Consider the following 57,671-nt stretch of genomic DNA (forward strand, 5'->3'; position numbering starts at 1 on the left):
GCAAAATTAAAAATGAGTCCGGTTCAATACCGAACTCATTTTACTCAAGCTGCCTAATGAAATAACCGTGTCTAACTTTTAGGGGTCACTTCAATAATTGTGGAAGGCATTAAAAAGAACTTTTAAATTTAAAATACTTGTTTTATAGCATTATTTAATTAATTTATAAGTTATTACTTAATACGGTACCCTCGATAAAAAGATTTAATAAGATAGCATTTCTTCAATATCTCTGATTAGAAAATTAATATCACTTTCGTAACTACTTAACTCCTTTAACATCATCTCAAATTCAGATTTAGCTTTCTCCTTTAACTCATTAGCTTCTAACACGGTTGCTATTCTATTCGACAATTGTTTCACTAATGGATCCAAATCTTTTGAAGCATCGATTAGTGGAAGAATAAAGTTTGATTTCAACTTTATATCATCTTCACTTCATCTTTATATGCTGCGTTTATATTAGAACTTGTAACACCCAATAGAACAATGAAAAGAGGTTTTAAAATGTTAAATCCTAAGACAAAATTATTCACTGTACTTGGAATGTCAACAGCATTATTACTAGGAGCTGGCAGTGCCTATGCTACTCAAAAAAAAGAAATAAATGAGTCGATAGAAACTGTAAATTCTATTAAAGCACCAATCCCTAAAGAAATTCAAACAATTAAAGAACCAACCCCTGAAGAAATCCAAAAAGTATTAGAAGGTAAACCTACACCTTCAAATATTAAAGTCGAAGGTTTATTTTCTTTAAACGGTAAACCTGATTATACTGCAGACTTTTATTTGAACGATGAAATTTTATTGTCTTTATTAAAAATAAACGCACAAGAATTAAAACAAGAATTGGCAACAGGAAAATCTGTAGTGGAGATTGCAGCTTCTAAAAACGTTACTAAACAACAAGTAATTAATGTCATTTCAAAAACACAGACTGATGTACAATTTCAGGGTGAAAATGTCGATAGTAAACAATATGAGCAAATGTTAAAAAATATTGAACCAAAAGTGATACATGTCATCGAGCATAAAACTGAAACTCCATGGTAAAAATAAATTAACTCATCAGTAATAAAATGACAAGATAAACATCGATAATAACATAATATACCAATAAAACGCGATTACTGAGCAAAAAGTAAAAGGGTGATACATATTATATTTGACTAATATGTATCACCCTTTATATATTATGACTTAATTCAAATCTATTTCCGTAGCTGAACCTGATTCTCCTCGTACACCCGCTATTCCCGCTCAACTTGCCTCTTCTTCTTCTAAAGCTCCTACTAATTTAAGCCCATCCGAAATTCCGAAAGTATTGGTTAAACAGAGGATCCAATTGATAAAATTGATGTAAGTGTAACAGGTGGGGATTTAGGAAAAATGTTGGGGATTGGACTAACTATTGCTAAAATAATGTTATTTCCCGCCCAGTTTTTTCTTGCTGAATCAGCAACTTTTTGTGATGCATTTTGGATAGCGCATCCTCCCAGCATCAAATTTGTAAAACGCTTTTTATCAATGATTTAAAGAAAATGTAATATCTATCTTTAATGGCACTTTTCAATTCGTGCCAGAAATGAGTTCATGTAACTTTATAAAAAGAACAGATTATACAAAGGGTTAACAAAACCATTTGTATAATCTGTATCCTTACTAATTCTATAATTAATGATATCACCGGTTTGATATGTTTTTAAAGTGGTAAGAAAATTTATTACCGTTTATTTGTACTCAATTACTTGTAATACTATTATTTCGATACATTTAGAATATTCTTCTATCGTTTCTTTTGTTTCTCATCCTTTAAACTGCACCTCTTTTTGTGCTTTAGCAATATCCACAATCACTTCTTGTGTAGATCCATTCTTAGATGATGCAATTTCTACAACCGATTTACCAGTTATCAATTCTTGTTTTAATTCTGTTGTATTCATATTTAATAAAGAAAATAGGTCCTTATTATTTAAGAATGCATTAGCAAAGTAATCAGGCTGATCATTCGTTGTAAACAAATCCTCATCAGTAAAACTATATTGAGTTGATAGCTCTTTACTTTCTTATTTTGTTGTATCATCCGTTTTTGTGTTGACTATTTATACGGGTTTTACTAACTCTTCTTTCTGAATTTGTTTAGCGTAGGTATACCCACAGCGCCTACTTAAAATGCTGTTGAAATACCAAGTGCAATGAATAAATTCTTTTTACTCATTTTAATCCCTCTTTTCATTTATTTGTACAACATAAATAATTATTGCAGAACAATGTACAGATAAAATCAAGATTAGGTGAATTCGGAATGAAACCTCCAACAGAATTTAAAAAGATGAATCCTATTCAATTTCGAATTCTAATCGCAACTTAGAATGCGAAGTCGCTTTTATGAATTGTCATTAGGTGGTACAATGACACGCCATCATTCTCTAGAAAGTAGATTGACAATTGTACTCGAGTGAAAAAGTGAAACTACCGTTTGTTTAAATTCTTTATTATACTTTTTTGACACACTAGTTAGACACGTCACCTCGTATTCTCAATTTTATTGATTTATATAATACATCCACCTAAATTTTTCACAATCGTTTATCGTTGTGGAAATTTAAAGGGAAATGAAGGAAGTCATTATAAACCCCAAACTTATACCCTCTTTCCTTATAAAAAGAAATAATGTTTGGAAGTACTTGAAGTGTTTGACTTACTTCGTGCATGAGTACAACTTCTATATCTCTCGAAGTTCCATTTTTAACGTTTTCTACAATTTGATATGGGTTATTTTTCAATTTCCAGTCTAAAGAATCAATTGTCCAATCCCATACTTTAATATTCGCTTCTACAATTTGGTTGCGCAGTTGTTCATTATCTAAGCCTGGAACTGAACCATATGGAGCTCTAACTAATTTAGGATTTTCACCTGTAAGATCATGAATTATAGCAATTGTTTCATTCATTTCTTGTACAAATTTACCGTCTGTGTACAAACGTTTACTATTATGTGTCATGCTATGTGCTCCTACATAATGCCCTTCAGACGTAGCTCGTTTTACATTGTCTTGTAAATTCGTATTCTGTAAATTAACCCCTTGCATAAAAAAAGTTGCTTTTACATCATGTTCTTTTAATACATCTAAAAATCGTCCCGTCAATTGACTAGGACCATCATCAAATGTTAGATATACAACTTTTCCTACGGGTTTAATCGATAGTTTATTCTCTATTTTAGGCTCCTCTTTTATGACTTCACTTTGTTCCTTTGGTGCTATTTGTTTACTTTGTTCCGTTGCAATTATTTTGACAGATGATGCTTCGGGCTTCTCTCTCATATAGAACATTAGAATAGTAGTTAAAACCATTCCTATTATTATCCAACTTTTCATGATAATTTTTCGTGATGTTTTTGTTTTCAAATTGTTCAACCTCTCCTCTTCAAAAGTTAGTTTAATTGAACAATATAAAGATAAAATGCAGATTGTGTCGAGTTAAATTAAAGAAGATTACTGACTCTATTTAATTGAATGGTGTATGATAACTTTCCTTTCTCAACGGTTCATCGATTTATCTTTGAACCTAAAGCACAGTCAGGAATTAGTTTTACTTCATATTTATCCTTTCTTCATTTTATCTTTATCTAGGTATCTTACTATTGGTTCACGTTAAGCAGTTGAATTTAATAGTTGGAGTATGAAAAAAATGAAGAAAAATAGTTGGAAGTATCTTTTAGTATCTATTAGTTGTGCTAGTATTGTTTATCTAATGTATGTTACTCAAGGTAATCGTGCTGAGATAATTGAAATTGACAATACTATAGTAGAAAGTAGTACCATTGATTTATTAGAAGGAAAAAACATTGTGATTGATCCTGGCCATGGCGGCGTTGATATTGGCACAACTGGCTTAACCTATGGAACAAGAGAAAAAGAGGTGAATCTTACAGTAGCACTAAATATTAAGCAGGAGCTTGAAAAAAGAACAGCCGCAACAGTCATCCTAACACGTGATAAAGATATAGATTTAGGGCGTAATCAAATAGAAGCTTTACAAAAAAGAATTCAAATTGCCGATGATGCTTCAGCTGATTTGTATATTAGTATTCATCACGACGCTTTTACCGATCCTAGTGTTAACGGAATAACTGTTCATTACAGCTCACATCAAAATAAGGGTGAAAATTTAGCTAAAATCCTGCTAACATCTATCTTTAGGCAAAGTAATGATGCCAAAAATCGTGGTGTAAAAGACAGTGATTTTTATGTTTTAAAGAACAATTCTGCTCCTGCAGTATTACTAGAACTGGGCTTTACGTCAAATAAAGAAGATGAAATCCGAATGGTTTCTAAAGATTTTCAAAGCAAAACTGCTATATCTATCGTAGATGGGATAATTGAATTCTTTACAAAATAAAAACAATATGAAATTATGTAGCTCCATAAAAAACAGCTCATACGAATGGTTTATAAAACCGTTTGTATGAGCTGTTTTTCACTCTTTAATTGGTAGATAAAAATAAAACTGTACGCCATTATTTGTATTGCAAACACCGTATTCTACCCCATGTAGCATTAATATATTTTTCGAAATTGCCAGTCCTAAGCCAGTACCACCGTCTGACCTTTTTCTAGAAGCATCAATCCGATAAAAGCGCTCCCAAATTTTCTCTAGATGTTCTTTTTCAATATGAGCACCTTTATTCTCCACACTTATTTTCACCAGTTCTCCTTTCACCTCCAACGCCAAAATTATTCTTTCTTGCAAAGGAGAATATCGGATAGCATTTGTCAAAAAATTCGTAAGAACCTGTTCGATATGGCGTTTGTTGGCTTCTACTTTAATCTGTGATACATGGGTTTCAACTTGCAATTGTTTTTGTTGTATTTCAGGCATTAATTTTTCGCAAATCTCTTCTAATAGTGAATGAATATAAAAAGAATCTATTTTCATTTTATATGTTCCCGATTCATACTTTGCTAATTCAAGCATATCGATAATCAATAAATCCATCTTATCAACTTCTTTTTCCAATGCATCGAAATAATACTCTTTCTTATGTTTTGCAACATTCCCTCTCAATATTGTTATACAGCTTTTCATAATACTTAAAGGTGTTTTTAATTCATGTGATACACCAGAAATAAACTCTTTACGCGTATTTTCTAGCTTTTTTTCCTTTTCAATGTCTTGCTGTAACTGTTCAATATACATACTTAACCCGTTCGAAAGTAAGTTGATATTCCTCGATAAATTTCCAATTTCATCATTTGAATGAACAGCAATTGTCTCAGAAAAATCTAAATTCGCTATTTTCTCCGTTGTATGAGTAATCCTTAATAATGGCTTTGCAATTTTTATTGAATAGTAATAAGATGCCAATAATATTAATAAAGAAACAAAAGCAACAATGTAAATATAATATTCTTCAATCATTTGCACAGCTTCATCAACTGGTTGTAGCGAAGTCATTGAAAATATATATGAATTCGTTTCATCTGATTTTGCAATTAAAATCTTATATTTAATATCATTTTGTTCATAATTAATTAGTTGTGTAGTGAAATTAGGAAAATCAAGTTTATCTAATAATAACTTATTTTGAAAATCTTTAATTTGCTCTAAAAATAATGAATTAGAATAAATGACGTTGGATAAATCATTACTTTCTGGAAGTTGAATATTAATAATTTCCCCTCCTAGATTAACCAAATCAGAATTTTCATTAGATATAAATACTTCTTTTAAATTTTCCCTAGTTCCTCCTATTTTTTCATAGAGCATATTATTTGTGAAAGTAAAAGATTTTGCCAATATATTTTGATTTCTACTATCCGCTTCATTATTAATATTTATTTCGGCTGGTTCAATCATTATTTCGATTGGAATTATTTGCGACTCTTTCAAGAATCCAATTATATATACTTGACTGTTCTTCAATAATGATTCCGACAACTGGACCGAATTATCCTCATCAATCATATATAAAGGAACTTTAGTTGTTTTCATACCAATTAGTTTTTGATAATACTCATTTAACTGTATTTCAATGTAGAAATCATCCTCATGCTTTAAAAGACCATACTGATCCAATATTGTAATCCAAGCATTATTTTTTTCAGCAAAATCTCTTTCAAGCTGCTGAATTTTTGCAATGTCGTTACTATTTTTACGATATTCTTTTTCAAATACAGTTAAATTGGATTCTAAATCTTCTACTTTTTTATTCATATAAAATTGTTTGAAGAATATTGTTTGTCCGACAAAAATGGTAGCCAATATAAGTATACAAAGCATTGTTGTTAATAAAAACAACTTAAATACAATTCCTCTTTTCATCGTATTTCCTCAAATTTATAACCTGTTCGAACAATCGTTTTTATACATGTGGAATGGTCGCCTAATTTGTTTCGCAAGTTTCGCATGTGACTATTAATCGTTCGGTCATCTCCAATATGTTCATAACCCCATACTTTTGTTATAAGCTGCTCTCTAGTTATAACTATCCCTTTATTTTCCATTAAATACAATAGCATTTCATATTCTGTATGCGTTAATGAAATCTCTTCATTATTTACTTGTACTGTCCTAGACGGAATATAAATTTTAATGCCGCCGCTTTCTAGATAATCACCTACTACACCATTTTTCTGTTCCCGTTGATGTAATAACCTTTTGGCACGTGCTAATAAAACTAGTGGATTGTAAGGTTTCGTTACATAATCATCGGCTCCTAATTCAAAACCTAATAATGTATCATCTTCATCTGTACGAGCAGTCAACATAATAATTGGGATATTTGAAGTTTTTCTAATTCGTCGGCAAATAGTCCATCCATCTAATTTAGGTAGCATAATATCTAATATAATTAAACTAAGCTCATTTTCTTGAAATACCTTTAGTGCCTCTTCACCATCTTTAGCTTCTAAAACCGAATAACCTGCATTTAGAAAATAATCTTTAAGAATTTCTCGTAAAATATCCTCATCTTCTATAATTAATATTGGATCAATCATTTTTATCCCCTGCTTAATTATTTAATATTCTAAGTTCATTCTAACCAAGATTAAATGTAAGTAACATTTAATCTATTTATATGAACTTTACATGTCCATATTAAGCGAGTAAGTAAGTTGAATCAACGTCATTGCCATATCTTTATTTAATCTTCATATCAGGTAAAATCTATGCAAATAATTCATTCTTTTCTGGATATCTAATAAAAAGCTGTTGAGAAATAAAATGCACCCTTTGTGAAGAACTTGTAAAATGAAGTTAGGCAACTTGTTGAAGCTCCTGCCTGTACTTTGCTGGCGGCAGCTTTTTCCCCTACTGAACAGATGCCCAATTTATTGAAGTTCAGTTCCATCTGATTCCCCAGTTGAATAAAAAAGGAGCCGTTTAGGCAGCTCAAAGATGTTCAACTAATACGAACATCCCCTTTAGCTGAATAAGAGAAATTTTAAAGTTTCATTTTTAATCCATCGTGCGGTGCTATAATACCTATTCGTTCAGAAACAAGTAAAGCATTGAACCAAGTGACAACCGCATTCTCTTGCACGATGTTGCCCATCGTTTAAGTTCAGTTCCTATCCCTTTCCCACGTCCAGAAGAGGATGTTTACATATGCTTAAAAGTCACCATATATCCTAGAGGAGGAATAAGATAGAAAGTAATTCGGGATATTATATCTTTACCTCCTTCCTCAAAAAGGGGAAATAAGAAAAAGCAACCTCTTATTTTAAGAAAGATTGCTTTCTTGTAAATAATATTCATATTCTTTGACTCTTCTATAAAATGTATTACTCTTCATCCCTACTTTTTGTATTGCCTCTACTGCAGTAATTTTATGATTTTTCCACGCTTGATTCACGTCTCCAACTTTTAGATTCTCTTCTGCTCCTGGGCGACTGTACTCTTCTTCGATGAAACTCTTTATCACCTAGCCTTATATAAGATTCGTGTTACTCGGACTGGTGTTTTGCCTCCAGATTCCGCGTCACCACGGACACCCTTGCTTTTGGCTAACCTCTACTTCTGTCTTCGTGGTTTGGGACTTGCACCCTATAGTTCATACGCATGCCGGGGCACATTAAAAACCAACCTTATTTATTCTCCCAGATTAAACGGAAAGGAGATCTTGCGGATAGCTTCAATTTTTTAATAAAAAAACAGAAAGTTCTGGCTTACTCCAGAAGCGTATAGGCATTCTTGTTGTACCAATACCTCGATTTACATACAACTGCAATGGTTTTGATTTCCCCTTTAATGAATACATGCCTTCTACATATTGTTTTGCTAATGAAGTAGTGATAATAGGGCCAATGAATGGAAGTTGTACTTGTCCTCCATGACTGTGACCAGATACTTGAAAATCAACTGAATACTTAAGGACTTCATCTACTGCATCGGGTTCATGCACTAACAATATGTTAAAGTCCTTCTCTTGTAAGTGTTGAAGGGTATGCTGCACTTTTGGCTTGCCAAGTAAAAAATCATCAAGACCAGAAATCGTAATATAGTCATCATTGCTTGCCTTAATTTTTATAGTTTCATTAACTAAAACTGTAAAACCCGCTTCCTCCATATACTGTTCGTACAAATACCCTCCGCCGCCTCCACGGTCATGATTACCGAACACTGCATATTTTCCAAGAGGTGCGTGAATTTGGGACAAAATAGTTTGTGAGTATTTTCTTTCGGAAGTATACTCATGAAACTTGTCAATTAAATCACCTGTAAAGACTACAATATCGGGGTTAATTTCATTTATTTGATCGATTAGCATTTTCTGCTGCTTATGAGAAAAATTCGGTCCAAAGTGTGTGTCAGAGAATTGCACAATCTTTACATTTTGAAAACTTTCAGGAATATTAGGATTTTTGATATCAGTCCATGTAATAGACAATGATTTTGTTTCAAAGTGGGACGCGTATAAATAAGTAGCGATAGGAAAAATGAAGATTATAAGGGAAATAACACATTTCCACTTAATTTTCTGTTGAAACATCCTTCTTATTAACGGCTTCAATGGAGTGATTAATTTCACCATTGATACCCTATTTTTTTGTGTGTTTTTCGTATTACCTTTCATTTGTCACCTCTATATTTATCATAAAAAACTACAATTTATTTAATGTTGTAGCATCTTATTGTTACAGGAAGTTGTCATTTTGGAGATTTATATAAAAGAGATTCAAAGAATCAATCACGATTAGCAATTTAATAACAAACTAAAATTGCTATCTCTCCCCTATTGAATACCCCTTGTTAAACTCTGCTTATTTGTCACTTTCACGTAACATTGGTTCAGTAGTATATATAACGAGGTGATAATATGAGAGAAATAAATCAAAGGAAATGGCTGAGAGGAAAATTCAAAATGATAGCCTCCCTTGGGTGTTTTTTAACAGTAGCACTTGCTGCTGGTTGTAGTTCCTTAGAGCAAGAAAAGAAACATGAAATACAGGAAGTTAAGGAGGTAGAGAATGATTTTTGGACTGAACAACGAAAAGGAACAAACTTTATGAATTCTTCTTCTTTACCGAAAAATTATGAAGAAGCGAATGGATTCAATATTGAATTTATCCGTTTAGCACCTGATAAATGGGCAAAAGATAGAGGCTTCTTATTTAATGACGAACCTGACCCTAGTCCTAATAAGGATTTCTTAATCGGTAATGCAGATCAATATGAGGGAATTGTTGAAGAAGATTTTATAAAGTTAAAAGAGGATTTGGATGCAGCATATGCAAGAGGGTCAAAAGTTGTACTGACTGTTCTAAGTCTTCCAGGAAATCGTTGGAGGCAGTTTAATAACTATGAAAATGACGACCGTATTTGGCAAGACTTTAAATATCATGAGCAAGCAGCACTTTTTTGGAAAGATCTTGCCTTCCGTTTGAAAGATCATCCTGCAGTGGTTGGATATAACGTAGTGAATGAGCCACACCCTGAAACAGCTACGGGATTTAATGATTTTTGGACTGAAGATTATAACAAATGGTACAACAAATTGGAAAATACTCCTGCAGATTTAAACCTGCTTTATGGAACAATTGTAGATTCGATACGAATTGTAGATTCTGACACACCAATTATTTTAGATTCAGGTTTATTTGCCACTCCATGGGCGATTAAATATTTAAAACCAATAGATGACAATAATGTGTTATATGCTTTCCATATGTATGAACCTTATGAAATGACAAGCCAAAATAGAAAAAAAGGATTCACATACACTTATCCTGGTAAGGTAAAGGTTGGTGAAGATCAAGCAGAAAAAATGTTCGATAAAGCTGCATTGAAAGATTTTTTAGAACCAGTTGTACAATGGACAGAGCAACACAATATACCAAACAACCGAATTATTGCTGAAGAGTTTGGAATTAACCGAATGGTTGGCGGTGCCGATCAATATATAAAGGATTTAATCGATATTTTCGATGATTATGGCTGGCACTGGGCATTTTATGCATTTCGTGAAGATACGTGGGAAGGTATGGATTTTGAATTAGGAAGTCAGCCAGTCAAGGAGGCCTATTGGAAAGCTAAGGATAATGGCAAACTACCGGATAGAAAAGATATAGAGGTTGATAATTCGATTTGGGATGCATTGAAAAAAGGACTGAACAAATAACCTTATTCTTTTACACATAGGTTTAGTAAAAATTATTTATTAGTAGTACAAACTATAGTTTGTACTACTTTTTTTAGAAAGAAGCGAACAAAGTATTCATTAATGATATTAAAGGTTTTTCATCTAATCTTATTCTTTTGTAAAATGACTGTAACATTCCTCTTTTAAAATACATGTAATAAATTCATTTAAAAAGAGGTTATATAATGAAAAGAATCTGCAAATATAAAAAATACAATGTGTTTATAATTATTCTAGTAGTTAGTTTAGCTTTACTTTCTGTTTTTTTTATAAGACCATTTCAGAAAGAAAATAGAGAAATTCGTTTTATAGATGAAATCGCTCCTATAGCTGTAGAATTAAACCAACAAACAGGAGGAGTATTACCGAGCATAATAATAGCTCAGGCTATATTAGAATCAAATTATGGTGAAAGTGAATTGGCTGTAAAAGCAAATAATTTATTTGGGATAAAAGGTAGCTACAATGGCATGTCAGTAAAAATGGCAACTATTGAATATAAAAATAATAAAAGTTATACAATAGAAGCTGAATTTAGAGCTTATCCAGATTTGAAAAGTGCCTTAATTGACCATACTAAATTATTTTTAGAAGGAACGAGTTGGAATAAGCATCAATATTATGATGTTCTTGCTGCAGCGAATTATCAGGAAGCAGCACATGCCTTGAAGAAAAATCATTATGCCACAGACCCTATATATCCAGAAAAATTAATTGCTATTATAGAACAGTATAATTTAGAGAAATATGACAATTAGGAGATAAATATATGAATGTACTTATCGCTGATGATGAACTAGATATGTTAAGGATTTTACAAAGTTATTTCAAAAAGGAAGGCTTTACGGTATTTACGGCTACAAATGGTTCAGAGGCACTTGATATTTTCTATAATGAAAAAATTGATTTGGCCATTTTGGATTGGATGATGCCAGAAAAAGATGGGATTACCGTTTGCCGCGAAATGAAGAAGAATCAAAAAATTAAAGTATTGATACTAACAGCTAGAGATACAGGAGAGGATGAATTTATCGCTCTATCTGATGGCGCTGATGATTATGTAAATAAACCATTTTATCCAAAAGTTTTATTAATGAGGGCAAAAAAATTGTTGCAAATGGAATCCATTCAACGAATAAACGATGTTTCATTTGATATTTCTAGCAAACGCGTATGGAAATCTGGAGAAGAATTGATTTTAACAAAGACTGAATTCGAGCTTTTACGTATATTTAGCCAAAATAGAAGACAAATATTAACGAGAGATCAACTACTTGATTTAATATGGGGTATAGACTATGAGGGTGATCCACGGACAGTAGATACACATATTCGACGTCTACGTGAAAAAATTGGAGAGGATATTATCCAAACACATCGAGGCGTTGGATATAGTACAAGGGAATGAAAAGAAAAATTGGAACAAAATTAACGATATATATAACTCTTGTTGTTATCATCACATTTAGCATCTCACTTGCGGTAAGTCATTTTTTTCTACCGAGGTATTATCTTCATCAATTGAACAAAAACGTAACTAATGCTTTTTCAGTGTACCAGGAATTTGAGGATAAGAGTTTGGTGGAGCATCGATTTGATGTAACTATTCTTTCAGTATCGCTAGAAGATAATATTAATGTCCTGAATGAAAATTTAAAACAGCAACTTGCAAGAGAACATATTGCACTTAATAAATTTTGGGTTTCTGAAGAAGTATTACAAAAAGTTAATGAGGATAAAATTGTGGGCAAGGTTTACAATCAGGGAAAACAAAAGTCCAGTTTTATCGCACATTATTCAAAAGAAGGTAATCAGCTAATTATGATTGGAGCCTCTATGGCTAATTTTATTGATATAGCCTATTTTATTAATCGTTTTAACATCTTCTTTTTGATAGTCAGTATCTTAGTGATTATTATAATTACTGCCTTTCTATCCCGAAAACTAACAAGACCGTTAAATGAACTTAAAAAGGTTGCAAAAGAAATTGGCGAGTTGGATTTTAAACAGGCTGAAATTCGAACAGGAGATGAAATTGAGGACCTTGCAAAAAGTATTAATAAAATGAGTAAGGCACTCGAAAAAGCGCAACAGGATTTATCTAAACGGAACATTGACTTAAAGCAATTTATGATTGGTTTAACTCATGAGCTTAAAACTCCTTTAGCATTAGTTAGAGTATATTCCAGTGGAATTGAAGATGGTATGGATGATGGAACTTATCTTACAACCATTAACAAGCAAGTTGATAGAATGGAAAAAATAATAACAGATATGCTTTATTTCGCCAAAACAGAAGAAAACGATTCAAATAAAACTAACTTTGATTTAATTATGTTGATTAATGAGCTATTGGATAATTATCGACATATACAAAGGGAAAAACAAATTTATTTTAAAACTGAAGTTACTGAATTTATGCTGACGACTGAGCAAGATAAAGTACGTTTCATTTTTGAAAATATGATTAGTAATGCTGTCAAATACGCTTCTGAGAATCAAATTCAAATTATCTTTCACCAAGACGGTGTATTTGAAATTAGTAATGATACTACGCTTACAGATATTTCTAGAATATGGCAACCTTTTTATGTTGGAGAAAGTTCTCGTGACAAGAACTTTTCAGGTACTGGGCTCGGACTTGCAACTGTTAAAAGCCTTGCTGAACAATTAGGATATAAAACGCAAGCTACCCTTTCTAATGGTAATATCAAATTTAAAATCGATTTTGGTAAATCATGATATCTTAGTACCATCAGGAGTATATTTTTTAGCATTAGTTATTTTATTGTCTAAAATGAACTTTAATAAAAGCTCGCCTGCTTCGAGCATGACATCCCCTGCATACTGAGTCATCGCCAAAACTTAAGCAATACATTCATCTGTCAATCGTTTCGGAGATGACAAGTTATTAATATTCGTAATTTGATTACAAGCTTACTTTTTAAGTATAATCTTCCCTAAAATAAGATTAAGTATATCCTTGCCAACGCGGCAAAGATATATATTTAAAATCACAATCGAGTAGGAGGGAGTGATTAACTCCCGACCTCTCACACCACCGTACGTACGGATCCGTATACGGCGGTTCAATTAAGATGAATAACGCAAAGTTTCGTAACGAACTTGCAGACTTTTCAGCCCTTGGCTTTCCCAATAGGAATTGCCGAGGGTTCTGTGTAATATGGGGCTTTTTGAGATGCGCCAGTATCCCTTTCGAGTATTTCCCCATTCGTATGCTTTTCCGTATGGAACTTTTAAACGAATGAGGTTTCTGACTCTGGTTCGGGGTTTCTTCCAATTCTTCCAAAGACACATTCGCAACCTTCTCTTAATCCAACTGTCTAATCTGTTGAATACTGAAGGGGTATCTGCGAGCGCAAAATATCCACACCACCCAATTAGATATTGGTTTAATTTCTTGATACGATATTCCATTGGAAATGGCATCTTTCTAGAGGTAATTTCTCGTATTTTCTTCTTCATTCGCTGAAGGCTTGTTTTCGCTACTCGAACTTTTGGTTCCTTATGGTACGAAAAACTAAAACCCAAGAATTTTCGATTCCATGGTCGGTCTACCGCTGATTTGGACTCATTCACTTTCAAGCGTAGTGTTCCTTCGACGAATCGCTGTACGCTTACTATTGTACGCTCTCCCGCACGTTTACTCTTCATATAGATATTGCAGTCGTCTGCGTAGCGAAACGAATTTATGACCACGTTTCTCTAACTCTTTATCAAACTCATCTAACACGATATCAGAAAGAAGTGGACTTAATGGTCCACCTTGCGGTGTTCCTTCCTCTGTACTTGAAACAACTCCATTTATCATGACACCTGCTTGGAGATATTTACGGATAAGTTTTAATAATGATTTATCGTGAATTCTTTTCGCCAATGTTGCCATTAATCAGTCGTGGTTGACCTTATCAAAGAATTTCTCTAAATCCATATCCACAACCCAACGATATCCTTCTTTCATATAACCCTTCGCTTTTCGGACTGCGTCATGAGCACTCCGATTTGGTCTGAATCCATAACTGCTGTCCGAGAAAGTTTGGTCATATTCCTTTGATAATATCTGCGATATAGCTTGTTGAATCAAACGGTCTGTCACGGTTGGGATTCCTAATAGACGCACACCGCCGTCTGGTTTCGGGATTTCGACACGAAGTACTGGTTGCGGTTCATAGGTTCCCGTTAGAATTTGCGCTTTAATGGATTCCCAGTTTTCGAGGATGTGCTGACGTAAGGTTTGTACGGGCATCATGTCTACTCCCTGGCTTCCTTTATTCGCTTCCACTCGCTTTAATGCTTGTATCATTTTCGGACGTGCTAGAATTTGATTCAACATCACCATTTCGTTCCTTTCCGTGAATAGATTGTCTTCTTATGCCCACCTGAACTACACCCTCTGCAAATACCCTCATGGACTTCACCATTACTTTCTAAGCGTGAGGTTTCCCTGTTTTCTGTGTTTATTCATTCAAGGTGGAATGCCAAGGGCTATTCTCTCTTAGTTGTTCAGCCCTTCCGATTAGTTCTAGACCCAATCGTACTATGACCTCTGCTGACTTCTGATGGTTCAGCTACTTGTCACCAAGTAATTTATGAAGGGTACTTCACGTTTCCATCAGACCTCCCCGGGTAAGCACATGCACTTTCACACCATCTATCCGCCTCATTTACTCGATATGACCTTCGACAGAAAGGACTTTGTTTTGAATTGCAAACTCATCCAATCATACCTAGCCTTATATGAGATTCGTGTTCCTCGGACCGGTGTTTTGCCTCCAGCTTCCTTCAGATTCCGCGTCACCACGGACACCCTTGCTCTTGGCTGACCTCTACTTCTGCCTTCGGGGTTCGGGACTTTCACCCTATAGTTCATACGCATGCCGGGCGCACAAATAAAGAATAAAGTTTCCGAATGGAAATTTTATTCTTTAAGTCAAAGACGGATATGTGACATAAAGGATAAAATTTCCGATATATAAACCATAAGAGTAGTAAGGATTTATAGCAATAAATTTGTTGGAAATTATATATGTATAGGTAATTTTTTTCTCAATAGATATCTCGACTTTAGGAAATGTTATTCTTTATTTCCTTACTTTAGGAAGTGTTTTGCTTTATATTCTAACTTTAGGAAATTTAATGATTTAATCCATACAAAAAATTACATGAATACTTGCAGGAGTCCATAAACGGTTGATATTCTCCGCTTCAAAACGAAAATAGAAGGGTTGAACGTAAAGCTTTAGTCGTTCAATCCTTCATAAATTTAACTTATCTGTTGTATCTTTTTTAAACTGTATATCAATCAAAATTTTAGTAATTTCGCCATATTGAATTGTACATTCATATGTCCCTTATTTAAAACTTATCATAATCTGCTTCAGTAAAAAATTGCGTTTTCTATAAAGTGCAAACAAAGTATTTCGTATTAAAAGTAAAAATTACTACTATATCCTCAGAGTTCATCTAACTCTAAAATAAGCACATTATCTTTTAATAATAGTTGAGAATTATCATATTCCATTAATGCACAGACTTGGATATTTATTCCATTTTTCACCTTATCATCTTTACAAATTAACGCACGTAAGTTTTTTTCCTATATTAGTTAAATCTAAATAGGTGATTTTTACAGCTGAAATTTCATTTTCGAAAGGCTTATAAAGTGGAGGCTTGTATGAACTTGGAAGCTTGAACTTATCATAAATATTGCACATCCATATTCCAAGTTTTTAAGTGTATTTCAAAAACTTTTCAACTTCATATTTTGAACGATTATTAATCGCATTACAAAAAGTTTGATATGAAGGAATATCAATATTGAATTCCTCGCATTTAACAAGTAATTCGCGATAAACTTGTTTTGCAGATTTTAGTTTAATTGTTTCATAACTATCTTATAATTCTATTCATTAACTCAATAGTATCTTGGGGTGACTTTGAATTTCTATTTCCTCTTTTTTAGTTTGAGGGAGAAGACCTACAAATCCATTTCCATGCAACTCTTTTGCGGCTTCGTATTTTTTTACTCAATTTCTAAGTGTTCTTTCTGTAACTGTTAATTCTATTTCTTCACCTTTTAAGGAATATCTTAATTAAGTTTTTCCATTCTTGGTTAACATTTTAGTCCTGCTTTCAAAAAGAATTAATTGCATATTTTTATTATATGTAATTAATTCTTTTTATTTATATCCTAGATGAGTTACTATCTCTTTCCCCCCTTCTCTTACTTCCATTTATAGAAATAAAGAATCAGAAGAATTTAATTCCTGCTTTATTTTAAATGGGCTTGGATATATTCCCTTTTGATGTAAATCATTTGTAATTCTACGGACTTCCTTTAAGGAAAATTCTATCTTCCCTCGTTGTATATGGTTTCAAAAAACTTTTACGCCGTTATGTTCGTATTGTTTAACCCAATTAACGATTGATTTATGATCTACACTGATTGATTCCCAACTTCTCTATAACTTTCTTTGCTGCTTAAATAGCATAAAACAGCTTCTTATTTTTCCTCAGCAGTAAATTTACCTATAGAAAAACTGCACCTCCAATTGTTAGAGTGTGTCTAACGATTGGGGCGCAGTTCAGATTTATTACACTAACTTTTTGGGTGCAACACCTTACCAGACTAATTTTGGGCAAACTTCATATAAAATAACCAATTCTAACTTTTCAGGGTCACTTTAAATGTTATTTTACAATAGGGTTACAGTTAATATTTTTCGACTTTTCTTTAGTGGGGTTATTCATATCTTTTATTTCTAACTTCTTTTTGCTTAAGTAAACTGCTCGATCCGATTTTTTTGCAACTTCTTGTGAATGCGTAACAACAATTACACATTTACTCTCTTGATGGGCGAGCTCCTGAAACAACTCAATAATCTCTTTTGCTGTTTCTCCATCAAGGTTTCCTGTTGGTTCATCAGCAATAAGTAAATCCACATTGCAAGATAGTGCTCGAGCAATTGCTACACGTTGTTGTTGCCCGCCACTTAGTTGCAAAACGTTGCGTTTCGCTTCTACTTCTGTGAGTCCTACCTTCTCTAGTAATTCTAATGCTCTTGCTTTTTTATTTTGTACCTTCACACCTGTAATTTCCATTGCCGTTAGTACATTCTGAAGAGCAGTCATATAGGTAATCAAATTATAGGATTGGAAAATTACAGATACATTTTGATTACGGTATCGATCCAAACCAATTTTTCGAATATCCTTGCCATTATATAGTACATAACCATTCTTAGGTATATCCAGCCCACAACCTATGCTAAGAGTTGTAGTTTTACCAGATCCAGATGGCCCTAAAATCGTATAGAAAAGCCCTTTTTGAAAAGAAAAATTAACATTCTCTAGTATCGTTACTTTTTTTCCGTTACTTTCATAATAATAATCTAAGTTTTTAAATTGTAAAATCGTCTCCATATCGAGCCTCCTTATTCATCTTTTAAAAGGATTTGTTTTGGATTTAAACGCAGAATAGATAATGCTGGAAGAAGAGTGGCTAATATAGCAATAGCTAGTCCAATTCCCCCCATTTTTCCTAAATCCGCTCCTGTTATACTTACATCAATTTCATCAATTGGATCTTCTGTGTCATTTTGTAGCGTACCACCAGGTCCAGATACCATAACTGTACTACTATTTTGCGGATTTTCTTCTTCTTCGCTTGCTGTAGCAATTTCGCTCGAAAGTAAGCTATCCCCTATAAATTGAGAAACTTTAGCTCCTGTTGCTAGAGATAATGCAAATGCTAAAATAGCAATACATACTACTTCCACCATGAACTGCGCCATCAGTTTCCATTTTTTCTCTCCAATGGACAATAGAATTCCCATTTCCTTACGACGTGCTTTAATCGATAACATAATGATTAATCCTAAGATAATAGCACCTGCAATAGATACAATATAGATAATCATTTGAGAAGTAGAAGAGATATTTTCGATAGGACCAATCATTTGTTTGTACAATGAATCATGTGCGTCTAACTTAAAATACTTAAAATCAATATCAGATTGTTTTGCTTCTTTTTTAAATGCATCAATGTCTAGTGGATCGTTCATGAAGTACACGACTTGAATACTACTTATATTACCTTCATCTGCTTCTAATTTTTTTAAAGTAGAGTGAGGCATATATAGCTTATTAGCTGGATCCATTATAGGAGGGGGATTTTGGCCCAGTCCTTGTTCTGCCGTTTCATAAATACCAATAATTTCAACTTCAAGGGTTTTCTTCTTATCCCCTGATTGAATTTTAACTTTATCTCCTACTTTTAATTTGTTTTGTTCCGCTAATCTTTTTTCCATTAAAGCTACATTCTTATCTTCCATTTTTTCTGTAATTGGTTTCCCATCAATGATTTTACTTTTTCCATTTTTAAAACTTTCTTGTAATAAAGTCTTCCGAACTCCTTCTATCATAAAAGAAGAATTCATATCTATTTCTATAGCTGAACCTGCTGACCCTCCTCGTACACCCGCCATTCCCGCTCTGCCTGCTCCTGCTCCTCCGTCGTCTTCTCCTTCTTCTGGAGCTCCTACTAATTTAAGCCCCTCCGAAATTCCCAAAGTACTAGTTATATAATTATAGTCTTTTACATACTGGGACTTCGCTAACTGCTCTGCTTCTTTTATGTTGAGATCTGGCACAATAGGCATTTCGCCAGTTTCCCTTGCTTGTTTTCCTAATTTATCAAAATCAAGACCTAAAGTAACATCTGCGCCAAGTTTTTTTCTTGCTGAATCAGCAGCTTTTTGTGATGCATTTTGGATCGCGAATCCTCCCAGCACTAAATTTGTAACAATCAGGAATACTGCCATCAAAATTAATGATGTTCCTATTCTTTTTTTCATACTAAGAATTGCTCGTTTTATAAAATTCATTTTTCCTAACCTCCTTGATAGTTGTTATTCTAAATATGCTATCTGGAGTTTGTATGGAGTTAATCAGGAGTTTACCTAGAGATGTAAAAAAACACTTGTTCCATTTATAAAAGTAAGTCATTTAAGGTAAATCGCAATCCTTTTTGATATGCATTTAGAATATTGCTTCATTACATTTCCTACCTTACACTTGCGTACTTATTTATGTACGGTGCTGACTTTAATTTTTGTTATCTCCTTCTGTCTTGTGTCTTTATGTATAAAACATGTCTCTTGAATCTGGAGCTAGTATGAAATAAATATAGTTTTCCAGTAAATTTTTTATAGTATTTCATTGTATTCTAATACATCTCCACATCAACTCCAGATTAGAAGGATATAATTGCTACGAGAGGTGATATAAAGATGAACTATCCTATTCTAGTGGTAGAAGATGATCAAGAAATTCAAGAATTAATTAAACAATTCTTAATGACACAACAGTATATAGTTGAAGTTGGATTAGAGGGAATGAAACAATTTAATAAACAATCCTTTGATTTAATTCTTTTCGATGTAATGATGCCAAACCTGAATGGATTTGAAGTAGTCAGAATGATTAGAAGTCAGTCGACTGTAGCCATTTTTATGCTAACAGCATTAGAAGATGAACAAAATCAAGTGAAAGTCTTTAATCTTGGAATCAATGATTATATTACGAAACCTTTTTCTTTTCATGTTTTGATGAGACGAATCGAAGCAGTACTGAGAAGAAGCTATAATCAAAGTATAAATAATCATTTCGAGATACATGTTGATTGCGATGCATATAAAGTATATGTAAATGAGGTGGAAACTCCCTTAACGACAAAAGAATTCGAAATTCTACAGTTACTACTTCGAAATGAGAAAAAGGTACTCACAAGAGAAAGCATCGTAGAAAAGGTTTGGGGATACGAATATCACGGAGAAACTCGAATGATTGATACACATATTAAAAACATACGAAAAAAATTAGGTACATCTTATATTAATACAGTAAAGGGCATTGGTTATAAAATCGATGAATAAACTCTTAAAAACCTTGAAGATGAAGCGAATTACCTACAAACTCTTTATAACTACATCACTCATTTTGTTTGCCTTTGCAACCCTGATTTATTTAACTTTATACTTCTTTCTCCCTAAATTTCATGAGCAATACAAAACCGATCAGCTCCAAATAGGAATCGAAGAAATAATAAATAAATCTAAAGTTATTTCGTTTCAAAATGCAATACCACTTTTTGATGAATACGCACAAAAGAATAACGCAATGATCTTCCTTCAAAATAATGAAGGAACAATTATTTATTCTCCTTCTTTTACTATTCTTCAAAGTTCTATTCAAGGAAGTTTTATTCAAGGAAGTACTCAAGCAAAAAGTTTTGTTAAAGGAATACCTTCAAGGAGGTTAGATAATCCTAGTAATTCATATGAGATTTCCATTCCAATACAATTCAAAGATATTAACTTAACGCTTATAGTGTTCGCAACATTTCAACCAATCAATGAAGCTTCAAAGGTCTTGGTACGTTTTCTTCCTTATATTAGTATCATTGTACTGATTATTGGTGTAGGAAGTGCTTATTTCTATTCAAGGTTTATTACAAAACCTCTTATTTATATTAATGAAGGTGCACAAAAGATGGCGAACTTGGATTTCTCTAAAAAAATTGAGATTTGTTCTATGGATGAATTAGGGGAATTGTCCAATAGTTTGAACGATATGTCCATAAATTTACAACAAGCAATTCTTGACTTACAAAAAGCGAATCAGCAATTGAAAAGTGATATTGAAAAAGAAAGAGAAGTAGAAACAAAGCGAAGGGAATTCTTTGCTATTGTAGCACATGAATTAAAAACGCCTCTTACTGTAATGAAAGGTTACGTAGAAGGGATGATATATAATATCGGCCCTTATCAAAATCGTGACCAATATTTAATAAAAAATCATCAAATAATTCAAAGTATAGAACAACTAGTTCGTGAAATTTTAAGCACGTCAAAACTAGAACAACATACCTTTAAACCACAAGTAGAAGAAGTAAATCTTTCGAAGTTAATAGATACAATCACAAAAGATCTCGAATTTTTTGCTTCCCAAAAAGGCATTCAAATAATAAAAGAAGTTGATCCTGGCATTTTTGTTTATACGGATTGTGTTCTATTAGAAAAAGCTTGTAAAAACATCATTCATAATGCGATTATGTATTCACCTCTTAACGAAAAGGTCTATATTAAATTAAGCCAAGGATCTAAGCAAAATCATATCGAAATGCAAGTCATTAATACAGGTGTCGAAATTAAGGAAGAGAACATACAACACGTATTTGAACCCTTTTATCGAATCGAAAAGTCAAGAAATCGAAATACTGGGGGGAGTGGCTTAGGATTATATATTGTAAAACAAATTTTTGAATCCCTTTTTATCACTTATTCTATGAATAATACCAAACAAGGTGTACTATTTTTTGTTGCCATCCCAATATCCATCGAATAAAAAAAGGGTCTCCATCTTTTTTCATACTACAGAAATGAGATGGGGATTTTTTATAAGCATCACAATTTTTTTCAAATAATCTTGTGTAAAAAAACAATTCATAATTCCTTAATGATAGAAGGAGTTTTTCACACCTTTAGTAATGCTTCCCAAAATACAATATTGAACCGGCGCGTCCATTACATGATGATTCACTCTGTCAAAAGGTTTTCAAAATCAAGCATAATAATCAAGATGAGTATGCCAAATATTAAACCATCCTTATTCCCCAAAATCTAAATCATAGTGCGCTACGTCCAGTTCCATCGATAAATTATGAAAATAACGCTTTTTCCCACGAAATTTTTTCAATGATAATTTGCTCCTGTATCTTTTATGTATGAACAATTAAAAATGCAACAAATATAAAAGTAAAAATATATTTATCAGTAATTTCATCTTCAACTGTTAATGAAAAACTCTTTTAAAGATAGTAAAATCCTTTTTTAAAAAAATTCAGAATATTTTACGCTGATAAATAGCCGTAGTAATTCCCCATGAAATAGCATAGATTGTGATGATCGTAATTACCACGCTCATATAAAAAATTTGTAAAGGTTTATTGACAATAAAATCACTTATAAACGGCACAATAGGCCCTGTTACTTTAGTTAGAATAACAAAGCCAATGAGGACTACTACTGTAAGGTATCCTGTCTTGAATAGTTGGAATAACGGAAAAGTAAAAGCAACAAATAATAAAAATAATCCGCTACTGATTACAATATCAACAATTGTAAAAGGTTTATTAAAAAAAAACAGGATTAAACTCGTTACTGCAATAGATAAAGACATATAAACAATAGCACCTATATAACGTGATGAGATATAATTTCTTTACGAGTATACGGTAAGGAATTTAATAGAATATCAGTTTCTGCTTTCTCATCGTAACCATACGTATTAAAGGGGATAAAAATACTAGCGACGAGAAATACCAAAACTGGTGATGTGTCAAAAATAACAAAGACTAAAATAAAGGGGATAAATACCAGCAAATGTTTCTTCTGTAATATTACATCACGTCTGATTAAATTAAGCATGGTCCAACTCCTTAAAGTAGTACATTATGTCTTCTAAAGAGGCACGTTCAATTAGTACACTGTCTCCGAAAATTTCATTGACAGTTCTTCTATCTTTCGTTAAAGCTTCAAATCCCGTTGATGCACGATGAACACGCACAAATGCTTTTTCAGTGTCTCTATCTAGAAGATCTAGTCCTCCTTTCACTAAGGCATAATTTTCGACTAAATCATGACCCGAATGATTAAATACTAATTCTCCATTCTGCATAAAGGCTATATAATCTGCAATACGATCTAAATCAGTTGTAATATGTGTAGAGATAAAGATAGTACGACTACCATCAAGCATAAACTCTTGCAATAAATTTAAGAACTCTCGTCTAAAAATAGGGTCTAAACCTGCTGTCGGCTCATCCATAATAATCAGCTCTGCGTGGTGTGACAAGGCTATCGCTAAAGATACCTTCATTTGCATTCCTTTTGAAAAAGTTTTTATAGGTTTATTTAATGGTAAATCGAATTTTTTTACATATTGATAAAACAGTGCATCATCCCAGCTTCTATAGGCTGGACCAACAATTTTCCTTATATCCTTTAAGTTCAACCCTTCAAAAAATACATTTTCATCATATACAAACCCAATACGCTCTTTAATCTCTTTTTCATGTGTTTTGTAGTCCAATCCAAAAAGTTTAACCTCTCCAGTATCTGGCTTCAATAAATTCATTATCATTTTTATTGTTGTCGACTTTCCGGCACCATTTGCCCCGATAAACCCTGTTATGTACCCTTTCTTCACTTGCAAGTCAAGATTATCAATAGAAAAACCTTTGAATTTTTTGCTTACATTACTTATTTCAATGACATTTTCCATTGCTTCACTCCTCATTCAAAATACTCAATAGTTCTTGCAATTCATTAAGTGACATTCCTATTTCTCTGCTATTTTTTATGACTGCACTCAACTGCTCTTCAATGACTTTTAGTTTTTTCTCTTTGATTACCTCTAAATTTTGCTCCGCAATAAAAGAGCCTTTACCTACAATGGAATAAATAAAGCCTGCCTTCTCTAATTCTTCATAAGCACGCTTGGTTGTGATCACACTAATCTGTAGATCCTTTGCTAATTGACGCATAGAGGGTAATGCTGTCCCTTCCAAGAGGTCACCTGTTAAAATCATTGACTTAATTTGATTTGTAATTTGTTCATAGATCGGTTCCTTTGAACTATTTGAAATAATGATTTGCATGCTAATCCCTCTTCTTCATTTGTTGATTGAGAACATACTAGTAAAACACTCAATATAACACAATATATATACACTTTATACACATTTTACACATTGCAATATACATTGCAACTATTTTATTTAATGAGCGGGATTGAGCAACTATTTTTAAGATAAAGAAGTAAAGTGATAGTGCAATTTGTTAATTTTATCAATCGATCAACATGATTGTTAAACATGTAAAATCAGCTTGCCGCTCGCTACGTTATATAATTAATACGCTTAATTAATTTGTCTGCACATGACCTCTAAAATGTTGAATTACCGGATTTTCACGTAAAAAAATACAAGGCACCGAATTACAGAGCCTCGTATTTATAATCGTTTAAATTGGACCCATCACTACCCACTTCAAAAGTATTAATGTTCATCGTTTTGCGTAGCCTTGACTGACGTATCTTGAAACCAGAATTTATATTGATTTAAACCATATGTATAGAACCTAACATTGTATTAAGAGCTACTGCAGATCCAAGCCCAATATGGGTTATAGCATCTTTAGCTTAAGTTTATTTTTTTGAGTTTTTGAATGTAAAGTAGTATCTTGAGATAGTATAAACAATAACTATTTCAATTATTAACCACCACGGAAAACCAAACCCAGTATTTTGCGCATTGAAAACATCAAAAATTCCCCAAATTAATAAAGTTGCGAGTACTAAAGCTAGCGTACATCTTGAAGCTTCTAGAATATAATCATTATTCTCATCTCTTTTATTCATAACTAGCCCCATCGACCATAATTCAAAAATATTTCTATATACCTCGAAGACTTGGAACGCTTTATTATTTAAATATTCAGTAAATCACACCCCCCCTCTTCTAGTTCATTTGAATATGACCGCTCTATTCGTTATTTCCTAGTATAGATAATAACCAATTACGAAAAAAGCCCTTTTCGTAAAATAATAATTTGCTATAAATTTTCCTATCAAACGTGTTTTTTGCTATAAAAGTGTGAATAACATGCAAATTTCCACTAAAAATGAACAGTATCTTATGAAAAAGTTAATATTTATGCCTAAAGGAACTGTATCTTTTTAAATAATACAATATAATAGAATTAACATGGTTTTTTTCTAACACTTGGTAAAAGAAATAACATTTAAAAATTACATAGAGGTGAAGTAAATGATCCATCCATTAAAAATTACTAGTACGTTAGCCGATGAAACTAGATACTCTATTTATGAGTATATCCTGCAAGAGAAGAAAACTGTAACGGTCCAAAACATCGCTGATAAATTCGGCATACATCCAAACGTTGCACGTTTACACTTAACAAAGCTATCAGAAATCAACATCATCACAGCGGATTTTGCTAAAACTGGAAAAGGTGGCAGACCTGGTCGTGTTTATAAGGCATCAGATAAAGGTGTATCACTAACGTTCCCAAGACGTGATGAGGAGCGACTATTAAAGTGGACAATCCAATTAATTGAAGAATTCGGACCACCTGCACTAGAAAGATGCCAAGATATAAGCTACCAAGACGGTTATCAGCAAATGAAGAATTATGTAAATGCTGAATTACAATTAAATAATAACCTTTCCTTCGAACAAAAGCTTCAGCTATTAACTGATAATGCAGCATTAATTGGCTATATTCCGCAAGTACAACAAACAGAAAACGGTAAAAAAGTGACGTTCTCCATTTTTAATTGTCCATTCCAAGGGCAACTTACTACTCATTCAGAACTTGTTTGTTCTTTGCATGAATCGTATTTAAAAGGACAGGTTGATGCACTATTTTCGAGCAATGATTTTATACAAATTGATAGCATGGTACATAATTGTGATTTATGTAAATATGAAATAAACGTGACAGAAATGGATAACTAACTTTTAAAATCCAATGGTTTGTCACAAAGAAGAAGAAGTTCCAGTTTACAGATACCTTTCATATCATTTATAATGAGTAAGAGATTATTGTGTCGTGGGCAAAAGGAGGGGAAATCTTCATGGATAATATGTATAAAGTTATGGCATTCTGGACAGGTATTTTTGCAGTCATGTTCTACCTTGGTGGTATGAACGAAGTATCGCTATTATTCGTAGGTAATACAGGTTTATTCTTATTATTAGGCTTCTTGAACCTTTCAGAACGTATGTACATGTACATTTTCGGAGCATATTTAACTGTATTCTTTGCTGGCTTCACGTACTATACAACATTCATTCACGTACCTGGTGGCGGTCATTAATACAAAGAAAAACGCGTGTCTCATCCAATATGAGACATGCTTTTTTTATGTAAATTTATTCATTAGATACAGAAAAAATTCAAAGCATAGTAAAATCCCCCTTTGCATTACGAAAATGCCAGGGGGATTTTTAAAGGATAAATTCTCCAAGTTCATCGCCAATAGTTTTGGGATGTCATTTATTAAAAACCATTCAAGAAAGGATTTGTCTCCATTTCTGCACCGACTGTTGTATAATTACCATGGCCAGGGTAGATAATAGTATCTTCAGGTAATGTCAACAGCTTATCATGAATGGATGCTAGTAATATTTTTGTTGATCCTCCTAGTAAGTCCGTACGACCGACCCCTTGTTCAAAGAGTGTATCTCCAACAATAGCGAAGCCATCATTTTCAAATATATATGAAATACTACCTGGTGAGTGTCCTGGCGTAAAAATAGCTTTAAAACCAAAATCGCTTATTTCAAATAGTTGTTCTTTTTTAATTATATTTTCTTCAGCTGGAGCATCGACAATATAATCTGGTAATGCTGCGTATTTACTAGAGCCATTTTTTGTTGGATCTCCTAACCAGCTTACTTCTTTTTCATGAATCCATAATGGCACATTAAAAACTTCGCGGACAGCGTTTACGGCACCGATATGATCAAAATGCGCATGTGTTAAAAAAATGGCTAATGGTTTTAGGCCGTTACTACGTATTGCCTTGATAATTCGATCCGCTTCTTCTCCTGGATCAAAAATTATGCATTCTTTATTTTTATTCGATACGATATAACAATTCGTTTGGACAGGTCCAAGTGAATAACTTCGTACGTTCATCATTACTATCACCTCAATATCAATTATACAGCCTTTACCACAATTTGACGATAAATGTTCATAGTTTAAGCTATTTTAGTTCTCGACAAAAACAAGTAGAACGTTTACAATTAAGGAGGAATATTGTTGACGACATTCATTTTCTGATGTCGAAAGGAGTGTCAATTTTTAATGAACTTATTAATGGTTATTTTTGGTCTAGTTTCAATTTTGGCTGTAGTTGGTACATTCCAAGCACTTAAAGAAAAGAACCTATTAAGCGTTGTTTTCAACTTATTAAGTGCAGTAGTATTCGGTTGGTTCGTAATTATGACTGTAATTCACAGCGGGTACCCACCAACATTACACTAAAATTCAGACAAAGAAAGAGCGGTCTCCATAACGAGGCTGCTCTTTTTTCTATTTACTTCCTATTTGTGAGCTGCTCTTTTTGACCTTTCGAGCAGTGAGGATTAATTCTTCACCCATTCTAACACGATAATGCCCCCTCTCCTCTAAGCTGCTTACATGGCTTCCAGAACGATTTAAATTTTCAGTTGATAGGAATTACATAAAAACCCTTCCAAAAACTCCCATTTAAGTGTTAAATGAAGTTTCCAGACTATATTCGTCACTTCTGTTGAAAACTCGCTAGTAGACACGCTTAAAATAAAAAAAAAAAGAGATCTCACTAAACATGAGATCACTTTCTTTGTTTACTTAACTGCTCCTTGCTTCAAATTACCTGTCTTTTGGTCATAGAAGCGGAGTAAATCACCGTTAATGATGGCATCAGAATTTTCTAGTTCTTTCGTAGCTCGTTCAGCGTATGGCTCACATGGCTCACCATCAATTTCTTCACCAGTTGCTTTGTCATAGCAAGCTTCACCAACGTATACATATTTATCTGTTACAAAACGACCGTCACGGAAAACAACGAAATCTTCATGCTCTGGTGAGAATAGGTCTGCACCAAGTTGCATATCTTTTGAAGTTTCAATGCCAAGAAGGTGTAAAATTGTTGGACGTAAATCCATTTGTCCTGCAATCTCTGTCATTTCTTTACCATCTCCTGAGTTAGGGATATGGATAAATAATGGTACTTCTTGTAGCATTGCATTATCAAATGATGTAATGCTTTCTTTTCCTAAATATTGAGCCATCGCTTTGTTATGGTTTTCTGAAATACCATAATGGTCACCATACATTACAATAATAGAGTTATCATATACACCTTGATCTTTTAAACTTTGGAAGAAGTCTTTAAGAGCTTCATCCATATAACGAACTGTTTGGAAATAACGATTTAATGTACCTGAGTTTGACGTATATTCAGGAATCATTACATCTTCAGGGTCCAATGTGAATGGATAATGGTTCGTTAAAGTAATTAGTCGCGAATAGAATGGCTGTTGCATATCTTTCATTAAGGCTGCAGATTGCTCTAGGAATGGAACGTCTTTCATACCCCAGTTAACTGCTTCCCCTTCGCCAATCTTATATGAATCTATATCATAGAATTTATTAATGTGTAATGATTGATACATCATGTCACGATTCCAGAATGATTTATTATTCGGGTGCATGACATTTGTAAAGTAGCCATTATCTCCAAGGCGCTCAGCCATTGAGTTATACGTATTTCCACCATGCGTGAAGAATACCGCACCTCGACCTAAGCCGAACAATGAGTTCTCTGTAATAAACTCTGAGTCAGAAGTTTTCCCTAATCCAGTTTGGTGATAGAAGTTACTGAAATAAAACGTATCTTTATCTTTTGTTAAAGAGTTTAAGAATGGTGTAATTTCATGACCATCCATTTGATTATTAATAACAAAGTTTTGTAAAGACTCCATCGAAACAAGGATCAAATTACGCCCCTTGTATTTACCAAACATTTCAGGGTTGATTGCTGCTTGATTAGAACGAATATAGTTGTTCACTTCTACTAATTCACTGCCATCCGCTAACGCACGTTGAGCAGAGGATTTTGATTGAATATAAATATCATACAAATGGTAGTTATACGTACCAATGTTTTTCACAAGTAATTCACGGTCAAAACTACGTGTTAACAATTGTGGACGCTCAGTTTCAGCTAATCCTAAGTTTAAGAATGTCATCGCAATCGCTAATACGAAGTACGCGCGACGGAATTCTACGTTGACTTTTACTGCTTCCTTCATCTTTGGCAAATATTTGTTCGCTAAAATTAAAATCAGCACGTCGATGAAATATAATAAGTCCCAAGGGCTGACAATCGCTGCTACTGAAGTTCCTAGATCGCCAAAGTTACTTGTCTGGAATAATACCGGTAGCGTAATAAAGTCGTTGTAGAAACGATAGAATGCCACATTTCCGTATAAGACAATCGATAAAATAACACTAATCGTAATTATATAGCGACTTTTAACTTTCGGTGATTTAAAGAATAACGAAATACCATAAGCAAATAGCACGAAGCTCAATGGATTAATAAGCAAAATAAATTGTTGCATTGCATTTTCAATTTTCATCTCAAAGCTTGTGTGATAAACAATGACCGTTTTTATCCAAGTTGCTACAATTGCTAGTATCATAAATGAATGTTTAGGCCACTTTATTGATTTCATTCCTAACATCCTCCTTACTTTCTTACAAAAAAATAATAATTTTTTACAATTTGTTACTGAAACAAAATATATCTTAATCCATTTTTTACAGATAATCAATAGATATATTTATGGAAAACTGTTCTCCTTGTTCGCTCTGGACAATAATATATACGTTTTTAATTGTAAAAAGTTTCACAAATCATAAAAACAGTGGAAAGCCACTGTTTTTATGAATATTACATACATGTTACATTATTTTTACAATACCCCAAATGATTTATTTTAAAAACTTACTGGCTATTTTCTTTCATACGAAGTTTTGTTGTTTCTTGTCGAATTAGTAACAATGCCATTTGGTAATCTTTAATATCTAGTACATTCGCTTTATACAACTCGCGAATTTCATCCTCCATTAACATCAAATCACCAATCGGATCACGTGTGTAAATATAAGTGCCATATGTTTTTAGTAATTCATAAATATCTAACATTTTGTCCATTTTAGTTCGCTCCTCGTTGTGTTACACAGTCAAGACGTTTTGTCGGTGTCACAATGATATCTACTGGGCAGTCGTGCGCTTCTCTTGGGATATGTTCATATAGCTGCTCGTTAAATATGAGAGACATAAGCTTACCCTTTTTATAGTTTAATACATAGCGATCATAATAACCACCGCCGTAGCCTATTCGATAGCCGAACGGATCAAAAACAACTCCTGGAACAAGGATGACATCCATTTCATTTGCGTCAACAAACTCACACTTTTCTGGAATTGGCTCACGCAAATGCATATAAACAGTTTCAAGTTGGTTAAACGAATCAATGGCATAAAATGACATTTCTCTTGTCTTTGGATTACATTTAGGTACTGCCACTTTTTTACCAAGTTGCCACAGTTCTTCTATTAATTGAATTGTGTCGATTTCTGGCTTATTGGAAATGGTAATGCCGATTGTAGTTGCTTCTATTATATATGGTTCCTGTAACACTTTTTTTAATACAGCAAATGATTGATCGCGGTAAGCTACTTCACTCATTTCGGCAAGAGCTTCCTTTACCTCGTTCCGTAAAGTTGTTTTATCCATGTTAAGCTTATCCCCCTCTTAAAAATGTAGAAAGCCAAAACCACGAGTGGTTTTGGCTTAATGAGCGATTACTTAGTTTCACGGTGAAGAGTGTATTTCTTCTCGCGAGAGCAATATTTTTTAAGTTCAAGACGCTCTGGATTGTTACGCTTGTTCTTTTTAGAAATGTAGTTACGTTCGCCGCAATCTGTGCAAGCTAAAGTAATGTTTACGCGCATTATTAACCCTCCCACTCTATATCAAGAATTTAAATTTTGAGCATGATTTATACGACTAACCTATTATAACATAAACTAAAAAAAAATCTACCTTCATTTCATATTAAGTTTGCATATGGTAAAATACCTTATAATTACATACTTAATGAGGTGAAACTAGTGGATTTATCCATCATACTTATGATTGTGGGAATTCTCCTAATTATCGTGTCGTTCTTTTTCAAAAATAATTCAAAAAAAGTCGAACAAGATGTAGAGGAGCTATCCATCTCTATTTTTCAAGAAACAAATAATTTAAAACGTCGTCTGAAAATTGTTGAGGAGGAGCTGTTATTAGAGCCAGAGTTTCAGGTTAAATCATCATCTGCACAAAATAACACGATACCAAATCCGAACATCCAACAGGTCATGCAAACTGTTCAACAGGCTGCTCAGACATCAAAAACAGGACAAGCTGCTTCAAAAACGAAACCTATCCATCAAATTATTATAAGTCAGGTACTTGAACTTAATAAGCAGGGTCTTTCTGTAGCAGATATAAGTATTCGTTCGAACTTAACTGAAGAGCAAGTCCGCCAAGTAATTGCAAACGGAGGTCGGTAATCTATGAATAATTCCGCTATCCGCGCATTTGGCATTGCACTTTTTCTTGTCGGAGCATTGCTAGCTTTAGCAGTTCGTTTTGATCTCAATATCGGTCTTCCGACGAAAGCTTCCAACAACACAGAAAATGTAGAGGTGCTGCAAAAAAAGCTCGATCAGGCAAATAAAGAAATTGCATTGTTAAAGGAACAAGGTAAACAAGCTCCAAAGGAAAACTCACAGAAAACAGATGCACCTAAAACATCGGCTAAAGATAAACATGAATCGGCGTCTCAAGGAAACGTTACCACTATGACACTTCAAATTTATAGCGGTATGGAACCATATACCGTAGCGCAAAAGCTTGAAGATGGTGACGTCATCGAAAATAGTGTTGAAATGGAACTTTTACTTGCTAATCCTAAATACGCTCGAAGCTTACAAATTGGTGCCTACGATGTCAATTCTTCAATGTCATTAGAGGAAATTGCGAAATTGATTACAGGGAAAAAGCAATAATATTACCATCCTATTTGCAAAAATGGCTGTCACCAAAAATCACAATTATTGATTTTTGATGGCAGCCTATTTTATTTCGTTTATGAAATTTGTTCTAAAAAGGTTTGCATCATTATGCTCCCCTCTTGTGTTCCAATGGATTCCGGATGAAATTGTAGCCCATAAAGTGGGTACTCCTTATGTTGAATCGCCATTATTTCACCATCACCACTGGACTTTGCTAAAATATTAAAATCGTCATGTAACGTACTTGGCTCAATGACGAGTGAATGATAGCGCATTACTTCTATTTTACCGTCTAACTGAGCAAATAAGCCTGTTTTTTCATATTGAATCGTCGATAATTTTCCATGCATTATATGTTTAGCTTGAACGATGCTACTCCCAAAAGCTTGACCTATCGATTGGTGTCCAAGGCAAATGCCTAAAATCGGAAATTTCGTATAAAGCTTTTTGACAACATCTACTGTTATTCCAGCATCTATTGGCGCACCTGGTCCAGGCGATAAAATAATAGCTTCTGGTTGCATTTTCTTAATTTCTTCGATTGTCACTTCATCATTACGTACTACTTTAACATCTTTCCCAAGCATACTTATTTGCTGAAATAAATTATATGTGAATGAATCATAATTATCGATTAGTAAAATCATTGTTTTACCTCCAATAATGCGCGAGCTTTATTAAGTGTTTCCTCGTATTCTGACAAAGGCACTGAATCATACACAATACCGGCCCCTGCCTGAACATGCGCACGATAATCCTTGATGATCATTGTCCGAATAGCTAGAGCTAAATCCATATCACCTGTAGTGGAAATATAACCTACTGCGCCAGCGTAGACACCACGCTTCACAGGCTCTAGCTCATTAATTAGCTGCATAGCGCGAATTTTCGGCGCACCTGATACTGTACCAGCAGGAAGGCAAGTTCTAAGAACATCCAAAACATGTACATCCTCACGTAATTCACCGATAACCTCCGATACAATATGCATTACATGTTTATAACGCTCAATATTCATATATTTTATAAGCTTCACTGAACCGACTTTAGCAATACGCCCAAGATCATTGCGCCCTAAATCTACGAGCATACGATGTTCAGCAATTTCTTTTTCATCATTTAATAACACTTCCGCAATCGCGTTATCCTGCTCCACAGTTTTACCTCTAGGCTTCGTTCCTGCTATTGGATTTGTCGTGACCTTTCGATCCTTCACCTTAACGAGACTTTCAGGAGATGTTCCTAAAATCGTATACGTACCAAAATCCATATAGAACATATATGGTGACGGGTTAGAAGTACGTAACTGACGATATAAAGCAAAAGGATTCCCTTTATATGGTGAAATGAAGCGTTGTGATAAGACTATTTGAAAAATGTCACCCTTACGAATATGCTGCTTAGCGCGATCAACCATTGCAACAAAATTTTCTTTGGCAATCATCGGTCTGAAATTTAGCTCTCCAAACGTCATGGCGTCAAAAGTTGTTCCAGCATGAAGCTGCTTCTGCATTGTAGAAATAGCCAATTCCATCGATTCAAGAGAACGCCCTTCATTAAATAAATCGATTGCTGCTAATGTAACCTCTTGCTTTAAATGATCAAAAACAATAAATGTATCATAGAAAAAGACATGAACATCGGGCATTTCTAGATCATCCTGCAAGTATTCACCTATTTGTTCTGTATAAAATGCTGTTTCGTAACCAAAGAACCCAATAGCTCCTCCAAAAAAGGCGAAAGGGTATTTTGTCTTATGATATGGCATAACTTGCTGTAATTTTAGCAATACATTGTCATTCGATTTTTCTGTTTCTCCTTCTTTTGTATAAGAATAACCATCCCTATCTCCAATTAGTTCTGCAATTGGGTTGACGGCGATAAACGAGTAACGCCCGCTTTCTTCATGCTTGGCAGACGATTCGAAAAGCATTTTATGCTTCCCTTCAAGTGATTGATAAACGGAAATTGGCGTCATCATATCACCCTGTAATGCCTTCATGGCAAAATTTCTAAGCTCAACTGTCATCCTCTTTCTCTCCTTCTCTATGCTCTGCTCTTCTACACCAAAATCTATCAATTATGCACTGGCGTTTTGACACTGGCGTTTCGTTACCATTTCACTTTCTTTTAACTAAACATTGTGTCAGGAACTTGAACTGTATAACACTGTTCAGTTCCACCAAAACATATAAAAAGGCCTTTCCATCACAAAAGGACGGAAAAGCCGTGGTGCCACCTTCATTGGTCTTCATCAATTATGCCCCGGCATAATTACATTCAGCTGATGCTTAGGTAGCCGCTGAAAGATTTAAAGACCATCTCTATACCCTATAACGTAGGCAGACGCTAATCCATACTTTATTCAGGATTAGAGCTCCGAAGTCCATTCGCCAAGTTTTTGTACTAGTTCCCACCGACCACTAGCTCTCTAAAACAAAAAATAATGGCTACTACTCTTCATCAATGCTGATTGCATGTATTCATTGTAAAACAAGAAAACAAACAATTCAAATTATTTTTTAGTACTAATCCATTCATCTTCAGCCGGATTTGCTACTATAATATTTTGTTCTTGAAAGATTTGACGAATAGCAAACAAAATATCCTGTCGCACATTCAGCATTACTGCCGTATCGTTTGTTGCCACAAAGAAACGTACAAGGACTCGATAGGAAGTTGGATAAAACTCATCTATACATACATGAATCATATCTTTTTCTGTTTGAGCATGCAAATAAATTTCCTTTTGAATGGCACTTAAAGCACTGCGTAATGTTTCTTCTTCATTTTCAGCAGCAACAAATAAAAAATGCTCACATTTTCGTTTTTCCCTTTTGGATAAATTATAGATTGGTCGATTTACCAAATAAGAGTTAGGTACATAAACAAGCCCTTTATCACCCGTTTGAATTAATGTACTTCGAAGATTAATATCCTCAATTGTTCCTTCAATTTTTTGGTCCTCTGTTGCTACCCAATCACCAATTTGAAACGGGTTATCTAATGCGACTGACATCCCACCAAAAACATGTGCTAGTGTATCTCGAATACCAAAGGCAATCGCCACACCCGTTAAACCAATCCCCGTTAAAAAACCATTCAAATTAAAATCCCAAAATGAAGCAATCATAAACATTGCCAATATCATGATAAGTACTTTTCCTATACGAAGAAAAAACGGTAACAGGACATTCGGTTCTTCATCATTATTCAATGTTAGTGGCTGCTTTGTATAAAAATGTAATACATCATATACACCTTTAAAGGCAAAAAACACCATAATAGACAACACAAAATTTTTAGTTGCTACATGTGTAAATAAGAATACATCTAATAATAACGACAAGCTAAGTACAATCACCGCAGACATGAATGCATAGCGAATCGATTTATTAAATTGTTCTAGCACCGTTGCTTGAAATTCTCGTTGACGATTTCTCAAAAATACAACTATGCGATTAATAATTTTCTTTATTACAAATTGTTGAAACAGCCAACCAACGACGCAAAGAGCGATGGCAACAATAACGTCCATCCATGTCGGTGCTGTAATCTTAGGTAATAACCACTTCAATGAATCCATATCTTTCTCCTCTAACTACTATGTATATTCAAAACAAATGCGCTTGAGAGCCCGAAGCAAAAGTAAACGCTCCAGCACTTTTGCCCGAGGGATTAAGGCGACCTCGAGGATGCAGCACTTTAGCCTAGACGCCGACTATGCTTAGGTGAACCACAGGCATCAAAATCTATAGTGTCCTTAACTACAAAAAAGCAGCCAATCAATACGATCAGCTCCTTTTTTATTGAATAGCGTCATCCGCAAAAAAAGCTTTGTTGACGAACCAAAATTGCTGCTCATTAAAATTATGTTCATGCATAGCGATAACCGAAAATTCAGCATGGTACTTACGCTTCATTTCTTCAAGTAAAGCTTTCGCTTGCTTTCCAACGAGATACTGTCCATCGATTGGAGTACCTTCTGTAAAAATGATAATATCCGCTTCTGTACAATGCTGATTTTCTTGAAGCAAGCCTTTTACAAAATGAAGTACTGGCAGAATTGCAGCTTCTCCCTTTGCCTTATATTCAATAAAATCCTTAAAATCTGATAAATTTAAATGACCGTTTTCGAATCGATAATGCACATGAATTTGACAGTCATATGGAACGATATATAAATCGCGACGTTCACGGTGCGCGTTCATAAATAACGGTAAAATTATGCTTTTACAAAGTTCAGAATATGCAGCCATTCCTGTTGTTTGTTCAAGACAGATAATAATTGGACCTGTTTCTTCTTTGTATTCATCAAAAGGAACATATAGGATATTTCCTTTTTTTATTGTTTGACGACTTAGCTTTTGACGCCTAGCTATCTGCCACTTTCGCTCATTATACAAGCGTTGCTCTTTTCCATTGGTCAATCGTTCGGTTTTCTCAATAGCTGGTATAAGTTCGCAAATTTCACGCATGATATCTGCCAATTCAAGTGCAAATGCTGCCATATTTCGTAATGTTTCACTCTTGTAAAAATAGTCAATAAAAAAACTTTGTTCTTTGTCACTTAATTCCTCAAGATGTAAGTTTTCATATAGAAAACATAAAAAGTCTCGTTGTTCTGGTGTGAATTCCAGATCAAATTTCTCTATGAGTAATTCTACAGCATCTTTCACGAAACAGCACCACCTCAGCACATTTTTTCGGATAATGTCTATAGTATAACCAAAATAATTTTTTGACAATACAATAATGCATGCAGTATTTTGACGCTATTTTTAATAAAATGTTGCTATTACTTAGTATTATACGGCTCTTCAGCAAGGCGAGGGGTTGATTTCCGTTCCGACTGAGCGCTTTGTTGCTGACGCTTCGCTTTCGCGCAGAGCAGAACTTCCTGGGGGCGTCCGATGAGCCGCTTGGGGCAACAAATGTTTTCTGTGCGAAAGCGTAGTGCTACCGTAGCGGTAGCGACGGGATGTTGGTCACGAAGGCGTTATCACAGGCCGTGATGCTCTTAGCCTTTGTTCCCCTACTTTCGCGTTCCAGGAATAGATGTTTTTTGCGCGAAAGCGTAGTGCCAACGAAACGGCAACAGAGGGTTTTGTTTGTGCGAAAATGAAGCATCAAAAGAATTGGGTACAAGTGCAAAAGTGGAGTGTTAACAAAGTGGCTCGACACTGGCTCACAGGAGAATTAGTAGCACGGAATCACCCTACACCATATTTACAAAAATCAAAAATCCCCTTAAGCGTTGTTTTTCAACACTATGAAAAAACGAGCCTATAATTGGCTCTTATCAGACTGCAAAACAAACGTTACTCCTAATGAATAAAGCTTTATGTTTACTCATACTTTCGATAGGAACTGTTGATTTTTCATGGAGAGTGGCGACTCCTGCGGGATGAGCTTGAGCTGAAAGCCCGGCAGGAACGAAGTGACGAGGAGATTGAGTCCAAGCCCGCGCCAACTCGGAGTGTAAATCAACCTTTGATTATTGATACATTTTATTCTTATGTCGACAAACTAAAAAGAGCCTATAATTGGCTCTCCGGTTACTAATTATTTAATTCATAATGTTTACCTTTGACCAAGTAGAATAAATGTTCCGCAATATTTGTTGCATGGTCAGCTGAGCGCTCTAAATATCGGCAAACGAATGTTAGGTGTGTGATTTGAGAAATATGTGCTGGATTTTCAGCTCCGGCACGTAGCAATAGCGTTACTGTCGCTCCATATAAATCATCAACGTAATCATCTAGTTCAGCAATTTCCTTGGCATGAGCAGTATCTTCCTCTGTAAATGCTTTTATAATACTTTCTAGCATTTCTACAGTCTTATTACACATCGTTTGCAAATTTGTTGTAGGAAAGACTAGGGGCTCTTTTCCTATACGAATCGTTTCTTTTGCAATATTAACTGCATAGTCCCCTACTCTTTCCATATCAGATGCCGCTTTTACAAGAACCATGAGACGACGTAAATCAGTAGCTACAGGCTGCTGCTTCGCAATCATTAAAATAACATGATCATTGATTTCTTCTTCAAGACGATTGATGATTAAATCATCCTCAAGAATTTTTAAAGATGCCTCTAAATCCTGATTTAATAATGCTTCAAATGCTAATTTAAGAGCATTGACACTACTATTAGCAATCTCAATAAATTGTTCTTGGACTTCTTTTAATTCCTGTTCAAAACGTTCACGTACTACCATTTACTGCTCCTCCTTAGCCGAATCGACCTGAAATATAATCTTCAGTACGTTGATCTGCTGGTGTTTGGAATATAACGTCTGTTTTATCGTACTCAACAACCTCTCCACTTAAGAAAAATGCTGTACGATCGGAAATACGCGCTGCTTGTTGCATATTATGTGTCACTATAATAATTGAATAATCTTTTTTCAGTTCTTGTACAAGCTCCTCGACTTTTAATGTAGAAATCGGATCAAGTGCGGATGTTGGCTCATCCATTAAAATAACATCTGGTTCAATGGCTAAACAACGCGCAATACAGATTCGTTGTTGCTGACCACCTGATAGGCCATATGCATTTTGGTTTAAGCGATCCTTTACTTCATCCCAAATTGCCGCACCTCGTAAAGACTTTTCAACGATCTCATCAAGAATCTTCTTATTTTTAATACCATGGATACGTGGACCATATGCAATATTATCGTAGATAGACTTTGGGAATGGGTTTGGCTTCTGGAATACCATACCTACTCGGGTACGTAATTCCTCGACCGTATAGTTTTTATCTAAAATATTGCGCTCACGATAGACTATTTCCCCTGATGTTCGAACACTCGGTACAAGCTCTACCATTCTATTTAAAGTTTTTAAATAAGTAGATTTCCCACAGCCAGAAGGTCCAATTATAGCTGTTACTTCATTTTCATAGATGCTTAAGTTGATGTCTTTTAAACCATGATGATCACCATACCACAAATTCAAATTACGTGTATCATATACTATTTTTTTTGCAACATCAGCAGATGGCTTTGTAGCCGTATGAATGGATTTGACAATTGATTTTTCCTCTTTAATACCCAGTACCATAAGGTCACCTCATTAATAACGTTTTTGGAATTTATTTCGAATAAAAATGGCAATAGAGTTCATCAGTAAAAGCACGGTCATAAGTACTAAAATACCGGCTGCCGCTACATATTGAAATGCCTCTTGCGGACGTTTTGCCCAATCGTATATTTGCATTGGCAAAGCTGTGAATTGACTTAACAAGCCGTTAGGTAAAAATTGTAAAATAACTGGAATACCTATAACTACTAGTGGTGCTGTTTCACCAATCGCACGAGACATCGCTAATATACTTCCTGTTAAAATCCCAGGAATGGCTGCTGGTAGCACAACATGCACAATCGTTTGCCATTTTGTCGCACCCATACCATAAGAAGCTTCTCGTTGTTCATTCGGTACTGCACGAATTGCCTCCTGCGCGGCAACAATGATCACTGGCAAAATTAATAAACTCATTGTAAAGCCGGCTGCTAAAACACTTTTTCCAAGTCCCAGCATTCGAACAAAAATTGTTAACCCAAGTAAACCAAAAACAATGGAAGGAACACCCGCTAAGTTCGAGATATTCATACGAATAAAATCATTTAATCGATTTTTCTTTGCATACTCTTCTAAATAAATCGCAGTCCCTACACCTAATATAATCGATACTGGAGCGACGACTGCCATCAGCCAAAGTGAGCCTATTAAAGCTGCCTTAATACCCGCTTTATCTGCAAAACGTGAAGCAAAATTTGTTAAAAAATCGATGGATAAATAATCGACACCTTGCGTTACTATGCGATAAAGCAAAATAACAAGTGTCACTAAAGCAAAGGTTGTTGCTAAGAAGAAAAATGACTTCCAAACTTTATTGAATGTAATACGCTTTGTCATTCGTTTCATGACGGCCGTGTCGTCCATATAGCGCATGCTAGTAAACCTCCCTGAAGCGTTTCGAAATATAGTGGGCTAGTAAATTCATCACTAAAGTAAAGATAAATAATGTGAATCCGACTGAATAAATAGAATAATAAATTGTCGTACCATAACCAGCGTCTCCTGTTGCAACTTGTACAATATACGCAGTCATCGTTTGAATCGAGTCTGTCACATCTAAATCGAATTTAGGCGTAGATCCACCTGCTAGCGATACAATCATAGTTTCTCCAATTGCCCGGGAAATAGCGAGAACAACTGAAGCGACAATACCTGATAAGGCAGCTGGTAATACTACCTTTATAGCTACTTCAAACTTTGTTGCTCCAAGAGCTAAAGCCCCTTCACGCATACTATTTGGGACCGATGACATCGCATCCTCAGAAAGTGACGTAATCATTGGTAAAATCATAATCCCAACAACAATCCCTGGACTAAGTGCATTAAAAAGTTTTAACCCTGGAATAATTTGCTGTAACATTGGCGTTACAAATGTTAATGCAAAGAAGCCATAAACGATTGTTGGTACACCCGCTAACACTTCTAAAATAGGCTTAACTGTACGTCTTATTTTTTCACTTGCATATTCACTTAAATAAATAGCTGAAGCTATGCCAAACGGAACTGCTACGACAACTGCAATAAGCGTAACTTTCAATGTTCCAGCTATTAAAGGTAAAATCCCAAATAACGGTTCCTTTCCTGAAAACGGTAGCCACTGTGTACCAAATAGGAAATCCGTAATCGAAACACGTTTAAAGAATTCAAACGTTTCAAAAATAAGGGTGAAAACTATGCCAAATGTCGTCAATATTGAGATAAGGGCTGCAGAAAATAATAGTGCTGGCATTGCTTTTTCCACTATTTTCTTCGTTTTTTGATTGCGCGAATTTGCAATTAATTGCTGCACAGATGATGTCTTGTTTTCTTTTTTAGAAACCATTGGGTGCTCCTTTCAAATAATAGAGGGAAAGAGCATACATCTCTTTCCCTCTATGCATGGTCTACTTATTTTAAGCCTTCTAAAGTTTTTAAAGCTTCACTATATTTATCTTCAGGTAGACTGACATAACCTACTGCTTCTGCCATTTCTCCTGCATGCTCAAGTGTAAATTGGATAAAATCATATGCCGCTTCGCTTTCTTTCATAGCACTATTTTTCACATATACAAATAGTGGTCGTGAAAGCGGTGCGTATTCACCAGATTCAATTGTTTCATTTGTTGGCTCAACACCATTTACATTCACGATGCCTAATTTATCTTTATTTTCTTGATAGTAAGCGTAGCCGAAGAAGCCGATTGCGTTTTTGTCACCTGCTACACCTTGAACTAGCATATTATCATCCTCTGATAATGTTGCTGAGCTTGCTAGATCAGCACCGTCTAAAATAACTTCATCAAAGTAATCGTACGTCCCTGAGTCAGTACCTGGTGAGTAGTAGACAATTTTTTCGTCCGGCCAAGATGGATCAATATCAGACCATTTTTTAGCTTTACCATCTTCTACCCAAATTTTCTTTAATTGCTCTACTGTTAAATCTTTTGCCCAATCATTCTCAGGATTCACGACAATTGATATGCCGTCATATGCTAATGGTAGCTCTGTAAAAGCAGTTCCCGCCTTCTCTAGTTTTGCTTTCTCTTCATCTTTTATATGACGAGATGCATTTGAAAAGTCTGTCTCACCTGCGATGAATTTTTCAAAACCACCACCAGTACCTGAAACACCTACCGATACTTTGACATTCGGTTGAGCCCCTGCATACTCTTCAACAACTGCTTCAATAATTGGTGCGACTGTTGATGAACCATCTCCAGCTACAGCTCCTTGCAGCTTTTTGTCAGCAGCATCTTGTCCCGTGCTCGCCGGTGCGTTTGTTTCTGCATTGTTACCTTTTTGCGCAGAGTCGCTACCACATGCGCCAAGCATTAATGCTGACCCCATTACCGCTGTCATCGTTAAGTACTTCCACTTTTTCATCTCATTTGCCCCCGTCATAAACATTTTATAGTTATTTGTCTTACAATCTTTACTATAATGACTAATTGTTGAAGTCGTATAAACAGTTCGTAAAAGAGACGTAAAGGAATGTAATGCTTTGTAAACGATTGTAAAGATGGGTTTACAATTGACTTATTTGTTATTGCTGTCGCTTCGCTTTCGCACAGAAAACATGTTGTTGCTGTCGCTATAGATAAATTGCCACGGGATGGGACTTACTTAGACTGATTTCCTCTATTTACTTAGGTGCCTGTCCCCCTATGAAAGGGACCATAGCTGCATGGATTTCACTACCTTCAGAGGTAGGAGCATTCTTCAAAGTAAGGATAAACTTGCTTCCTAATGGAAAGATGCTATAATAAGCAATTGTGTCAGGAAATAATCTAAGAGGAGTTTGACTTTGTGATTAAACATGCAAAAGTACAAAATGCCAATTACTTCAAAACATATTTAACACTTATTATGGATCATCGGGAATATACTCTACAGGAAGCCGCTGATTTTATGGTAGAGTCTTATTTTTGTAATAATATAGAGCTTTATGGAATAAAACCGAAACAACAATTTGAAATAGCTATTCAACAATTATCTGTACAATAAGTCTTTTATTGGAGAATAAATAAACCACGGTATGAAAGTTATTATTTTTTCATACCGTGGTTTTTTCGCGGGTAGTCAATAATACTCTGAAACTGTAAAAAAACCGCTAGGCATTGATATGCACTAGCGGTTTTCTCTTATTTTTGCTCATCTTCACCAATTTTGTCTTGTGTAATAGCAGGTAAAATTGGTTGTTTTACATTACTTTCTGTCACTTTTTCAGTGTTATATTTTGCTTTTAACTCAAAATATTTATCTACAGCTCTTCTTGCAATCTCATTATTAGCCGAAAAAGGTTGTCTAGGGTTTGTTGAAGCCCAAGGAATAACTACGGCATAGGCAATTTCAGGATTCTCATAAGGGGCAAAGCCTACATGTGTATAAGTAAGTGAATACTGACCCCTATACTGTCGTAAATCCCCGTAATACATTACTTCAGCTGTTCCTGTTTTTCCTGCGGCTGTATATGGTGCATTTGCAAAATATCTTTTTGCTGTACCATTTGCGCCTGTATAAACACGACGTAACCCTTGTTTTACATAGTTAATTTCATCTGCTGAGTTATCAATCTGATTTAAAATTGTTGGTCCTATTTCTGTTACTAATTGACCTAGCGATTGCCCATCATTTGATGGTTCACGTACCTCCTTCACAACATGTGGCTGAATGCGATAGCCACCATTTGCAATTGTCGAGATATACTGTGCCAATTGTAACGGTGTATACGTATCATACTGTCCAATAGCTAAGTCGAGTGCTTTACCCCCATAGGTTGGACCAGTTAGACCTTGTACCCCACTAACTTCATTTGGTAAATCGATCCCTGTTTTTACACCTAACCCGAATTGTGCATAAGAATTACGCATTTTTGGGAATGTATCATCTTTTAAACGAAGTGGCATCCCATAGCTATATGGTGTTCCATTAATAAGCAGAGCTGTTTTAAACATATAAACGTTAGAAGATTGCTCCAAGGCTCTTAAACCATCCATTGAAATATAGCCACCAGGGTTAAAAACAGATTTTTTTACTGGTGTATTTAATAATTGGATTGGTTCATCCCCTAATACAGTACTTGGCGTAATGGCTCCCAATTTATACCCAGTTAGCAATGTTGCTGCCTTAACTGCAGAACCTGCCTCATAAGCTGTTGTAAAGGTCCCATACGAATAATCAACGACTTCATTCTTTCCTGTTTCAGGATTTTTTTCGATTTTTTTACCATTCATTGATAAAACATCGCCTGTATTTGGGTCCATCATAACTAAAAAGGCACGATCAAGTAAAGCTGAAGCCCCTTGTGATTTTACTTTAAGCAATTCTTCCTCAACAATTTTGTCAAGTTCAGCGGTTAACTCGCTATCCAGTGTTAAGACTAAATCATTACCAGGTTTACCCTCAAAAGTCGTAACGGTATCGACTACTTGACCTTTTTTATCCGTAATATTTTTAACAACGGATTTTTGTCCTTGCAGTAAATCTTCATATTGCGCTTCAATATAACTTTCACCAACACGGTCATTTCGTGAATAATCTCGAGCTAAATAATAATTCAGCTTTTCTTTCGGAATCCCTTTTGCTGGTACGGTTGTGCGTCCTAAAATAGCAAGTGATGATAATTTCAAACGCTTCCAGTCCGTTGTTGTGTTAACGCCTGGTAGTTCAGTTAAACGCTCAGAGACAAGTGCAAATTCACTATCTGATACATTTTCACTCTTAATAATTTGCGGTGATAAATTGTAGCCTGATGCCATCTCTCGGAAAATTGCTAATACTTCCATATCCTTGTCTGTCAGTTGTAATAATTCTTCGTTTGTAATTCGTTCACGAACAAGTTTATCTATCTCTCCATTGATTTGACTTGTCGTCTTATTTTCTTGGTTTCCAATTTTCTTTTTTTCTGCCTCGGTTACTTTTTCAGAGGCAGCGTCACGATTTTTATTAATCCAAAAATCCTGCTTATCACGTAAAGTGACACGGTTTATAGGCTGCTCAATCAATTGTGCCAGCTTTTCCGCTATTTCCAGCATTTCATCAGTTGTTGTCCTCGGCATTTTCGTATACGTAATAGCATTTTCTGGTTGGTTATCCACTAAAATACGTCCGTATCGATCATACATACGTCCCCTTGGCACACTTGTATTAACAGGTACCTCTTCTTTACGCTCTAATTCGCGTACATAATCTTCCCCTTTTACAATCTGCATATAGCCAAGCCTAAAAATCAGCAACGAAAATACCATAAATATAGCAAAGAAAAGGACATTCATACGAAATGTTAAATTAGAGTGATGTTTTGCTTTAACATTCGTCGCGCGGTTTTTTCCCGGTGCTTTGCGCATATGTATTCCCCTCCTCATCTAATTACAATTTAAATACACGATACCTAGTATACCATTCGAAGATACGTCAGGAAAGCATGTACTTGTGAATTTATGTTTGAAAACATCATTCTATTTGACGGCATTTTAAAATGAAAAGTTTCTTTTTTTTATTGATTACTTGAAAAATGTTTTGACATAAATTATTGGAAGAGGGAGGCACAATATAAAACTTCTTCAAACAGCAAGGCGAACTCCTCCTTCAATTTAACCGACTGACTTCTAATTTTTTAGCAGGCGTATCGGAACATCCCCAACCATTTATAGGATACCTAGAAGCATTTAGAACCTAAAAAGACAGCAAAAAAGGCTATGTCTCGGTGATACATCACCGGGGCATAGCCTTCTATCTAAATAGAGATTATTTTGCAGCTTGGAATTTAGCTTCTACTACATCCCAGTTTACTACGTTCCAGAATGCGCCGATGTAATCTGGACGACGGTTTTGGTAGTTTAAGTAGTAAGCATGCTCCCAAACGTCTAAACCTAGGACTGGTTTTTTACCTTCCATAACTGGAGAGTCTTGGTTTGGAGTAGATGTAACAGCAACTGAGTCACCATCAACGATTAACCAAGCCCACCCTGAACCGAAGCGAGTTGTAGCAGCTTTTGCAAACTCTTCTTTGAATGCATCGAAAGAACCGAATTTAGCATCGATTGCTTTTGCTACTTCGCCAACTGGAGTGTTTGATCCGCCTGGAGCGATTACTTCCCAGAATAATGTATGGTTAGCATGTCCGCCACCATTGTTACGAACAGCAGTTTGTTTGTCAGCTGGAAGAGCATCCATGTTTGCGATAAGTTCGTTAATGCCTTTTTCAGCAAATTCAGTGCCTTCTACTGCTGCGTTTAAGTTTGTTACATAAGTATTGTGGTGTTTTGAATGGTGAATTTCCATTGTTTTTGCATCGATATGTGGTTCTAATGCGTCATAAGCGTAAGTTAATTGTGGTAATACATAAGCCATTGTTAAGTTCCTCCTAAAGTAAAGAAATAATTAATACATTATTAGATTATCAAAATTGGTCAAACCATTCAACGAAAAATACTTCAAATTAAAGATTTCAGCCTTTTGACTGAAAAGCCAATACGATTACTATCCTAACCTGTTTCTTTAATTGTTAAACGTCTTAGGGAAGAAAATCATATCGCTATAAAGAACACAACAATCATGACGATTTGAATCACAGCTTTTGCAAGTGTCGATGTTAAGAAGCCCACGAGAGAGCCAACACCGCTTTTTACAGCCTCTCCAAATGTACGACGCTCTACCATTAACTCTGCAATTACCGCTCCTAAAAATGGACCTACTATTATTCCTAGAACAGGAATGATGAACGGGCCAATTAATAAACCAATAGTACTGCCCCACATACCTGCATTGGAGCCACCGAATTTCTTAATACCAAAGGCATTTGCTACAGAATCAGCAACAAATAATATGACAACAAATATAATTTCACTCGTCCAGAACAACCAGCTTAACTCTGCAAATGAAAAAAACAATCCATATACTAAAAAACCACCAAGTAAAAAAATCACACCTGGAATGATCGGGTACACCAATCCAACAAATGAAATGATAAAGCAGGCAATCACTAATACCCAGCCTACAACTTCCATAAAAAACCTCCCCTTTTGTCGTGCATCAAGTTAGATAATTAGAAGTCCTGATTTCCTCTATATTCGAGAGTAGAGCTGTTTCCTCGTAACTAATAAAGGCATAAGCTCATTCTCAACAAAGAAATCCTCAATATTTCTATTTAACCCGCCTGATCGCGCAGTTCCTTTCATACGGATTTACAAAGCTGAAGGTTTCATTTCCTTAATTTCTAATTCCTAAAATAGAGTCAGCTATATTTACTGCATGATCTCCTATACGCTCTAAATTGCTAACGATATCTGTATAGACGATTCCCGCAGCTCCATTACATTCATTTGTATTTAAGCGTGCAATATGCTTTTGTCTAAGCTTATCTTCCATATCATCTATCAAACTTTCGAGCTCAGTTACTTCCTGCGCCAAGCTCAAACTAGCTGTATCCAGTGCCGCAATACTCTTTCGTACAGCTTCAATCGCTAAGCTAAACATCCCTATTAAATCTTGTCGTGCTGACTTACTTAAAGTTACCTCATGATGATCTTTATATTGTAAAAGCTCTAAAATATTTTCAAAATGATCACCAATACGCTCAATGTCCCGTACATTTGTTAAAAGTGTATGGTGTCTTACTGAGTCTGCGCGAGAAAGTGGCTGCTTAGACACCATTACTAAATAATTCGTAATTTCCTTGTCTAAATGATTGAGCGCTACTTCTAGTTGTAAAACTGTAGGAATGTGAGTAGCCTCACCTGTTTTCATATATAAAAATGTTTCTTCTAAACCACGAAGCGCGTGCTCCCCCATACGTAGTACTTCCTCCTTTGCTTGCCCGAGTGCAATCGCTGGAGAGGAATCGATGAATGACGGATCTAAATGTTTCGTTGTCACATCAATATTGCCATCACGCCCAGGCACTAGCTTCGTGACAAGTACAGTCAATCCTCCGATAAATGGCAGCTGGATCATCATATTAATGATGTTGAATGAGCCATGTGCTATCGCTATTTGCATTTTCGGCTCTAAGTGGAATAGTCCGCTAATCCATAAAACGTACTGCATAAAGGGTGTAAAGAACACCATGAAAATGATTGTACCTATAATATTAAATAACACATGTGCCGCTGCCGCACGTTTAGCATATATAGAAGCACCTAGTGATGCTAATACTGCTGTAACGGTCGTGCCTATATTTTCACCAAATAAAATAGGTAGAGCACTCTCTAAACCAATTAAATGCTCAGCGTATAAGCCCTGTAGCACACCGACAGTCGCTGTTGAACTTTGAACAAGCAATGTAAAAATTGCCCCTAGAAAAATTCCTACAACGGGCAGATTGCTTAGCTGAAGCGTTAATGATTCAAAATCAGCTAATTGATGAAGTGACTGCATGCTTGCACTCATTAACTCTAATCCTAAAAATAATCCCCCGAAGCCAAATAATATTTGTCCGATATACTGATAGGTAGATTTCTTAAAGAAAAATAACAACCCTGCACCAATCGCTAATAACGGATAAAAATAAATGCCGATATTTATACCAATAATAAAAGCGGTAATTGTCGTGCCAATATTGGCTCCCATAATGACACCGATTGCTTGTCGTAATGTTAAAAACCCTGCACTCACTAGCCCAACCGTAATTACCGTCGTTGCAGAGCTCGACTGGATACAAATCGTTACAACTATACCCACTAACACGCCCATTAGAGGATTTGTTGTAAATCGATTCAACCATTCACGCAGTCGATCATCTGCCGATTTTTGGAGCCCATCCCCCATAAATTTAATGGAAAATAAAAAGACTCCTAAACCGCCTAAAAATTGAAATAGTATACTTTGCCAATCTATTGTCAATTGTATTCGCTCCAATTCCTACGTCTCTACTACTCTATTCCTAATCTTTAAATGATAATAAAGAAAAAGTAAAGATAACCTTTAACTTCTTTACACAATATTAACATTTCAATAAATCATCACCAAAACGTGTGGTTGATTTCCGTTCCGACTGGGCGCTTTGTTGTTGCTGTCGCTACGCTTTCGCACAGATAAAACATTTGCTGCCGCTTTGCTTTCGCTACAGAAAACATTTGTTGTTGCTGGCGCACAGAGCAAAGCTTCCTGGAGTCGCCCAGTCGAAACGAAGATCAACCTATTTACATAGTATATGTTTTAACAAAAGTCATCCACAACTTTTGGTGATGACCCATTTCAATATCGTACTCTCAGTTATTATTTCTATTTTCATATCTTGTCAAAGTTGAACATGGTAAAATAACGATTGGAGGAGATATGTTTATGAAACACTCACAACTATTTATCGATAGCTTAATTCATCCAAAAAAACTTGCTGCCTATCGTTTATTACCTATCGGGAAAGTTATTCAATATACCTTTCTGCTAATTACTGTTGTTACAGTTTTCTCTTTTGGTCGTTTTACAGCTGGGATGTCTGTTGATACATTTGATATGAATAGTTTAAATGGAATAACCGAATACATAGAAGGCGTTAAATGGCTTTTGTATCCCGTGACAATTATCATGCTTTTTGTTTTTACAACGATGCTTATTTTTGCACAAATTTCTCTCTACGCCTTGGCTGGTCTGCTGATTTTGAACGTCATGAAGCGTCGCGGAGAATACCGTCACATTTGGCGTACGACAACATTTGCCATGACTTGGGCAACTCTACTAAGTATGCTATCAGATTATCTACCGATTAACAGTACGATTATCTCTGCTTTTTCTGTACTTTTAACAGTAACTCTACTTATTGTAGCCATCACAAATTATCCAAAACAACCAATTACAAAATAATGTGCATGATTCCCCTCTCTTCTAAATATAGTGTAGAAAAGGAGGGGATTTTTTGCGTGCTTTAGTGTTAACCGCTATCATTATTATTTTTGCTTTTGTTATAAAGGTAGATTTAACAGAAGGATCATTACAACTTGCTGCCTTTTCTCAGAAAAAAACAGAAAACGCCCTGTGTGAGAAGGAGCGAGAGCCAAATTATATCACTGTACAGACTATTCAAGGCGATACTATCCACAGTTTATTTGCACTTCATCCTGCAAAAGTACCCATGACCTTTCCTGAACGTTTACAGATTTTTTATGAATTGAATCCACACTTACAATTACAGGCTCCTGTTCCTGGTGAAAAAATTAAGCTTCCGCTATCATTTGAATTTGAAAATAAATGCGGAAAATGAAAAAGTAGCGTTTCTTCCTTGTCCTTATTTTCTTACACTGCTAAAATAAATGTCAGTGACGGTCGAAAGTATGGCCCGAAAAGGAGAGAAAGTTAATGAGTGAAATTTGTCACCGTACAAATACACGTCCCGTGCGTGTCGGTAACTTAACAATAGGTGGTAGTAATGAATTATTCATTCAAAGTATGTGTACAACAAAAACACATGATGTCGAAGCAACAGTAGCTGAAATTCTTCGTCTTGAGGAAGCAGGCTGTCAAATTGTTCGTGTCGCAGTACCAGATGAGCGTGCAGCTGATGCGATTGCAGATATTAAAAAACGTATCAATATTCCATTAGTAGCTGATATTCACTTTGACTATAAATTAGCATTAAAAGCAATTGAAAATGGTATCGATAAAGTTCGTATTAACCCAGGTAATATCGGGCGTAAGGAAAAAGTAGAGGCTGTTGTTAATGCAGCAAAGGCAAAAGGTATTCCTATCCGTATTGGGGTAAACGCTGGTTCATTAGAGCGTCATATTTTAGAAAAATACGGTTACCCTACTGCAGACGGTATGGTAGAATCTGCACTTCACCATATTAAAATTTTGGAAGACTTGGACTTCCACGACATTATCGTATCTATGAAGGCATCAGATGTAAATCTAGCGATTGAAGCCTATGAAAAAGCGGCTAAAGCCTTTAATTACCCTCTACACTTAGGTATTACTGAATCAGGTACATTATTTGCTGGTACAGTAAAATCAGCAGCTGGACTTGGTGCAATTTTATCAAAAGGTATTGGTAATACATTACGTATTTCACTATCTGCAGACCCTGTTGAAGAAATAAAAGTAGCACGTGAGCTATTAAAATCATTTGGTCTTGCTTCTAATATGGCAACCCTCATTTCTTGCCCAACATGTGGTCGTATCGAAATTGATTTAATTTCAATTGCCAATGAAGTAGAAGAATATATTTCTAAACTTAATGTACCGTTAAAAGTAGCTGTGCTTGGTTGTGCGGTAAACGGTCCTGGTGAAGCACGTGAAGCCGACATCGGTATTGCTGGTGCTCGCGGTGAAGGTTTACTATTTATGAAGGGTAAAACAGTTCGTAAAGTGCCTGAAGAAACAATGGTAGAAGAGTTGAAAAAAGAAATCGATAAATTAGCTGCTGAAATGGCAGAAAAACGCGCAGCTGAAGAAGCAGAAAAAGCGAACGCCTAAGGAGGTGCTAGCATGAAAAAGCCCCGCTTTGGGATTGATATCGATGGAACAGTAACATGTCCTAGTACACTCATCCCACATATCAATAAACAATATAATGTAAATATTACGCTTGACGATGTGTGCGAATATGATTTTTTATCAGCATTTCCACATCCCATTGATCGTGTAGCATTTAATACATGGTTTAAAGAAAATGAGCCGTATATGTACGAAGTATCAGAAGCAGCTAAAGATGCAAAAGATATTTTAAACACATGGAGAGAAAACTACGAACTTTATTACATTTCTGCTCGTGGTGAGAATGTATCAGATGTTACGGTAAATTGGTTTAAATCACAGTCTATTCCATACGACCATATCGAGCTGATTGGCAGTCACGATAAGATTTCCGTAGCGAAAAAGCATGGAGTTGAGGCATTTTTTGAGGATAAGCATGATAATGCGGTTATGCTTGCGGAGGAATTAAAAATACCTGTCGTATTATTTGACACTCCATATAACCGTCTTGCTGTTCCGGACAATGTCGTACGAGTTTATAACTGGCAAGAAGCCAACCAATTTATTACTAACTACTTCAAATAAACAAAAGGGTCGTGTTCTTGCATTGAACACGACTCTTCTTCTTTTATATCACAAGTATCCCCCGTAACCAACGCTCTACAAAATTTTCAAAGGTAATGCCGTAATTTTCATAAACAGCATGGTACACGAAATAAGTTCCTAATCTCTCAAGTAATTCATCATTAATCTTCATCACAAACCGCTCCCTTTCGTTGATTTATTCACCAAATTTTCAGATATATAAACTTCCAATTTCTCGCACATTCTAGTGGAGGTTGCATCGTTGCAAAACCGTCACAATCTCCAGCATTCATGCTCTTTTTTCATAGTTTTCTTTTCGTTACTATAGTAGTATCAACTTGCAATACTGGAGGGACTACATGTGAAATGGATGATAAAGGTAACTTGTATAACATGTCTTTGCGCGCTGCTAGTTGGCTGTAGTGATCGATTATCTGATATTAGAGAAGCGGTTTCAGGCATCAATTCAGCAGCCGAAACTGCAGCCAGTGCAGTTGGTCGTGATGTACATGAAATACGAGCAATTGCCATTGAATATAAAGATACATCCTTTACAGTTAATGACCTATTTAAAACTATTTTACGTGACGTGCGCTGGGATTATGACGCTGAAAAAAGTGAGCTTCATGTGAGAGGCACATGGTTAGCACCACTATTTTCTGAGCAACCATGGGATGATGCAATGAAAAAACAGCTAGCAGAAACAGGTGTAGTAAAGGTTACGTGCACTATTAAGAACGATAAAATTGATAGCGCTCGCACAAATGTAACACTTATATTCAATGACAAAAAAATTGTAGAAATGGCAGGTGAAGATGCACTTCAACACCTATATGATACATATTTACAAAAATAAACCACGTAACTTTTCTATTATAAAAATTTATATATAGAATGGCTCTTCGGCAAAACGAGGGGGTGATTTCCGTTCCGGATAGGCGCTTTGTTGCTGTCGTACAGTTAAAACATTTGCTGCTGTCGCTACGCTTTCGCACAGTTAAAACATTTGCTGCTGTCGCTACGCTTTCGCACAGTTAAAACATTTGCTGCTGCCGCTTTGCTTTCGCTACAGAAAACACATATTACTTTTCTAACATTTAGTCGTTAGAAAAGTTTTTTTATGTTCATTATATTAATAATCCTCCTTACAAGAAATCTTACAATTTAGAAATATTAGGCTCTTCTATTTGAAAATGACAAAACGAGCAAGGTATAATAAAGTATCACGTGATGGTTTGGAGGTGTTTATATTGGGACAGAGAAATTAAAAATTGGCGAGCTTGCAGAAAAGACTGGCATTACAAAAAGAACAATCGATTATTATACAAACATCGGCTTATTAAAGGCTGAACGTTCTGCGTCCAATTATCGCTACTATGCCCCTACAATGATTGAACGACTTCACTATATTGAACAACGCAAACAGCAAGGTCTTTCACTCATAGAAATACAACATGAACTTAACATCACTCCGCACGAAGAAATCGATGTACAGATGCTACGTGTAAAAATGCAGGACTTAGAGCAGGATGTAACTACTCTACTTGAACAAATAAACAAACAAAACAATAAAGATATTGAAAAGATTAAAAAAAATGTTTCCCCCGAAAGTATTGCACTCATGCAATCTTTACTTTTACTTATTCATAATTAGGAGGTGACGTTCTGTTCATACAGAACGACTATTTGGAGACCATACTCAACTTATCGATTTTTACCATTTTATTAGCTTTAACTGGGTTTTTCGTGGCAACAGAGTTTGCCATTGTAAAAGTACGTGCCTCAAGGCTTGATCAATTGATTGCAGAGGGCAATACAAAAGCCATTTCTGCAAAGTATGTTGTCAATCATTTAGACGAATACTTATCTGCCTGTCAGCTTGGTATTACTGTAACAGCGCTTGGTATCGGGATGGTCGGTGAAAAAACCTTTGAATTTATGCTACACCCTCTTTTTAACTTGATTGGCATTCCAGATAACTATATGACGGTCTTTACAATTGGTAGTGCTTTTGCCATTGCAACATTTTTACATGTCGTTGTCGGGGAATTGGCACCAAAAACTGCTGCGATTCAAAAAGCTGAAACGATTACACTTCATTTTGCCAAGCCTATTATGTTGTTCTATAAAGTGATGTATCCATTTATCTGGTTCTTAAATGGCTCAGCTCGAGTCTTAGTTGGCATATTTGGTATGAAGCCTGCTTCTGAGCATGAGTTATCACATACAGAGGAAGAAATACGATTACTACTATCTGAAAGCTTTAAAAATGGTGAAATCAATAAAACAGAACTAAAATTTGTGAATAATGTCTTTGAATTTGATGAACGTATTGCTCGTGAAATTATGGTTCCTCGAACAGAAATTGCTGGAATTGAAAAAAATGAATCTTTTACAAATATGATTCATTTCATCGCAGCTGAAAAATATACTCGTTATCCTATTTATGATGGTGATCGTGATAATATTTTAGGATTCATCAATGCCAAAGAATTGTTTACACACGGTTTGCTGGAGCAACTTACAGACGATTCATTAATCCTTGAAGATTTCATTAATCCTGTTATACGAGTAATTGAAACAATCCCTATTCAGGAGTTACTTGTGCGTATGCAAAAAGATCGCATTCATATGGCCATTTTAATGGATGAATATGGTGGGACATCTGGGCTTGTAACAGTCGAGGATATTTTAGAAGAAATTGTAGGTGAGATTCGTGATGAATTCGACGATGATGAAATTGCAGAAATTCGAAAAGTAAATGACAATCACTATATATTAAATGCAAAAATGCTTATTGAAGATGTTGAAAAACTATTAAAAGTAACGCTTGAAGCAGAAGAAGTCGAAACATTGGGCGGTTGGTTTTTAACAGTGAACAATGGCATTAAAGCAACTAAAAACATTGAGCTAACCCCATATATATTTAGCATATATGAGCAGCAAGGTCATCGTATTCATTACATCGAGGTTCGTCCCCTTCGCAATATTTTACCTACCGTATTAGAGGCGTAATACGGATAATACGATTTTATTGATAGTTTATAACAAATTTAGCTTTAGAAATAACATTCAACAGGGCTATTCTAGTTTTTCCAAATACTTTTGTCTCATACCATTATTAGGCATATCCATATATAATAAATATATGGATATGATTCTATTTTCAGGGGGCATTACATATGAAATTGTTTAAACTATATCATTCGGACGGTATTCATATTATTACCGACGTCAAAAAACACAAAACGAATATTGAATTAAAAACAATTACAGGTGAAGTATTATATATTATCGTAGTAACGGATGAAAACTACACAGTGTACGATGATCGTTTTGCTGGTGCTTCAAAGCAATTAAATTCTGTGGAGGCATTTGATATTGACGGAAGCTTCCGTAGCCTAGATTTTGATAATATGCGTACACTCTTCAAAGAGGCATTTACGAAGCTATTACAAGAGATTACAGAATGTGTCAATGATAATGATGAGTTAGTAGATATTGATACCCTACGTCATAAAGTAAGTGCTCAAATTAAAGGTATCCATTTCCGTGTTATTTCTGACACGAAAAAATACGAGATTTAAACACCTAACAGGCTGTCCAAGGAATCGATGATGGGACAGTCTGTTTTTTTATGTTTCAATTGTTAATTAGGTAACGCTAATTTTAATCACAGTCACTAGCGAAACAAAACATCTCCTACTACTTTCATGTATAATAGTATTAACTATCTGAAAGGAAGGGTGTTTTGGATTTGAATCGTGAACAATTAATCACACTTATTTCAGAAAAACTGAAATTAATCCGGACCGAAAAAGATTTAACACAAGATCAGATGAGCGATTTACTAGGACTTTCTAAAAAAACACTTGTTCAAATTGAAAAAGGCCGTATTCAAACTGGCTGGACTACAACGATTGCGGTTTGTGCATTATGCCGAGATAGCACGATTTTACAGCATGAGCTTGGCGGAGATCCACTTGAAGTTGTCGATTTAATCGCTAATAACGGAACCTTACAACCTAAGGAAAAAACAATGGGAGGATACATATGGTGGAAAAATCTTAGCGAGTATAATGGCTATTGCCTACAACAAAATGTCATTAGTCAGCATTTTCGAATTTTAAATACAGACAACTATCGACTACTATCAACATTCGACGAGTCAATAGCTAAGCAAGCATGGGAAAATCTTCAAGAATAATTAAATACTGTACTCGCGCATTCGTACCAAATACTCCTACGTTATGCGCGAGGAATGTAAAAAGTTTGCAAGAATAAGTGTAGTTGCTGCTATTCTTGCGCTACTAGCCTTCTCCATTCGCTCATTTTCATCATTTGTATGTTCCTTTTGCATTTGTTGGATTACTTTCTTTACTAGCTTTCCCCTCACCTCTTACGCTTTTTTTCACAAAAAAAGTTAAACCGTCTATAGCCAATACTCTCCTCTCGCTATTTTTCAACAAGATAGACAAATGAATAAGATAATGAATTCACTTCGTCATATGATAAAAGGTAACTAGAAAACAATCGTTTACAGTGATATCTTTACAATCAATCTTTCGGTTAAAAGTGACATTAGTAGAATTTTACAACACCACTCTCTATACTTAATAGTAGCTTCTCTAATACTGGAAAGGATGCTTTTTTATGGATAGAATACTAGCAATTAGTGATATACATGGGGAATTAGAACTTTTTGAAGAATTATTATTGAAAGCTGATTATGATACTATGCAAGATCGGTTATTTTTACTTGGCGACTATATTGACCGAGGACCAGCATCTTGTGGCGTTTTAAACTTAGTGGCGGAATTACAGACAAAAGGTGCACGTGTTCTATTAGGAAATCATGAAGCCATCATGCTCAAAGCTTGTCGCTCTGGTCACCCTAAACCGTGGAATCATTGGGTTGGACTTTGCGGTGGCGATGCAACACTTGCAAGCTATGGCTATCAAATAGACGATTTTAAGGAAGCCATTGAAAACGATACATTACCTAGCTTTATTCAAACCTTACCAAAGCTCGAAGAACACTTAAAACTTATCGAAACCTTTGATATTTACATCGAATTAGAGGATGCCATTTTTGTACATGGCGGTGTTGTACCTGGAGTAGCTATGGCAGAGACTGAACCTATGGAGTTTTTATGGATACGTGAAGAATTTCATGCAGGTTATCAAGGGGGGAAAACTGTAATTTTTGGCCATACACCTACTTATAAACTTCACCAAAATCCAACAGATTACAATGTCTACTTTGGAGAAAATAATATAATTGGCATTGATGGTGGAGCTGTTTTTGGAGGGCAGTTACATGCATTAGAATGGCCAAGTCGTCAAATAATCTCGGTGGAAAAGGAAAAGCCAACAAGTTAGAGTAACCTGTAGGCTTTTCCTGCTAAATGAAAGCTTTAATATAATTTAAAAATAACACCTACTAAAGAGTAGACAATAACTGTTGTAAATAAAATTGTCATATGAATAAGTGAGAAAACAAACATTTTTGTTGCCCACTTTGTTTGATCTTTATTACTGTGATAACCGTAAATACTCATAACAAGCCATGCAATGCTTAACAATAGTGCAACAAGCATAATGCCAACACTTAAAGTGCCAAATAAGAAGCTTGATAAAATCAATAAAATTAAATAAAAGTTCGTTTGAT

Annotated in this window: 53 protein-coding genes, 6 pseudogenes and 1 other annotated feature (1 of these 60 running past the window's edge); of the genes and pseudogenes, 25 read left to right on the forward strand and 34 right to left on the reverse strand. The window is 35.0% G+C overall.

All coding sequences use genetic code 11. The annotated features are described in order from the left end of the window. Positions 1-204: 204 nt before the first annotated feature. On the reverse strand, positions 205-420 hold the full coding sequence (locus tag B1B04_RS21535) for a hypothetical protein (protein WP_079563402.1): 216 nt from the start codon (positions 418-420) through the stop codon (positions 205-207). A gap of 294 nt (positions 421-714) precedes the next feature. Here B1B04_RS21535 and B1B04_RS21540 point away from each other — a divergent pair. Continuing rightward, positions 715-1,053: pseudogene (locus B1B04_RS21540) on the forward strand (hypothetical protein); the annotation flags it as partial. Positions 1,054-1,335: 282 nt separating this feature from the next. After that, positions 1,336-1,536 (forward strand): annotated as a pseudogene (locus B1B04_RS26770) (hypothetical protein); the annotation flags it as partial. A gap of 269 nt (positions 1,537-1,805) precedes the next feature. On the opposite strand, the gene B1B04_RS21545 reads toward B1B04_RS26770, so the two are convergent. Continuing rightward, positions 1,806-2,021 (reverse strand): hypothetical protein, encoded by a 216-nt coding sequence (locus tag B1B04_RS21545; RefSeq protein WP_079563403.1) that lies wholly within the window; start codon positions 2,019-2,021, stop codon positions 1,806-1,808. A gap of 558 nt (positions 2,022-2,579) precedes the next feature. Then, positions 2,580-3,203, reverse strand: a pseudogene (locus B1B04_RS21550) (polysaccharide deacetylase family protein); the annotation flags it as partial. 490 nt (positions 3,204-3,693) lie between these two features. Between B1B04_RS21550 and B1B04_RS21555 the strand changes: the two are divergent. Beyond that, positions 3,694-4,404 (forward strand): N-acetylmuramoyl-L-alanine amidase family protein, encoded by a 711-nt coding sequence (locus tag B1B04_RS21555; protein ID WP_240518363.1) that lies wholly within the window; start codon positions 3,694-3,696, stop codon positions 4,402-4,404. A 78-nt stretch (positions 4,405-4,482) separates the two neighbouring features. Here the strand turns inward: B1B04_RS21555 and B1B04_RS21560 are convergent, their stop codons facing one another. The 4 genes and pseudogenes from B1B04_RS21560 to B1B04_RS21575 form a co-directional block, all read right to left on the reverse strand. Next, complete coding sequence (locus tag B1B04_RS21560; protein WP_079563404.1) at positions 4,483-6,327, reverse strand: sensor histidine kinase; 1,845 nt, start codon at positions 6,325-6,327, stop codon at positions 4,483-4,485. Further along, positions 6,324-7,004 carry a response regulator transcription factor gene (locus B1B04_RS21565; protein ID WP_079563405.1) on the reverse strand — a complete coding sequence of 227 codons (681 nt, stop codon included), beginning with the start codon at positions 7,002-7,004 and terminating at the stop codon, positions 6,324-6,326. The genes B1B04_RS21560 and B1B04_RS21565 overlap by 4 nt, the downstream gene beginning before the upstream one ends. 725 nt (positions 7,005-7,729) lie before the next feature. Further along, a pseudogene (locus tag B1B04_RS26600) lies at positions 7,730-7,855 on the reverse strand (recombinase family protein); the annotation flags it as partial. Positions 7,856-8,140: 285 nt separating this feature from the next. Beyond that, positions 8,141-8,998, reverse strand: a complete 858-nt coding sequence (locus B1B04_RS21575) for a metallophosphoesterase (RefSeq protein WP_240518368.1) — start codon at positions 8,996-8,998, stop codon at positions 8,141-8,143. Positions 8,999-9,370: 372 nt separating this feature from the next. Here B1B04_RS21575 and B1B04_RS21580 point away from each other — a divergent pair, with 372 nt between their 5' ends. The 4 genes from B1B04_RS21580 (at position 9,371) to B1B04_RS21595 (ending at position 13,390) form a co-directional block, all read left to right on the forward strand. Then, positions 9,371-10,627, forward strand: a complete 1,257-nt coding sequence (locus tag B1B04_RS21580) for a glycoside hydrolase family 5 protein (RefSeq protein WP_079563407.1) — start codon at positions 9,371-9,373, stop codon at positions 10,625-10,627. A gap of 206 nt (positions 10,628-10,833) precedes the next feature. Continuing rightward, positions 10,834-11,406, forward strand: coding sequence for a glycoside hydrolase family 73 protein (locus B1B04_RS21585; RefSeq protein WP_079563408.1), 573 nt, complete (start codon positions 10,834-10,836; stop codon positions 11,404-11,406). An 11-nt stretch (positions 11,407-11,417) separates the two neighbouring features. Continuing rightward, entirely contained in the window at positions 11,418-12,056 is a 639-nt protein-coding gene (locus B1B04_RS21590) for a response regulator transcription factor (RefSeq protein ID WP_079563409.1), read from the forward strand. After that, the gene (locus tag B1B04_RS21595; RefSeq protein WP_079563410.1) at positions 12,053-13,390 is read left to right on the forward strand and encodes a sensor histidine kinase; all 1,338 of its coding nucleotides are present in this window, start codon (positions 12,053-12,055) and stop codon (positions 13,388-13,390) included. Before B1B04_RS21590 ends, B1B04_RS21595 begins: the two co-directional genes overlap by 4 nt. Before the next feature lie 351 nt (positions 13,391-13,741). Here the strand turns inward: B1B04_RS21595 and ltrA are convergent. From ltrA to B1B04_RS21615, 3 genes and pseudogenes are all read right to left on the reverse strand, one after another. Further along, a pseudogene (gene ltrA, locus B1B04_RS21600) lies at positions 13,742-15,002 on the reverse strand (group II intron reverse transcriptase/maturase). Positions 15,003-17,359: 2,357 nt separating this feature from the next. Beyond that, the gene (locus B1B04_RS21610; protein WP_079563412.1) at positions 17,360-18,091 is read right to left on the reverse strand and encodes an ABC transporter ATP-binding protein; all 732 of its coding nucleotides are present in this window, start codon (positions 18,089-18,091) and stop codon (positions 17,360-17,362) included. Between the two features lie 11 nt (positions 18,092-18,102). Further along, a complete protein-coding gene (locus B1B04_RS21615; RefSeq protein WP_079563413.1) occupies positions 18,103-19,554 on the reverse strand; it encodes an ABC transporter permease in 1,452 nt (483 codons plus the stop codon). A 405-nt stretch (positions 19,555-19,959) separates the two neighbouring features. Between B1B04_RS21615 and B1B04_RS21620 the strand changes: the two genes are divergently transcribed. Together B1B04_RS21620 and B1B04_RS21625 are read left to right on the forward strand one after the other, a co-directional pair. After that, positions 19,960-20,604, forward strand: a complete 645-nt coding sequence (locus B1B04_RS21620) for a response regulator transcription factor (protein ID WP_079563414.1) — start codon at positions 19,960-19,962, stop codon at positions 20,602-20,604. A 13-nt stretch (positions 20,605-20,617) separates the two neighbouring features. Further along, complete coding sequence (locus B1B04_RS21625) at positions 20,618-22,075, forward strand: sensor histidine kinase (protein ID WP_079563466.1); 1,458 nt, start codon at positions 20,618-20,620, stop codon at positions 22,073-22,075. 495 nt (positions 22,076-22,570) lie between these two features. Here the strand turns inward: B1B04_RS21625 and B1B04_RS21630 are convergent. From B1B04_RS21630 to B1B04_RS21645, 4 genes and pseudogenes are all read right to left on the reverse strand, one after another. Beyond that, a pseudogene (locus B1B04_RS21630) lies at positions 22,571-23,157 on the reverse strand (ABC-2 transporter permease). Continuing rightward, positions 23,150-24,013, reverse strand: a complete 864-nt coding sequence (locus B1B04_RS21635; RefSeq protein ID WP_079563415.1) for an ABC transporter ATP-binding protein — start codon at positions 24,011-24,013, stop codon at positions 23,150-23,152. The pseudogene B1B04_RS21630 and the gene B1B04_RS21635 overlap by 8 nt, the downstream one beginning before the upstream one ends. 4 nt (positions 24,014-24,017) lie before the next feature. Next, the gene (locus B1B04_RS21640; protein WP_079563416.1) at positions 24,018-24,389 is read right to left on the reverse strand and encodes a GntR family transcriptional regulator; all 372 of its coding nucleotides are present in this window, start codon (positions 24,387-24,389) and stop codon (positions 24,018-24,020) included. Positions 24,390-24,937: 548 nt separating this feature from the next. Continuing rightward, positions 24,938-25,150, reverse strand: coding sequence for a hypothetical protein (locus tag B1B04_RS21645; protein WP_079563417.1), 213 nt, complete (start codon positions 25,148-25,150; stop codon positions 24,938-24,940). A 409-nt stretch (positions 25,151-25,559) separates the two neighbouring features. Between B1B04_RS21645 and B1B04_RS21650 the strand changes: the two genes are divergently transcribed. Then, positions 25,560-26,270: a helix-turn-helix transcriptional regulator gene (locus B1B04_RS21650; RefSeq protein ID WP_079563418.1), complete on the forward strand. Its 711-nt coding sequence runs from the start codon at positions 25,560-25,562 to the stop codon at positions 26,268-26,270. A gap of 119 nt (positions 26,271-26,389) precedes the next feature. Beyond that, positions 26,390-26,632, forward strand: coding sequence for a DUF2626 family protein (locus B1B04_RS21655; protein WP_024361272.1), 243 nt, complete (start codon positions 26,390-26,392; stop codon positions 26,630-26,632). Positions 26,633-26,814: 182 nt separating this feature from the next. On the opposite strand, the gene B1B04_RS21660 is transcribed toward B1B04_RS21655, so the two are convergent. Next, positions 26,815-27,459: an MBL fold metallo-hydrolase gene (locus B1B04_RS21660; RefSeq protein WP_079563419.1), complete on the reverse strand. Its 645-nt coding sequence runs from the start codon at positions 27,457-27,459 to the stop codon at positions 26,815-26,817. A gap of 168 nt (positions 27,460-27,627) precedes the next feature. Here B1B04_RS21660 and B1B04_RS21665 point away from each other — a divergent pair, with 168 nt between their 5' ends. Further along, on the forward strand, positions 27,628-27,807 hold the full coding sequence (locus tag B1B04_RS21665; RefSeq protein WP_079563420.1) for a DUF2759 domain-containing protein: 180 nt from the start codon (positions 27,628-27,630) through the stop codon (positions 27,805-27,807). Positions 27,808-28,151: 344 nt separating this feature from the next. Here B1B04_RS21665 and B1B04_RS21670 read toward each other — a convergent pair whose 3' ends face one another. From B1B04_RS21670 to rpmG, 4 genes are all read right to left on the reverse strand, one after another. After that, positions 28,152-30,047 carry an LTA synthase family protein gene (locus B1B04_RS21670; protein ID WP_079563421.1) on the reverse strand — a complete coding sequence of 632 codons (1,896 nt, stop codon included), beginning with the start codon at positions 30,045-30,047 and terminating at the stop codon, positions 28,152-28,154. Between the two features lie 272 nt (positions 30,048-30,319). Then, on the reverse strand, positions 30,320-30,529 hold the full coding sequence (locus B1B04_RS21675; RefSeq protein ID WP_079563422.1) for a YqgQ family protein: 210 nt from the start codon (positions 30,527-30,529) through the stop codon (positions 30,320-30,322). A gap of 1 nt (position 30,530) precedes the next feature. Beyond that, positions 30,531-31,115 (reverse strand): 5-formyltetrahydrofolate cyclo-ligase, encoded by a 585-nt coding sequence (locus B1B04_RS21680; protein ID WP_079563423.1) that lies wholly within the window; start codon positions 31,113-31,115, stop codon positions 30,531-30,533. A 68-nt stretch (positions 31,116-31,183) separates the two neighbouring features. After that, the gene (gene rpmG / locus B1B04_RS21685; protein WP_008408521.1) at positions 31,184-31,333 is read right to left on the reverse strand and encodes a 50S ribosomal protein L33; all 150 of its coding nucleotides are present in this window, start codon (positions 31,331-31,333) and stop codon (positions 31,184-31,186) included. A gap of 159 nt (positions 31,334-31,492) precedes the next feature. Between rpmG and B1B04_RS21690 the strand changes: the two genes are divergently transcribed. Together B1B04_RS21690 and B1B04_RS21695 are read left to right on the forward strand one after the other, a co-directional pair. Next, positions 31,493-31,936, forward strand: a complete 444-nt coding sequence (locus B1B04_RS21690; protein ID WP_079563424.1) for a hypothetical protein — start codon at positions 31,493-31,495, stop codon at positions 31,934-31,936. Positions 31,937-31,939: 3 nt separating this feature from the next. After that, positions 31,940-32,434 (forward strand): hypothetical protein, encoded by a 495-nt coding sequence (locus B1B04_RS21695; protein ID WP_079563425.1) that lies wholly within the window; start codon positions 31,940-31,942, stop codon positions 32,432-32,434. 80 nt (positions 32,435-32,514) lie between these two features. Here B1B04_RS21695 and B1B04_RS21700 read toward each other — a convergent pair whose 3' ends face one another. The 9 genes from B1B04_RS21700 to B1B04_RS21745 all read right to left on the reverse strand — a co-directional run bounded on the left by B1B04_RS21700 (position 32,515) and on the right by B1B04_RS21745 (position 42,388). After that, on the reverse strand, positions 32,515-33,087 hold the full coding sequence (locus B1B04_RS21700) for an anthranilate synthase component II (RefSeq protein ID WP_079563426.1): 573 nt from the start codon (positions 33,085-33,087) through the stop codon (positions 32,515-32,517). Further along, on the reverse strand, positions 33,084-34,469 hold the full coding sequence (trpE, locus tag B1B04_RS21705) for an anthranilate synthase component I (RefSeq protein ID WP_079563427.1): 1,386 nt from the start codon (positions 34,467-34,469) through the stop codon (positions 33,084-33,086). Before trpE ends, B1B04_RS21700 begins: the two co-directional genes overlap by 4 nt. A gap of 182 nt (positions 34,470-34,651) precedes the next feature. Continuing rightward, positions 34,652-34,916 (reverse strand) — a binding site (T-box leader). 39 nt (positions 34,917-34,955) lie between these two features. Then, on the reverse strand, positions 34,956-36,026 hold the full coding sequence (locus tag B1B04_RS21710; protein ID WP_079563428.1) for a mechanosensitive ion channel family protein: 1,071 nt from the start codon (positions 36,024-36,026) through the stop codon (positions 34,956-34,958). Between the two features lie 220 nt (positions 36,027-36,246). Further along, entirely contained in the window at positions 36,247-37,119 is an 873-nt protein-coding gene (locus B1B04_RS21715) for a vWA domain-containing protein (RefSeq protein WP_079563429.1), read from the reverse strand. An 882-nt stretch (positions 37,120-38,001) separates the two neighbouring features. Then, positions 38,002-38,661, reverse strand: a complete 660-nt coding sequence (phoU, locus tag B1B04_RS21725) for a phosphate signaling complex protein PhoU (protein WP_079563431.1) — start codon at positions 38,659-38,661, stop codon at positions 38,002-38,004. A gap of 13 nt (positions 38,662-38,674) precedes the next feature. Then, positions 38,675-39,508 (reverse strand): phosphate ABC transporter ATP-binding protein PstB, encoded by an 834-nt coding sequence (gene pstB / locus B1B04_RS21730; RefSeq protein WP_079563432.1) that lies wholly within the window; start codon positions 39,506-39,508, stop codon positions 38,675-38,677. Between the two features lie 12 nt (positions 39,509-39,520). Continuing rightward, complete coding sequence (gene pstA, locus B1B04_RS21735) at positions 39,521-40,399, reverse strand: phosphate ABC transporter permease PstA (protein WP_079563433.1); 879 nt, start codon at positions 40,397-40,399, stop codon at positions 39,521-39,523. 1 nt (position 40,400) lies between these two features. Next, on the reverse strand, positions 40,401-41,348 hold the full coding sequence (gene pstC / locus B1B04_RS21740) for a phosphate ABC transporter permease subunit PstC (protein ID WP_079563434.1): 948 nt from the start codon (positions 41,346-41,348) through the stop codon (positions 40,401-40,403). A gap of 65 nt (positions 41,349-41,413) precedes the next feature. Then, positions 41,414-42,388: a PstS family phosphate ABC transporter substrate-binding protein gene (locus B1B04_RS21745; RefSeq protein ID WP_079563435.1), complete on the reverse strand. Its 975-nt coding sequence runs from the start codon at positions 42,386-42,388 to the stop codon at positions 41,414-41,416. A 423-nt stretch (positions 42,389-42,811) separates the two neighbouring features. Between B1B04_RS21745 and B1B04_RS21750 the strand changes: the two genes are divergently transcribed. Further along, the gene (locus tag B1B04_RS21750) at positions 42,812-43,009 is read left to right on the forward strand and encodes a hypothetical protein (RefSeq protein ID WP_240518366.1); all 198 of its coding nucleotides are present in this window, start codon (positions 42,812-42,814) and stop codon (positions 43,007-43,009) included. 137 nt (positions 43,010-43,146) lie between these two features. Here B1B04_RS21750 and B1B04_RS21755 read toward each other — a convergent pair whose 3' ends face one another. From B1B04_RS21755 to B1B04_RS21770, 4 genes are all read right to left on the reverse strand, one after another. Next, complete coding sequence (locus tag B1B04_RS21755; RefSeq protein WP_079563436.1) at positions 43,147-45,351, reverse strand: peptidoglycan D,D-transpeptidase FtsI family protein; 2,205 nt, start codon at positions 45,349-45,351, stop codon at positions 43,147-43,149. 400 nt (positions 45,352-45,751) lie between these two features. Continuing rightward, entirely contained in the window at positions 45,752-46,357 is a 606-nt protein-coding gene (locus tag B1B04_RS21760; RefSeq protein ID WP_079563437.1) for a superoxide dismutase, read from the reverse strand. Between the two features lie 176 nt (positions 46,358-46,533). Continuing rightward, positions 46,534-47,013 carry a DUF456 domain-containing protein gene (locus B1B04_RS21765; protein WP_079563438.1) on the reverse strand — a complete coding sequence of 160 codons (480 nt, stop codon included), beginning with the start codon at positions 47,011-47,013 and terminating at the stop codon, positions 46,534-46,536. A gap of 202 nt (positions 47,014-47,215) precedes the next feature. Further along, a complete protein-coding gene (locus B1B04_RS21770) occupies positions 47,216-48,847 on the reverse strand; it encodes a Na/Pi cotransporter family protein (protein WP_079563439.1) in 1,632 nt (543 codons plus the stop codon). A gap of 441 nt (positions 48,848-49,288) precedes the next feature. On the opposite strand from B1B04_RS21770, the gene B1B04_RS21775 reads away from it, so the two are divergent. From B1B04_RS21775 to B1B04_RS21790, 4 genes are all read left to right on the forward strand, one after another. Next, on the forward strand, positions 49,289-49,807 hold the full coding sequence (locus B1B04_RS21775; protein WP_079563440.1) for a DUF1189 family protein: 519 nt from the start codon (positions 49,289-49,291) through the stop codon (positions 49,805-49,807). 52 nt (positions 49,808-49,859) lie between these two features. After that, a complete protein-coding gene (locus tag B1B04_RS21780) occupies positions 49,860-50,204 on the forward strand; it encodes a hypothetical protein (protein WP_079563441.1) in 345 nt (114 codons plus the stop codon). A 95-nt stretch (positions 50,205-50,299) separates the two neighbouring features. Beyond that, on the forward strand, positions 50,300-51,415 hold the full coding sequence (gene ispG / locus B1B04_RS21785) for a flavodoxin-dependent (E)-4-hydroxy-3-methylbut-2-enyl-diphosphate synthase (RefSeq protein ID WP_079563442.1): 1,116 nt from the start codon (positions 50,300-50,302) through the stop codon (positions 51,413-51,415). A 12-nt stretch (positions 51,416-51,427) separates the two neighbouring features. After that, on the forward strand, positions 51,428-52,000 hold the full coding sequence (locus B1B04_RS21790) for a 5' nucleotidase, NT5C type (RefSeq protein WP_079563443.1): 573 nt from the start codon (positions 51,428-51,430) through the stop codon (positions 51,998-52,000). 43 nt (positions 52,001-52,043) lie between these two features. Here the strand turns inward: B1B04_RS21790 and B1B04_RS26515 are convergent, their stop codons facing one another. Then, positions 52,044-52,172 carry a hypothetical protein gene (locus tag B1B04_RS26515; protein ID WP_276207774.1) on the reverse strand — a complete coding sequence of 43 codons (129 nt, stop codon included), beginning with the start codon at positions 52,170-52,172 and terminating at the stop codon, positions 52,044-52,046. A gap of 198 nt (positions 52,173-52,370) precedes the next feature. Between B1B04_RS26515 and B1B04_RS21795 the strand changes: the two genes are divergently transcribed. The 6 genes from B1B04_RS21795 (at position 52,371) to B1B04_RS21820 (ending at position 57,382) form a co-directional block, all read left to right on the forward strand. Continuing rightward, positions 52,371-52,856 carry a hypothetical protein gene (locus tag B1B04_RS21795; RefSeq protein ID WP_240518369.1) on the forward strand — a complete coding sequence of 162 codons (486 nt, stop codon included), beginning with the start codon at positions 52,371-52,373 and terminating at the stop codon, positions 52,854-52,856. A gap of 456 nt (positions 52,857-53,312) precedes the next feature. After that, positions 53,313-53,654, forward strand: a complete 342-nt coding sequence (locus tag B1B04_RS21800) for a MerR family transcriptional regulator (protein WP_240518370.1) — start codon at positions 53,313-53,315, stop codon at positions 53,652-53,654. Positions 53,655-53,686: 32 nt separating this feature from the next. After that, a complete protein-coding gene (locus B1B04_RS21805; RefSeq protein WP_079563446.1) occupies positions 53,687-55,015 on the forward strand; it encodes a hemolysin family protein in 1,329 nt (442 codons plus the stop codon). A 167-nt stretch (positions 55,016-55,182) separates the two neighbouring features. Further along, the gene (locus B1B04_RS21810; protein ID WP_079563447.1) at positions 55,183-55,587 is read left to right on the forward strand and encodes a hypothetical protein; all 405 of its coding nucleotides are present in this window, start codon (positions 55,183-55,185) and stop codon (positions 55,585-55,587) included. 170 nt (positions 55,588-55,757) lie between these two features. Continuing rightward, positions 55,758-56,207, forward strand: a complete 450-nt coding sequence (locus B1B04_RS21815) for a helix-turn-helix transcriptional regulator (RefSeq protein WP_079563468.1) — start codon at positions 55,758-55,760, stop codon at positions 56,205-56,207. Positions 56,208-56,653: 446 nt separating this feature from the next. Next, positions 56,654-57,382, forward strand: coding sequence for a metallophosphoesterase (locus tag B1B04_RS21820; RefSeq protein WP_079563448.1), 729 nt, complete (start codon positions 56,654-56,656; stop codon positions 57,380-57,382). A gap of 35 nt (positions 57,383-57,417) precedes the next feature. On the opposite strand, the gene cyoE is transcribed toward B1B04_RS21820, so the two are convergent. Beyond that, positions 57,418-57,671: the 3' end of a heme o synthase gene (cyoE, locus tag B1B04_RS21825; RefSeq protein WP_079563449.1), read on the reverse strand. Its footprint extends 697 nt past the window's final position; 254 of the gene's 951 nt are visible here — the last part of the coding sequence; its start codon lies off the right edge, out of view — the gene reads right to left on this strand; the stop codon is at positions 57,418-57,420.

The sequence above is a fragment of the Lysinibacillus sp. KCTC 33748 genome, from assembly GCF_002237755.1.
Lineage (GTDB): Bacteria > Bacillota > Bacilli > Bacillales_A > Planococcaceae > Lysinibacillus.

Excerpts from the sequence above, each read along its gene's own strand:
- B1B04_RS21555 (WP_240518363.1), top strand. The coding sequence starts at position 3,694 with ATGAAGAAAAATAGTTGGAAGTATCTTTTAGTATCTATTAGTTGTGCT.
- B1B04_RS21560 (WP_079563404.1), bottom strand. The coding sequence starts at position 6,327 with ATGAAAAGAGGAATTGTATTTAAGTTGTTTTTATTAACAACAATGCTT.
- B1B04_RS21565 (WP_079563405.1), bottom strand. The coding sequence starts at position 7,004 with ATGATTGATCCAATATTAATTATAGAAGATGAGGATATTTTACGAGAA.
- B1B04_RS21575 (WP_240518368.1), bottom strand. The coding sequence starts at position 8,998 with ATGTTTCAACAGAAAATTAAGTGGAAATGTGTTATTTCCCTTATAATC.
- B1B04_RS21580 (WP_079563407.1), top strand. The coding sequence starts at position 9,371 with ATGATAGCCTCCCTTGGGTGTTTTTTAACAGTAGCACTTGCTGCTGGT.
- B1B04_RS21585 (WP_079563408.1), top strand. The coding sequence starts at position 10,834 with ATGAAAAGAATCTGCAAATATAAAAAATACAATGTGTTTATAATTATT.
- B1B04_RS21590 (WP_079563409.1), top strand. The coding sequence starts at position 11,418 with ATGAATGTACTTATCGCTGATGATGAACTAGATATGTTAAGGATTTTA.
- B1B04_RS21595 (WP_079563410.1), top strand. The coding sequence starts at position 12,053 with ATGAAAAGAAAAATTGGAACAAAATTAACGATATATATAACTCTTGTT.
- B1B04_RS21610 (WP_079563412.1), bottom strand. The coding sequence starts at position 18,091 with ATGGAGACGATTTTACAATTTAAAAACTTAGATTATTATTATGAAAGT.
- B1B04_RS21615 (WP_079563413.1), bottom strand. The coding sequence starts at position 19,554 with ATGAATTTTATAAAACGAGCAATTCTTAGTATGAAAAAAAGAATAGGA.
- B1B04_RS21620 (WP_079563414.1), top strand. The coding sequence starts at position 19,960 with ATGAACTATCCTATTCTAGTGGTAGAAGATGATCAAGAAATTCAAGAA.
- B1B04_RS21635 (WP_079563415.1), bottom strand. The coding sequence starts at position 24,013 with ATGGAAAATGTCATTGAAATAAGTAATGTAAGCAAAAAATTCAAAGGT.
- B1B04_RS21640 (WP_079563416.1), bottom strand. The coding sequence starts at position 24,389 with ATGCAAATCATTATTTCAAATAGTTCAAAGGAACCGATCTATGAACAA.
- B1B04_RS21645 (WP_079563417.1), bottom strand. The coding sequence starts at position 25,150 with ATGAATAAAAGAGATGAGAATAATGATTATATTCTAGAAGCTTCAAGA.
- B1B04_RS21650 (WP_079563418.1), top strand. The coding sequence starts at position 25,560 with ATGATCCATCCATTAAAAATTACTAGTACGTTAGCCGATGAAACTAGA.
- B1B04_RS21655 (WP_024361272.1), top strand. The coding sequence starts at position 26,390 with ATGGATAATATGTATAAAGTTATGGCATTCTGGACAGGTATTTTTGCA.
- B1B04_RS21660 (WP_079563419.1), bottom strand. The coding sequence starts at position 27,459 with ATGATGAACGTACGAAGTTATTCACTTGGACCTGTCCAAACGAATTGT.
- B1B04_RS21665 (WP_079563420.1), top strand. The coding sequence starts at position 27,628 with ATGAACTTATTAATGGTTATTTTTGGTCTAGTTTCAATTTTGGCTGTA.
- B1B04_RS21670 (WP_079563421.1), bottom strand. The coding sequence starts at position 30,047 with ATGAAATCAATAAAGTGGCCTAAACATTCATTTATGATACTAGCAATT.
- B1B04_RS21675 (WP_079563422.1), bottom strand. The coding sequence starts at position 30,529 with ATGGACAAAATGTTAGATATTTATGAATTACTAAAAACATATGGCACT.
- B1B04_RS21680 (WP_079563423.1), bottom strand. The coding sequence starts at position 31,115 with ATGGATAAAACAACTTTACGGAACGAGGTAAAGGAAGCTCTTGCCGAA.
- rpmG (WP_008408521.1), bottom strand. The coding sequence starts at position 31,333 with ATGCGCGTAAACATTACTTTAGCTTGCACAGATTGCGGCGAACGTAAC.
- B1B04_RS21695 (WP_079563425.1), top strand. The coding sequence starts at position 31,940 with ATGAATAATTCCGCTATCCGCGCATTTGGCATTGCACTTTTTCTTGTC.
- B1B04_RS21700 (WP_079563426.1), bottom strand. The coding sequence starts at position 33,087 with ATGATTTTACTAATCGATAATTATGATTCATTCACATATAATTTATTT.
- trpE (WP_079563427.1), bottom strand. The coding sequence starts at position 34,469 with ATGACAGTTGAGCTTAGAAATTTTGCCATGAAGGCATTACAGGGTGAT.
- B1B04_RS21710 (WP_079563428.1), bottom strand. The coding sequence starts at position 36,026 with ATGGATTCATTGAAGTGGTTATTACCTAAGATTACAGCACCGACATGG.
- phoU (WP_079563431.1), bottom strand. The coding sequence starts at position 38,661 with ATGGTAGTACGTGAACGTTTTGAACAGGAATTAAAAGAAGTCCAAGAA.
- pstB (WP_079563432.1), bottom strand. The coding sequence starts at position 39,508 with ATGGTACTGGGTATTAAAGAGGAAAAATCAATTGTCAAATCCATTCAT.
- pstA (WP_079563433.1), bottom strand. The coding sequence starts at position 40,399 with ATGCGCTATATGGACGACACGGCCGTCATGAAACGAATGACAAAGCGT.
- pstC (WP_079563434.1), bottom strand. The coding sequence starts at position 41,348 with ATGGTTTCTAAAAAAGAAAACAAGACATCATCTGTGCAGCAATTAATT.
- B1B04_RS21745 (WP_079563435.1), bottom strand. The coding sequence starts at position 42,388 with ATGAAAAAGTGGAAGTACTTAACGATGACAGCGGTAATGGGGTCAGCA.
- B1B04_RS21755 (WP_079563436.1), bottom strand. The coding sequence starts at position 45,351 with ATGCGCAAAGCACCGGGAAAAAACCGCGCGACGAATGTTAAAGCAAAA.
- B1B04_RS21760 (WP_079563437.1), bottom strand. The coding sequence starts at position 46,357 with ATGGCTTATGTATTACCACAATTAACTTACGCTTATGACGCATTAGAA.
- B1B04_RS21765 (WP_079563438.1), bottom strand. The coding sequence starts at position 47,013 with ATGGAAGTTGTAGGCTGGGTATTAGTGATTGCCTGCTTTATCATTTCA.
- B1B04_RS21775 (WP_079563440.1), top strand. The coding sequence starts at position 49,289 with ATGAAACACTCACAACTATTTATCGATAGCTTAATTCATCCAAAAAAA.
- ispG (WP_079563442.1), top strand. The coding sequence starts at position 50,300 with ATGAGTGAAATTTGTCACCGTACAAATACACGTCCCGTGCGTGTCGGT.
- B1B04_RS21790 (WP_079563443.1), top strand. The coding sequence starts at position 51,428 with ATGAAAAAGCCCCGCTTTGGGATTGATATCGATGGAACAGTAACATGT.
- B1B04_RS26515 (WP_276207774.1), bottom strand. The coding sequence starts at position 52,172 with ATGAAGATTAATGATGAATTACTTGAGAGATTAGGAACTTATTTCGTG.
- B1B04_RS21795 (WP_240518369.1), top strand. The coding sequence starts at position 52,371 with ATGATAAAGGTAACTTGTATAACATGTCTTTGCGCGCTGCTAGTTGGC.
- B1B04_RS21810 (WP_079563447.1), top strand. The coding sequence starts at position 55,183 with ATGAAATTGTTTAAACTATATCATTCGGACGGTATTCATATTATTACC.
- B1B04_RS21820 (WP_079563448.1), top strand. The coding sequence starts at position 56,654 with ATGGATAGAATACTAGCAATTAGTGATATACATGGGGAATTAGAACTT.